Annotated in this window: 56 protein-coding genes and 4 pseudogenes (1 of these 60 running past the window's edge); 41 read left to right on the top strand and 19 right to left on the bottom strand. The window is 71.6% G+C overall.

The window, feature by feature from the left end:
• Positions 1-892: pseudogene (locus tag ABZ297_RS16410) on the bottom strand (IS5 family transposase) (it extends 109 nt beyond the left edge of the window).
• Positions 893-1,196: 304 nt separating this feature from the next.
• On the bottom strand, positions 1,197-2,102 hold the full coding sequence (locus tag ABZ297_RS16405; RefSeq protein ID WP_355345896.1) for an aminoglycoside phosphotransferase family protein: 906 nt from the start codon (positions 2,100-2,102) through the stop codon (positions 1,197-1,199).
• Positions 2,103-2,453: 351 nt separating this feature from the next.
• Here ABZ297_RS16405 and ABZ297_RS16400 point away from each other — a divergent pair, with 351 nt between their 5' ends.
• The 4 genes from ABZ297_RS16400 to ABZ297_RS16385 are packed head-to-tail and all read left to right on the top strand — an operon-like array spanning position 2,454 to position 5,092.
• Complete coding sequence (locus tag ABZ297_RS16400; protein ID WP_355345893.1) at positions 2,454-2,741, top strand: hypothetical protein; 288 nt, start codon at positions 2,454-2,456, stop codon at positions 2,739-2,741.
• A gap of 15 nt (positions 2,742-2,756) precedes the next feature.
• On the top strand, positions 2,757-3,149 hold the full coding sequence (locus ABZ297_RS16395) for a GntR family transcriptional regulator (RefSeq protein WP_355345890.1): 393 nt from the start codon (positions 2,757-2,759) through the stop codon (positions 3,147-3,149).
• A complete protein-coding gene (locus tag ABZ297_RS16390) occupies positions 3,146-4,114 on the top strand; it encodes an ABC transporter ATP-binding protein (RefSeq protein WP_355345887.1) in 969 nt (322 codons plus the stop codon). Before ABZ297_RS16395 ends, ABZ297_RS16390 begins: the two co-directional genes overlap by 4 nt.
• Positions 4,115-4,126: 12 nt before the next feature.
• Entirely contained in the window at positions 4,127-5,092 is a 966-nt protein-coding gene (locus ABZ297_RS16385) for an ABC transporter permease subunit (protein ID WP_355345884.1), read from the top strand.
• 222 nt (positions 5,093-5,314) lie between these two features.
• On the opposite strand, the gene ABZ297_RS16380 is transcribed toward ABZ297_RS16385, so the two are convergent.
• Positions 5,315-6,100: a Tn3 family transposase gene (locus ABZ297_RS16380; protein ID WP_355345881.1), complete on the bottom strand. Its 786-nt coding sequence runs from the start codon at positions 6,098-6,100 to the stop codon at positions 5,315-5,317.
• A 273-nt stretch (positions 6,101-6,373) separates the two neighbouring features.
• Positions 6,374-6,841 carry a hypothetical protein gene (locus tag ABZ297_RS16375; protein WP_355345878.1) on the bottom strand — a complete coding sequence of 156 codons (468 nt, stop codon included), beginning with the start codon at positions 6,839-6,841 and terminating at the stop codon, positions 6,374-6,376.
• A gap of 123 nt (positions 6,842-6,964) precedes the next feature.
• Here ABZ297_RS16375 and ABZ297_RS16370 point away from each other — a divergent pair, with 123 nt between their 5' ends.
• Both ABZ297_RS16370 and ABZ297_RS16365 read left to right on the top strand, forming a co-directional pair.
• Positions 6,965-7,609 carry a GntR family transcriptional regulator gene (locus ABZ297_RS16370; protein ID WP_355345875.1) on the top strand — a complete coding sequence of 215 codons (645 nt, stop codon included), beginning with the start codon at positions 6,965-6,967 and terminating at the stop codon, positions 7,607-7,609.
• Positions 7,606-8,070, top strand: a complete 465-nt coding sequence (locus tag ABZ297_RS16365) for an OsmC family protein (RefSeq protein ID WP_355345872.1) — start codon at positions 7,606-7,608, stop codon at positions 8,068-8,070. The genes ABZ297_RS16370 and ABZ297_RS16365 overlap by 4 nt, the downstream gene beginning before the upstream one ends.
• 18 nt (positions 8,071-8,088) lie before the next feature.
• Here ABZ297_RS16365 and ABZ297_RS16360 read toward each other — a convergent pair whose 3' ends face one another.
• Complete coding sequence (locus tag ABZ297_RS16360; RefSeq protein ID WP_355345869.1) at positions 8,089-9,399, bottom strand: FAD-binding oxidoreductase; 1,311 nt, start codon at positions 9,397-9,399, stop codon at positions 8,089-8,091.
• 198 nt (positions 9,400-9,597) lie between these two features.
• Between ABZ297_RS16360 and ABZ297_RS16355 the strand changes: the two genes are divergently transcribed.
• From ABZ297_RS16355 to ABZ297_RS16340, 4 genes are all read left to right on the top strand, one after another.
• The gene (locus ABZ297_RS16355) at positions 9,598-10,341 is read left to right on the top strand and encodes a 2OG-Fe(II) oxygenase (protein WP_355345866.1); all 744 of its coding nucleotides are present in this window, start codon (positions 9,598-9,600) and stop codon (positions 10,339-10,341) included.
• A gap of 174 nt (positions 10,342-10,515) precedes the next feature.
• On the top strand, positions 10,516-11,112 hold the full coding sequence (locus tag ABZ297_RS16350) for a hypothetical protein (protein ID WP_355345863.1): 597 nt from the start codon (positions 10,516-10,518) through the stop codon (positions 11,110-11,112).
• 34 nt (positions 11,113-11,146) lie between these two features.
• Positions 11,147-11,704, top strand: coding sequence for an XRE family transcriptional regulator (locus ABZ297_RS16345; RefSeq protein WP_355345860.1), 558 nt, complete (start codon positions 11,147-11,149; stop codon positions 11,702-11,704).
• Between the two features lie 41 nt (positions 11,705-11,745).
• A complete protein-coding gene (locus tag ABZ297_RS16340; RefSeq protein ID WP_355345857.1) occupies positions 11,746-12,267 on the top strand; it encodes a GNAT family N-acetyltransferase in 522 nt (173 codons plus the stop codon).
• Here the strand turns inward: ABZ297_RS16340 and ABZ297_RS16335 are convergent.
• The 3 genes and pseudogenes from ABZ297_RS16335 to ABZ297_RS16325 form a co-directional block, all read right to left on the bottom strand.
• Complete coding sequence (locus ABZ297_RS16335; protein WP_355345854.1) at positions 12,264-14,030, bottom strand: MOSC and FAD-binding oxidoreductase domain-containing protein; 1,767 nt, start codon at positions 14,028-14,030, stop codon at positions 12,264-12,266. The genes ABZ297_RS16340 and ABZ297_RS16335 overlap by 4 nt on opposite strands.
• Positions 14,031-14,265: 235 nt before the next feature.
• A pseudogene (locus ABZ297_RS16330) lies at positions 14,266-14,448 on the bottom strand (RNA polymerase sigma factor); the annotation flags it as partial.
• Positions 14,449-14,459: 11 nt separating this feature from the next.
• Positions 14,460-14,648 carry a YciI family protein gene (locus ABZ297_RS16325; protein WP_355345851.1) on the bottom strand — a complete coding sequence of 63 codons (189 nt, stop codon included), beginning with the start codon at positions 14,646-14,648 and terminating at the stop codon, positions 14,460-14,462.
• Between the two features lie 270 nt (positions 14,649-14,918).
• Here ABZ297_RS16325 and ABZ297_RS16320 point away from each other — a divergent pair, with 270 nt between their 5' ends.
• Positions 14,919-15,737, top strand: coding sequence for a nitroreductase/quinone reductase family protein (locus ABZ297_RS16320; protein WP_355345849.1), 819 nt, complete (start codon positions 14,919-14,921; stop codon positions 15,735-15,737).
• A gap of 13 nt (positions 15,738-15,750) precedes the next feature.
• Here the strand turns inward: ABZ297_RS16320 and ABZ297_RS16315 are convergent, their stop codons facing one another.
• Positions 15,751-15,957 carry an LLM class flavin-dependent oxidoreductase gene (locus tag ABZ297_RS16315; RefSeq protein WP_355345935.1) on the bottom strand — a complete coding sequence of 69 codons (207 nt, stop codon included), beginning with the start codon at positions 15,955-15,957 and terminating at the stop codon, positions 15,751-15,753.
• Between the two features lie 78 nt (positions 15,958-16,035).
• Here ABZ297_RS16315 and ABZ297_RS16310 point away from each other — a divergent pair, with 78 nt between their 5' ends.
• The 7 genes from ABZ297_RS16310 to ABZ297_RS16280 all read left to right on the top strand — a co-directional run bounded on the left by ABZ297_RS16310 (position 16,036) and on the right by ABZ297_RS16280 (position 22,411).
• A complete protein-coding gene (locus tag ABZ297_RS16310) occupies positions 16,036-16,764 on the top strand; it encodes a phytanoyl-CoA dioxygenase (RefSeq protein ID WP_355345846.1) in 729 nt (242 codons plus the stop codon).
• Between the two features lie 35 nt (positions 16,765-16,799).
• Positions 16,800-17,291 (top strand): MarR family transcriptional regulator, encoded by a 492-nt coding sequence (locus ABZ297_RS16305; protein ID WP_355345843.1) that lies wholly within the window; start codon positions 16,800-16,802, stop codon positions 17,289-17,291.
• A 32-nt stretch (positions 17,292-17,323) separates the two neighbouring features.
• Positions 17,324-17,680: a metalloregulator ArsR/SmtB family transcription factor gene (locus ABZ297_RS16300; RefSeq protein ID WP_355345840.1), complete on the top strand. Its 357-nt coding sequence runs from the start codon at positions 17,324-17,326 to the stop codon at positions 17,678-17,680.
• The gene (locus ABZ297_RS16295) at positions 17,677-18,297 is read left to right on the top strand and encodes an SRPBCC family protein (protein WP_355345837.1); all 621 of its coding nucleotides are present in this window, start codon (positions 17,677-17,679) and stop codon (positions 18,295-18,297) included. Before ABZ297_RS16300 ends, ABZ297_RS16295 begins: the two co-directional genes overlap by 4 nt.
• A 272-nt stretch (positions 18,298-18,569) precedes the next feature.
• Positions 18,570-19,541 carry a winged helix-turn-helix domain-containing protein gene (locus ABZ297_RS16290; RefSeq protein WP_355345834.1) on the top strand — a complete coding sequence of 324 codons (972 nt, stop codon included), beginning with the start codon at positions 18,570-18,572 and terminating at the stop codon, positions 19,539-19,541.
• A 324-nt stretch (positions 19,542-19,865) separates the two neighbouring features.
• Positions 19,866-21,797, top strand: a complete 1,932-nt coding sequence (locus ABZ297_RS16285; RefSeq protein ID WP_355345831.1) for a fumarylacetoacetate hydrolase family protein — start codon at positions 19,866-19,868, stop codon at positions 21,795-21,797.
• Positions 21,782-22,411, top strand: a complete 630-nt coding sequence (locus ABZ297_RS16280) for a DUF2867 domain-containing protein (protein WP_355345828.1) — start codon at positions 21,782-21,784, stop codon at positions 22,409-22,411. Before ABZ297_RS16285 ends, ABZ297_RS16280 begins: the two co-directional genes overlap by 16 nt.
• Positions 22,412-22,451: 40 nt before the next feature.
• Here ABZ297_RS16280 and ABZ297_RS16275 read toward each other — a convergent pair whose 3' ends face one another.
• The gene (locus tag ABZ297_RS16275; RefSeq protein WP_355345825.1) at positions 22,452-23,561 is read right to left on the bottom strand and encodes an SWIM zinc finger family protein; all 1,110 of its coding nucleotides are present in this window, start codon (positions 23,559-23,561) and stop codon (positions 22,452-22,454) included.
• Positions 23,558-26,287, bottom strand: coding sequence for a DEAD/DEAH box helicase (locus tag ABZ297_RS16270; protein WP_355345822.1), 2,730 nt, complete (start codon positions 26,285-26,287; stop codon positions 23,558-23,560). Before ABZ297_RS16270 ends, ABZ297_RS16275 begins: the two co-directional genes overlap by 4 nt.
• Before the next feature lie 103 nt (positions 26,288-26,390).
• Here ABZ297_RS16270 and ABZ297_RS16265 point away from each other — a divergent pair, with 103 nt between their 5' ends.
• From ABZ297_RS16265 to ABZ297_RS16250, 4 genes are all read left to right on the top strand, one after another.
• Positions 26,391-27,008 (top strand): DedA family protein, encoded by a 618-nt coding sequence (locus ABZ297_RS16265; RefSeq protein ID WP_355345819.1) that lies wholly within the window; start codon positions 26,391-26,393, stop codon positions 27,006-27,008.
• A complete protein-coding gene (locus ABZ297_RS16260) occupies positions 26,992-28,077 on the top strand; it encodes a histidine kinase (RefSeq protein WP_355345816.1) in 1,086 nt (361 codons plus the stop codon). Before ABZ297_RS16265 ends, ABZ297_RS16260 begins: the two co-directional genes overlap by 17 nt.
• A complete protein-coding gene (locus ABZ297_RS16255) occupies positions 28,068-28,712 on the top strand; it encodes a response regulator transcription factor (protein WP_355345813.1) in 645 nt (214 codons plus the stop codon). Before ABZ297_RS16260 ends, ABZ297_RS16255 begins: the two co-directional genes overlap by 10 nt.
• 128 nt (positions 28,713-28,840) lie before the next feature.
• Positions 28,841-29,386, top strand: a complete 546-nt coding sequence (locus tag ABZ297_RS16250; RefSeq protein ID WP_355345810.1) for a dihydrofolate reductase family protein — start codon at positions 28,841-28,843, stop codon at positions 29,384-29,386.
• 38 nt (positions 29,387-29,424) lie between these two features.
• On the opposite strand, the gene ABZ297_RS16245 is transcribed toward ABZ297_RS16250, so the two are convergent.
• Together ABZ297_RS16245 and tnpA are read right to left on the bottom strand one after the other, a co-directional pair.
• On the bottom strand, positions 29,425-30,645 hold the full coding sequence (locus ABZ297_RS16245) for a transposase (protein WP_355345807.1): 1,221 nt from the start codon (positions 30,643-30,645) through the stop codon (positions 29,425-29,427).
• Entirely contained in the window at positions 30,638-31,033 is a 396-nt protein-coding gene (gene tnpA / locus ABZ297_RS16240) for an IS200/IS605 family transposase (RefSeq protein WP_355345804.1), read from the bottom strand. The genes ABZ297_RS16245 and tnpA overlap by 8 nt, the downstream gene beginning before the upstream one ends.
• A gap of 149 nt (positions 31,034-31,182) precedes the next feature.
• On the opposite strand from tnpA, the gene ABZ297_RS16235 reads away from it, so the two are divergent.
• From ABZ297_RS16235 to ABZ297_RS16220, 4 genes are all read left to right on the top strand, one after another.
• Positions 31,183-31,410, top strand: a complete 228-nt coding sequence (locus ABZ297_RS16235) for a hypothetical protein (RefSeq protein WP_355345801.1) — start codon at positions 31,183-31,185, stop codon at positions 31,408-31,410.
• A 156-nt stretch (positions 31,411-31,566) separates the two neighbouring features.
• Positions 31,567-33,015 (top strand): alpha/beta fold hydrolase, encoded by a 1,449-nt coding sequence (locus tag ABZ297_RS16230; protein ID WP_355345798.1) that lies wholly within the window; start codon positions 31,567-31,569, stop codon positions 33,013-33,015.
• A 7-nt stretch (positions 33,016-33,022) separates the two neighbouring features.
• Positions 33,023-34,126 carry a sensor histidine kinase gene (locus ABZ297_RS16225; RefSeq protein WP_355345795.1) on the top strand — a complete coding sequence of 368 codons (1,104 nt, stop codon included), beginning with the start codon at positions 33,023-33,025 and terminating at the stop codon, positions 34,124-34,126.
• Positions 34,123-34,782, top strand: a complete 660-nt coding sequence (locus ABZ297_RS16220) for a response regulator transcription factor (RefSeq protein ID WP_355345792.1) — start codon at positions 34,123-34,125, stop codon at positions 34,780-34,782. The genes ABZ297_RS16225 and ABZ297_RS16220 overlap by 4 nt, the downstream gene beginning before the upstream one ends.
• A gap of 7 nt (positions 34,783-34,789) precedes the next feature.
• On the opposite strand, the gene ABZ297_RS16215 is transcribed toward ABZ297_RS16220, so the two are convergent.
• Entirely contained in the window at positions 34,790-36,367 is a 1,578-nt protein-coding gene (locus ABZ297_RS16215) for an ATP-binding cassette domain-containing protein (protein ID WP_355345789.1), read from the bottom strand.
• A 52-nt stretch (positions 36,368-36,419) separates the two neighbouring features.
• Here ABZ297_RS16215 and ABZ297_RS16210 point away from each other — a divergent pair, with 52 nt between their 5' ends.
• Positions 36,420-37,067, top strand: a complete 648-nt coding sequence (locus ABZ297_RS16210; protein ID WP_355345787.1) for a TetR/AcrR family transcriptional regulator — start codon at positions 36,420-36,422, stop codon at positions 37,065-37,067.
• Between the two features lie 26 nt (positions 37,068-37,093).
• On the opposite strand, the gene ABZ297_RS16205 is transcribed toward ABZ297_RS16210, so the two are convergent.
• Complete coding sequence (locus ABZ297_RS16205; RefSeq protein ID WP_355345784.1) at positions 37,094-38,416, bottom strand: MATE family efflux transporter; 1,323 nt, start codon at positions 38,414-38,416, stop codon at positions 37,094-37,096.
• Positions 38,417-38,507: 91 nt separating this feature from the next.
• Here ABZ297_RS16205 and ABZ297_RS16200 point away from each other — a divergent pair, with 91 nt between their 5' ends.
• From ABZ297_RS16200 to ABZ297_RS16140, 13 genes and pseudogenes are all read left to right on the top strand, one after another.
• A complete protein-coding gene (locus tag ABZ297_RS16200; RefSeq protein ID WP_355345781.1) occupies positions 38,508-40,031 on the top strand; it encodes an ABC transporter substrate-binding protein in 1,524 nt (507 codons plus the stop codon).
• Positions 40,016-40,963 carry an ABC transporter permease gene (locus ABZ297_RS16195; protein ID WP_355345778.1) on the top strand — a complete coding sequence of 316 codons (948 nt, stop codon included), beginning with the start codon at positions 40,016-40,018 and terminating at the stop codon, positions 40,961-40,963. The genes ABZ297_RS16200 and ABZ297_RS16195 overlap by 16 nt, the downstream gene beginning before the upstream one ends.
• Positions 40,963-41,754 (top strand): ABC transporter permease subunit, encoded by a 792-nt coding sequence (locus ABZ297_RS16190; protein WP_355345932.1) that lies wholly within the window; start codon positions 40,963-40,965, stop codon positions 41,752-41,754. Before ABZ297_RS16195 ends, ABZ297_RS16190 begins: the two co-directional genes overlap by 1 nt.
• A complete protein-coding gene (locus ABZ297_RS16185) occupies positions 41,751-43,127 on the top strand; it encodes an ATP-binding cassette domain-containing protein (protein WP_355345775.1) in 1,377 nt (458 codons plus the stop codon). Before ABZ297_RS16190 ends, ABZ297_RS16185 begins: the two co-directional genes overlap by 4 nt.
• A 124-nt stretch (positions 43,128-43,251) precedes the next feature.
• The gene (locus ABZ297_RS16180) at positions 43,252-44,352 is read left to right on the top strand and encodes a histidine kinase (protein WP_355345772.1); all 1,101 of its coding nucleotides are present in this window, start codon (positions 43,252-43,254) and stop codon (positions 44,350-44,352) included.
• 134 nt (positions 44,353-44,486) lie between these two features.
• Positions 44,487-44,954 (top strand): annotated as a pseudogene (locus ABZ297_RS16175) (inorganic phosphate transporter); the annotation flags it as partial.
• Positions 44,955-45,282: 328 nt separating this feature from the next.
• Positions 45,283-45,351: a hypothetical protein gene (locus ABZ297_RS16170; RefSeq protein WP_355345929.1), complete on the top strand. Its 69-nt coding sequence runs from the start codon at positions 45,283-45,285 to the stop codon at positions 45,349-45,351.
• 106 nt (positions 45,352-45,457) lie between these two features.
• Positions 45,458-46,636: pseudogene (locus ABZ297_RS16165) on the top strand (RNA-guided endonuclease TnpB family protein); the annotation flags it as partial.
• A gap of 84 nt (positions 46,637-46,720) precedes the next feature.
• Positions 46,721-46,900: a hypothetical protein gene (locus ABZ297_RS16160; protein WP_355345941.1), complete on the top strand. Its 180-nt coding sequence runs from the start codon at positions 46,721-46,723 to the stop codon at positions 46,898-46,900.
• A gap of 149 nt (positions 46,901-47,049) precedes the next feature.
• Complete coding sequence (locus tag ABZ297_RS16155; RefSeq protein ID WP_355345769.1) at positions 47,050-47,460, top strand: TOBE domain-containing protein; 411 nt, start codon at positions 47,050-47,052, stop codon at positions 47,458-47,460.
• A gap of 11 nt (positions 47,461-47,471) precedes the next feature.
• Positions 47,472-48,263: a molybdate ABC transporter substrate-binding protein gene (gene modA, locus ABZ297_RS16150; protein ID WP_355345766.1), complete on the top strand. Its 792-nt coding sequence runs from the start codon at positions 47,472-47,474 to the stop codon at positions 48,261-48,263.
• A 16-nt stretch (positions 48,264-48,279) separates the two neighbouring features.
• Positions 48,280-49,113, top strand: coding sequence for an ABC transporter permease (locus ABZ297_RS16145; protein ID WP_355345763.1), 834 nt, complete (start codon positions 48,280-48,282; stop codon positions 49,111-49,113).
• On the top strand, positions 49,110-50,168 hold the full coding sequence (locus ABZ297_RS16140) for an ABC transporter ATP-binding protein (protein WP_355345760.1): 1,059 nt from the start codon (positions 49,110-49,112) through the stop codon (positions 50,166-50,168). Before ABZ297_RS16145 ends, ABZ297_RS16140 begins: the two co-directional genes overlap by 4 nt.
• Before the next feature lie 31 nt (positions 50,169-50,199).
• Here the strand turns inward: ABZ297_RS16140 and ABZ297_RS16135 are convergent, their stop codons facing one another.
• The 4 genes from ABZ297_RS16135 to ABZ297_RS16120 form a co-directional block, all read right to left on the bottom strand.
• Positions 50,200-50,682: a hypothetical protein gene (locus ABZ297_RS16135; protein WP_355345757.1), complete on the bottom strand. Its 483-nt coding sequence runs from the start codon at positions 50,680-50,682 to the stop codon at positions 50,200-50,202.
• 175 nt (positions 50,683-50,857) lie between these two features.
• A complete protein-coding gene (locus tag ABZ297_RS16130; RefSeq protein WP_355345754.1) occupies positions 50,858-52,255 on the bottom strand; it encodes a hypothetical protein in 1,398 nt (465 codons plus the stop codon).
• A gap of 164 nt (positions 52,256-52,419) precedes the next feature.
• Entirely contained in the window at positions 52,420-53,292 is an 873-nt protein-coding gene (locus tag ABZ297_RS16125) for a hypothetical protein (RefSeq protein ID WP_355345751.1), read from the bottom strand.
• On the bottom strand, positions 53,292-53,852 hold the full coding sequence (locus tag ABZ297_RS16120) for an RNA polymerase sigma factor (protein WP_355345748.1): 561 nt from the start codon (positions 53,850-53,852) through the stop codon (positions 53,292-53,294). The genes ABZ297_RS16125 and ABZ297_RS16120 overlap by 1 nt, the downstream gene beginning before the upstream one ends.
• A gap of 642 nt (positions 53,853-54,494) precedes the next feature.
• Between ABZ297_RS16120 and ABZ297_RS16115 the strand changes: the two genes are divergently transcribed.
• On the top strand, positions 54,495-55,517 hold a 1,023-nt coding region (locus ABZ297_RS16115; protein ID WP_355345745.1), incomplete at its 3' end, for a Cmx/CmrA family chloramphenicol efflux MFS transporter.

Genomic DNA, 55,517 nt, shown 5'->3' with positions numbered 1-55,517 from the left:
TTGATCCGATTAATACAGCGTTCCGCCGTGTTGCGCTCTTTATAGAGATCGGGATCATGGCTGATCGGGCGGCCGCCGCGGGAGCCGCGCTTCTTGCGGTGGGCCGCCTGGTCGCGCTTCTCCGGGATGACCGCCTTGATGGCGCGTCGGCGCAGGTAGGCGCGATTACCGCGGGAGGAGTTGGCCTTGTCAGCGGCCACCGCGCCCGGCCGGGTGCGCGGGCGGCCGACAGGCAGGCGGACACTGATCCGGGACAGCACGGCGCGAAACTGCGGGCTGTCGCCGGCTTGGCCCGGGGTCAGGACGAAGGACAGCGGACGGCATCGCCGGTCGGCCGACAGGTGGACCTTGCTGGTCAGCCCACCCCGCGAGCGGCCCAGCCCAGCCGCCTTCAGTCGTATTCTGCGCCGCAGTCGTAACCGACGGCGTCCGTCCCCATCCCCGTTCCCGTCTTCGTCGGGCTCGCCGCCCCGGCCGTCTTGGGGGTTTTGCCCCTTTGGCGGAGCCCCTTTTCCTGCTCGGTGGCCTCCTCCAACGCCTTCACCAACTCGCCGTCCAGGACCATCCCAGCGGCGTGGTGGTGGGCACGGGCCGTGGTGGAGTCCACGCTGACCAGGTCAAGGTCGACCTGCCCTCGGGCAGCGGCCTCGGCGATCAGCGCCTGCATCAGCTGCTCGAAGACGCCCGTCTTCGCCCAGGATCGGAACCGGTCATAGGCGGTGGACCACGGCCCGTACTCGGCGGGCAGGTCCCGCCACGGGCTCCCGGTACGGAAGCGCCACATCGCGGCGTTGAACTGCTGCCGCAGGTCCGGGATCGGGCCCCGCTCACCCAGAGGCAGGTGAGGCTCGATCAAGGACCATTCCTCGTCGGTGAGGTCTCCACGGGCCATGACGATGGCCTACCAGGATCCCGGCCAAGGCGTAGGCGAATCTCCCTGATCTCAACTCCGTACAGGCCCTTGAAGGCCTACAAACCGTCCCGTGAGGAATGACGGCCTCCGCTACGCAGATCCCCACCCTGGGAAACGATCACATCTCTTCCGGGAAGCGATCTTCCTCACCTCTCCTCCATCCCAGGCCAGCCCTACTCGTGAACACCCCAACCGGCCTCAGCCTGCGACCAGCCCACAGAACCTCAGATAAGCACCGCCATTCACCCATCCTGTCGGCGCATCGCGACACCTATCCGTTGGATCAGGCCAGATCGGCCCAGGGGGTTGGCGGGGTTGAGGCGAAGAAGCGGAGCAGGCCCAGGAGCCGGCTGGCTGGAGGGGCGGTCCAGTGGCGTTCGCCCGGGCGCGGGACGGGATCTGCCAGACGTCCGAGGGCCCAGATGAGGTGGAACCACAGCACGCGAGCGTCCCAGGCCGATGTGCTCGTTGAGGTCCCCTCGCCGGTTTCCTGTCGGTAGCCGTCGAGCATGGCCGGGATGCCGGTCAGGGGCATCTTGGCGAAGTCCACAGCAGGGTCGGCCCACTGGGCATCGCCCCAATCCACGATCCCGTTGAACTGGGCTGTTTCCGGGGAGACAAGGAGGTTCTGCGGAGCGATGTCGCCGTGCACCAGGACCAAGGGCGGGTCCGCAGGAAGACGTGCCGAGAGCCGGTCGAACCAGCCGGTGAGCCAGCGGGCGGCCTCGGCGTCGATCCACCCTGCCATGAGAAGGCGGTTGGTGAGTGCCCAGGGGTCTGGGGTGTCGTTCTCCACGGGGACGGCAGGAAGATGAAGTGCGGTGGCCGGAGATAGCCGGTGCAGTTTGGCCAATTCCCGCCCCACTTGGTGGAAGACATGGTCGGTGTTGGCGAAGGGCAGTTCGAGGCGTGCGAGATCTACTCCCTGCGCTCGGGCGAGCACCATGTAGGGCACGTCCACCACCGAACAGGTGTCATCGAAGGCGACGACTTCCGGTGTCCGCACGCCTGCGTGCAGGGCGGCGGGGATGACTGCGACCTCCTTGACCAGGTCCGGGAGGAACTGCTTAGTCCGCGGGATGCGCAGAACCAGGTCATCTCCGAGAAGGAAGACGCGGTTGGCCACCCCTGTGGGAAGTGGCCGCACCTGCTCAACGGTGATCCCGTGCAGGCTGGCGATGACGGCCAATGTCTCGTCGCTCGTCTCGTATTCCAACATGATCGAGCATGCTGGCACGGACGGCCAGGACCGTCTCGCCCTTTTCCTGCAGTTGCTGGCCGGTCCCCGTGCAGTTGGTTTCGTCGACCACCGCGGCGGGCCGCTGCCAGCCGGTCCCGTAAACGTGAGCCGGACAAGCCGTTCCGCTGTCGGGGGCATTTTCTGCACGCGCGTTCCTCCAGAGAGGTGAGAGGCGTAGGCCCCTCCAGGAGAACACGGGAATGGAAAACAGTGGGGCCGGTTGCCGAGCTGCGGAAGTCACGTTCCCGGAACCAAGCCGGTTCCGGGAACGGCAGCGATCCTGTTCTAGACGGCCACGTCGTGGACGAGGTGATCGCCGAGCAGCTCGGCCGCGGCCATCCGCTCGCGGTGCACCTGGACGACTTCCTCACCGACAAGCGCAACGCCGGCGCCTCCGGCCAGACGATCCGCGCCTACCGCGGCGACCTGCTGCAGTTCACCAGCTACTGCGACGGCGACCCCTTTGCGGCTGGCAGTGCGGGCCGAATCTGGGGCTCTTGGGAAGAGGCGACCACGACCCGCGCGAGAGGCCAGGAGGCCGAGTTGACGAAGATCATGGGCGCTAATACCCTTTTACTAATCCAATAGGAAAAGGGTATTGTGGTGATCAAGCTTCGCCTCGATCCAAGCTCTGGTGTGGCGACATATCTGCAACTGGTGCATCAGGTCAAACACGCCTTGCGGCTCGGTGTGCTCATGCCGGGCGATCGGCTGCCGACGATCAAGGAGGTCGTCAGCGACCTCGCGATCAATCCGAACACCGTGGCCAAGGCCTACCGCGAACTGGAACACGAGGGCCTCGTCGTCGGCCGGCCCGGGTTGGGCACGTTCGTGCGGCGGTCCCTGGGCAGCGGATCCACGGCCGATCACACCCGGTTCCGCCGCGACCTCGCCCGGTGGGTACACGACTGCCGTGAAGCGGGGCTCGACCAAGGGGATATGGAGGCGCTGTTCGCCTCGGTGCTCGCCGACTCCGTCCAGGAGGGGATCGCATGACAGCGGATCGGACAGTGAGGATGTTCGGCGGCGGATCCGGTGAGCTCACCGCCCCCGCACAGAGCCCGACGGCTCTGGAGGCCGTGAGGCTCGCCAAGCGGTATCGGGGCACGTGGGCGTTGCGCGAGTGCACGATGTCCGTCCCCGCCGGCCGGGTGGTCGCGCTCGTCGGACCGAACGGCGCGGGCAAGTCCACGTTCCTGCACCTGGTCGCCGGCCTGATCGCCCCCACCCGGGGCAGCGTGCGTGTCTTCGGCGAACCGGTCGGCCAGCGGGCAGCCGCCCTCGCGCGGGTGGCGTTCCTGGCCCAGGACAAACCCCTCTACGACGGCTTCACCGTCGCTGAGATGCTCCGCTTCGGACGCCACCTCAATCCGGGGTGGGACGACGCCCTGGCCCGGCAACGGCTGGCGGAACTGGATATCCCGCTGAACCGCAAGGTCGGCAAGCTTTCCGGAGGTCAGCAGGCGCAGGTCGCGCTGACCATCGCCGTGGCCAAGCGGCCGGATCTGCTGGTCATGGACGAGCCGCTGGCCAACCTCGACCCAGTGGCCCGGCACGACGTCATGTGCTCCCTGATGGCGGCGGTGGCCGAGACGCAGATGACCGTCGTCCTGTCCTCCCATGTTGTGTCCGACCTGACCAACGCCTGCGACTGGCTGGTGGTGCTCAACCGCGGCCAGGTCCAGATCAGCGGCGAGGTCGACGAGCTGCTCGCCACCCACCGGATGATGTCCGGTCCGGCCGAACTGGCCGACGGGATGGCGGCCCGGATGCCGGTGATCAGCGACAGCCGCAGCGAACGGCAGGCCGACCTGCTGGTCCGCACCGGCCCGGGAACTCCGTTGCACGACCCGCGATGGAGTGCGTCCGGTGTGAGCCTGGAGGAACTGGTGCTGGCCTACCTGCGCCGCCCCGACACTACCTCACTGCCTCGTCCGACCTTGACCATTTCTGACCGCTAAGGAGACCTGGAAGTGTTGTGGCTTACCTGGCGGCAGCACCGCATGCAGGTGCTCGTCACCACGGCGCTGCTGGCCGTCCTCGGCGCGGTTCTGCTCATCAACGGTGCGGGCGCGGCCGACTTCGCCGCCCAGAACGCTCCGGCGGCCGACTGCGTGGCGGACACGCCCGTCTGCAGCGCTTACCTCGTGGAGATGAACGAGCGCATACGGTCGGTGGGTGAACTCCTCAGCTGGCTTCCGCTGCTGGCCCCGGCGATGATCGGCGCCTTCTGGGGCGCTCCGCTCCTGGCCCGGGAGTTCGAGCAGGGCACGCACCAGCTGACCTGGACCCAGTCGGTGACGCGGCGGCGCTGGTTGGCGGCCAAGATCGTCGGGCTCGGTGCCGCGGTCACGCTCGGCGGGCTGGCGCTGGCCGGCATCGTGGAGCCGTGGCTGGCCGCCTTCGACGTCCCCCCCCACAACGTTGACCGCTTCGACATGAGTTGGTTCCGCGTTGTCGGCATCATGCCAGCGGCGTGGTGGCTGGCCGCGTTCGTGCTCGGCATGACCGCCGGCGCACTGTTCCGGCGGACCCTGCCGGCGATGGCGGTGACCCTGGCGGTGTGCGCGTTAGCATTCTTCGGGCTCCTCAGGGCGCCATCCTCCTACGCGACACCGGAACGAGTCGTGCAGGCCACGGTCATGGACGAGCCCGAACCGGATGACTCCCTGCACGTGACGAGCTACTGGATCGACAGAAGCGGCGTGAAGTACACCGCTCAGGAGAGAGAGCTCGCGCTCGCCGGCCCCTGCGGGACAGACGAAACGACCAAGAAGTACGCCAGATGCTCCTTCGGCCACGGCTATCGACAGGTGACCGAGTTTCACCCCGCGGACAGGTTCTGGCAGTTCCAATGGGCCGAGGCGGGAATCTTGCTCATCCCCGCTCTCTCGTTGGGCGGCCTCGCCGTCCGGCGCACCCTTCGGCCCCGCATCTGAAACCAGTTATCGCCTCATCACGGTGACGGGAGGGCCTGGCGCAGGACCGTCACCGCCTCCTGCGAGGCGTCCAGTAGAGGGCGTGCAGTGAATCATGCAGGACCGAGAGCAACGAATTCTGCGTGACGTAGGTCGGCCCGCTGCCTGCCCGCCCTGATCAAACTGCCCGACTCTTCCTTTGAGCAGATGCCCGAACGACAGCGTCCTTGCCGACTCGGCGGCTCAGAAGAGGGTGTCGCGCACCCGCAGCGGCCGATAGCCAGTGGGGCCAAGCTGGGCCAGCTCGCTCCCAGTACCGAACACCGGGGTCAGCGGCAGCCGCTGGTGATAGCCGATGATGGCCAAGTTCGCCGCGCGCAGCGTCTCCTCCCGCACGTACCACTCGGCGGTCCAGGCCAGCACGTCGTAGGAGATCCCGCAGGCGTCGGCCATCCGCGTCAGGCCGAGGTTGGTGGAGTGGCTGATCAACACCGCGATCAGGTTCCGCTTCAACTCCGGGCTGCGGGCCTGCTTGCCGCCAGCGTGGGTGAAACAGTCCAGGTAGCCGGTGCGCTTGCCCAGCTCGATCAGCAGCGACACGATCGGCGCGAACGGCAGCATCTCGGTCAGCTCAGCCGTCAGCGCCGTTGCCTCGGCCGGGACGTCCTCGGCGGTCAGCGGCGAGATCACCAGGTCACCGCCCTCATCGAGGCGCACCGGGCCGTCCCCGGCGGCCAGGACCTCTTCCACCTCGCCCAGCTCGTCCTCCGCCGCGGCGAGCGCGCGGGCAGGGTCGGCAGGCTTGCCGACCAGCTGGCAGAACTCCGCGCGCTGGTCGGCCCACTTGCAGGGGGTCAGCAGATAGGCGGCCGGGTCGGAGTAACGACGCGAACCTGGCACGAACACGTCTCCGGATCGCAGCCCGTCCCGCAGCGCCAGCAGCGTGCACAGCTCCCAGTAGTGCCGACAAGCGCGGGCGTTGCCGGACTTCGCGGCGGCCTCCAGGTAACCGCGCCACTTCGTAGGCACGAAGCCGTCCGGGGCCTCGGCGGGGACGAAGCGAGCGCGACATCAGCTGATGTCAGGGTGAAGAACCGAAATAGCTCGTCTCGACCGATCTCCGGGAATCCCCGCAGCCGCTCTAGCTCCTCATCCGCGAACACCTGCGTCGCCAAGAACGTCCTCCGGCCAGCCCCACAGATACAAAGCTCAGAAGCCTACTCAGCTATATCCGCCCGATTTTCGGCGGTTACTGCTGGGACCCCGTGATCTCGACCGCGGCCGGCGCGGCCCAGCAGTGGATCAGGCGAAGTCGGCGGCGTGGTCCGTGGCCCACTCCGCGAAGGAGCGCGCCGGCCTGCCGGTCACTTCCTGGACGGCGTTCGTGACGAGCGCGGGACGGTCCACGGCCTCGACCATGTGGCGGACGAGGGCGTCGGCGACCTCCAGAGGACCCCATCGGGCCAGCGTCCGGCGATAGTCCTCCACGTCCAGCTCGGCGAACTCCACCCGCCGCCCGATGGCCGCGCCGATCAGCTCGGCCTGCTCCCGCTGGGTCACCGACCGCGAGCCCGTCAGAACATGCACGGCCCCTTGGTGGCCGGGATCCAGCAGCGCCCGCACGGCGACCGCCGCGATGTCGGCCTCGTGGACCGCGGCCACCTGCGCCTCCGGGAACGGGTCGCGCACCACGCCTTCGGCCCTGATCGACGCGGCCCACTGCAGCGTGTTGGTGGCGAAAGTGTTCGACCAGCGGATCATCCTCTTCACCGCCGCACCCGGCACCACCTCCCACGACGCGCTCCAGCTCCTTCGCAGCCTGTAGGCACGACGGCACCGTTCTCGATCCTTGCGTGCATGCATGGTATACATTGCATGCAAAAGGAGGCTGCTGTGGAGACGACCTATGACAGGGTGCGCGAGCTGATCGTGTCCGGGGCCTACCTGCCCGGGCAGCGGGTCACCGAGTTCGACCTGTCCGAGCGGCTGGAGGTCAGCCGCACGCCGATCCGCGAGGCGCTGCGGAAGCTGGAGAGCGACGGGCTGGTACGCGGCGGGCGGCGCGGGATGACCGTGGTGGAGCTCGGCGGCAAGGCGCTGCGCGACGCCTACCTCGTCCGGGCCTCGCTGGAAGGGCTCGCCGCGGAGCTGGCGGCGCGGCGGCAGCAGGCGGGGGAGATCTCGCCCGCCGCGCTGAACCGCCTGGTCCAGTACGCCGACCAGGCGGACCGGGCCACCAGGGACGGCGACCTCGCGGCCGGCGTGCTGCACAACCGCGCCTTCCACCGGCACGTCGCCGTCCTCGCCGACAACCCGCTGGCCCTGGAGGTGCTCGACCGGGTCTGGGACCAGATCACCGTCTCCACCCGCACCTCGCTGACCGCGCCGAGCCGTCCGGCACAGGTGGACGATGAGCACCGCACGCTGATCGAGGCGATCACCGCGGGGGCCCCCGACGCCGCCGTTGCCGCCGCCCGCGCCCACATCATGGCGACGCTCTCCGCCCAGCCCGAACGACCCGAAGGAGCACACGAGTGAGCAAGGAACACGACTACCAGGTCACCGTGCGGTGGACGGGCGACACAGGCTCCGGCTACCGCGCCTACGACCGGGCCCATGACGTCTCGGCCGAGGGCAAACCGGTCATCAAGGCCAGCTCCGACCCGGCCTTCCTCGGCGACCCGGCGCGCTGGAACCCGGAGGACCTCCTGGTCGCCTCGCTGTCGCAGTGCCACATGCTCACCTACCTGGCGCTGTGCGCCCGCCACCGCGTGGTCGTCACCGCCTACGAGGACACCGCCCGCGGACGCATGCAGGAGGCCCCCGGCAACAGCGGCCGGTTCACCGAGGTCGTCCTGAACCCGGTGGTGACCGTGTCCGACCCGGACATGGCCGACAAGGCCGCCGCGCTGCACCACGACGCGCACGAAGCCTGTTTCGTGGCCAACTCGGTGAACTTCCCGGTCCGGAACGTTCCCAGCATCCGGGTGGCGGGCTGAACCAGCCCGCCACGCCTGTCAGGCCGACACGGGGAAGTTGCTGCGGATGACCCCGCGGGGGTCACGCCGCTCCTTGATCTCCCGCAGCCGGGCCAGCGTGCCGGGGGAGAACGCGGTCGCCGCCGTCTCGTCGGACGCCAGGTAGGTGAAGGGCTTGCGCCCGCTCACGTACGGGGCCAGCGCTTCGGACAGCTGCCGCCCTCTGCCGCGGATGCCCGCGGCGACGTCGGGAGCGAACGGCACGCCGAACATGTAGAGGGAGTAGCCCTCGGTCAGCGGGCCGTGGGGGCTGTCGGAGGGCCGGGCGAACGCGCCGCCCAGGTGCCGGAGCTGCACGCCCATCAGGGGCGCGATCGGGTCCGCAAGAAGGATCTTGGCGACCGCGTCGTCCAGGTCGGTCAGCAGCTCGGCGCGCGACAGACCGGGCGAGGGGTCCGTCGGCTCGCCGGTGATGGAGCCCAGCTCGGCGACCGGCATGACCTTCCGGCTGTCCGACAGCGGGGTGCCGACCTGGTCGAGCGGACGCAGCAGCGCCTGCGCCTCGGCCGCGCCGCCCAGGTAGGTGGTGTCCACGGCCACCATCGGGGCCGAGCCGGGGAACTGCACCAGGCTCAGCCACAGGGTCAGCTCCTCGGGCGCGTCCGCGGTGATCCGGCGGAAGGTGTCGAGCGCCTGCGGCGCCTGCTCGGCGGGCCAGAGCAGGCGACCGCCGTACAGGGCGGGCGCGGGGTGCAGGTCGAACTCCATCGCGGTGACCAGCGCGTAGTCGCCACCGCCGCCGCGCAGCGCCCAGAACAGGTCGGCGTCGGAGTCGGCGGTGACCCGGGCCTGGTTCCCGTCGGCGTCGACGATCTCGAAGGCGGTGACGCTGTCGGCGGCCCATCCGTGCCTGCGGCCGAACCAGCTGAGCCCGCCGCCGAGGGTGTAACCGACCACGCTGACCACCGGCGAGCTGCCCGGCAGCCCGGTCAGGCCGTGCGGGGCGGCCACGGCCTGCACCTGCCCCCAGGCCACGCCCGCGCCGACGCGGGCCGTGCGGGCGTCGGCGTCCACCCGGAGCTCGTCCAGCTTGCGGGTGCGCAGGAGGATCACTCCGGCCACGTCGCCCGTGGCGCCGTGGCCGTTGGGCTGGGCCGACACCGTCAGCCCCGCGGCGCGGGCGTAACGGACCAGCGCCGCCACGTCGTCGGCGTCGGCGGCCTCGACCACCGCCGCCACCGGCTGCTCGACGGCCAGGTTCCACGGCCTGCGGGCCTGCTCGAAGCCGCCGTCCCCCTCCAGCACCACGGAGCCGCGGACACGGGAGCGCAGGTCGTTGAGGTTGCTCATGCTTTGTTCTCTTTCGTACGTCAGCAGCGGGGTCCGGACGCCTCCGTCCGTCACCACCAGGACGGGACAGCGCCCTGGAATGTGACAGCTCCGGCCGTGAGGTCTCTTTCCCGCCAGACACGGCGGCGAGCCGACCATACGCTCAGGCGGCGCCGACCGGCGCCGCTCCACGAAACGACAGGCAAGGAGTCCCGCACCATGCTCCCGCTGTACGGCGAGGCGCCGGCGATCCCGCACCACCCCGACCTGCCCGCGCTCGGCGACCTGGACTGGGGCGACCTCCACCATCAGCTCGACGGCGACGGCGTCGCCGTCACGCCGCCGCTGCTGTCGCCGGCCCAGTGCGCCGACCTCGCCGCCACCTTCGACCAGCCCGAACTGTTCCGCAGCACCGTCGTGATGCAGCGCCACGGGTTCGGCCGCGGCACCTACCGGTACTACGCCGACCCGCTCCCGGAGCTGATCAGGACGTTGCGCGAGTCGCTGTACCCGCCGCTGGCGTGGATCGCCAACCAGTGGGCCGCCCAGCTCGGCGAACGGACCTTCCCGCTCGAGCACGCCGGGCTGGTCGCCGAGTGCGCCGCGAACGGCCAGCTCCGTCCGACGCCGCTGATCCTGCGCTACGGCCCCGGCGACCACGCCTGCCTGCACCAGGACGTCTACGGCGAGGTCGTGTTCCCGTTGCAGCTCGCCGTCATGCTCAACGAGCCCGGCCGGGACTTCACCGGCGGCGAGAACGTCTTCGTCGAGCAGCGGCCCCGTTCCCAGTCACGCGCGATCGTCGTCAAGCCGCGTCTGGGCCAGGGCATGATCTTCCCGGTGCGGCACCGCCCGGTGCGGGGGAGCCACGGCTACCGCCGCGATCCGATGCGTCACAGGACCGGCAGCGTCGAATCCGGCCGTCGCAACGTTCTGGGCGTCATCTTCCACAACGCCCGCTGACGTGCCGCCGGGCCTGTCCAGAGCGCATGGGGCTTCGACCACCGAACGCGCCGGCTGCGCTGATCATCCGATCGGTGGGCCGTCTCCCTCGCGTGGGGGATGACCAGGGCCCGGAGTGGCTGCGATCTTCGGATTCAGACCGGGCAGGCCATGCCCGCGGCCTGAAGGATCGTGATGACCACCCTCACCGAAGCGCCACCGTCCGGGAGGCTGCGCGCCGCCTGGACGGCCGCGCACGCCCCCGTGGACGGGGTTCCGCGCTGGGCGCGGATCGCCGCCTACACCATCCCGTTCACCGTGTTGCCGTCCAGCGTCTGGCGGATCGCCGCGGTCACCTTCCACCTGCCGATCGCCCGTGGTGAGCAGGGCCCCGGAGAGATCCCCTCGTGGCTGCCGGTAGAGCTGTACGTGGTGGTGTTGTCGGTCTTCTCCGAGCTGGTGGCGTTCACGGCCGTCGGGCTGATCTCCAGGTGGGGGGAGGTGTTCCCGCGCTGGATTCCGGGCCTGCGCGGGCGGAGGGTGCCGGCGCTCGCCGCCGTCGTCCCCGCCGCCGCGGGTGCCGTCGCGCTGACGTGCATGTGGACGCTGGCGGCGGTCATCGTCACCCTCGGGCTCGACGTCCACGGCCGCCCGCTTCCGGCGGACTTCCCGCTGAACGTCCACGACTGGCAGGGGCTGCTGGCCGTCGCGGCCTACGCGCCGTTGCTGCTGTGGGGGCCGCTACTGGGAGCCGTTACCGTCGCGTACTGGCGGCGGCGGCATCGCGCTTGACTTCCTGTCCCACATACGGGATATCGTCTCCAATATGAGAGAGGTGGAGGAGCGGCTCGCCGCGCGCCTGGCGGAGCTGCGGACGGAGCGCGGCTGGTCACTGGACGACCTGGCGCGGCGGGCCGACATCAGCCGTTCGACGCTGTCGCGCCTGGAACGCGCCGAGATCAGCCCGACGGCCGCGCTGCTGGGCAGGCTGTGCGCGGTCTACGAGCGGACGATGTCGCGGTTGCTGGCAGAGGTGGAGTCGGAACCTCCGCAGGTGGTGCGCGCGGCGGCGCAACTGGTGTGGCGGGACGAGGCGTCGGGGTTCGAGCGCAGGTCGGTATCCCCTCCCCACGCGGGTCTGCGCGGCGAACTCGTCGAGGCGAGGCTGCGTCCAGGCGCGGACATCGCCTACGACACCCCGCCGGTCCCGGGGCTTGAGCAGCACATCTGGGTTCTGGAAGGGGCCGTGGAGATCGCCGCCAACGGCCACACGCACGAGGTGACGGCGGGCGACTGCCTGCGCTTCCGGCTGTGGGGGCCTTCGCGGTTCCGCTGCCCCGGCCCCGATCCGGTGCGTTACGCGCTGCTGATCGTCCTGCCGTGACACCGCCGTCCGCCTGCCCTGCCACCGAAGGAAGCGCACCCATGCACACCATCGACCGCCTGTCCGCCGACGCGTTCTCCGACAGCGTCGACGACCTCGCGGACCTCCTGGCCCACACCGTCGAGGGCGGCGCCTCCCTGGGCTTCCTGAGCCCCTTCGACCAGGCGTCGGCCGTCGTCTGGTGGCACGCGCAGGCTCCGGCCGTGGCCGGCGGTGACCTCGCCGTCTGGGCCTGTCGCGGCACCGCGCGCATCGACGCCACCATCAGCCTCGCCCTGGTCCGCAAGCCCAACGGCCGGCACCGCGCCGAGATCGTCAAGCTGATGGTCCGCCGCGACGCCCGCGGCCAGGGGCTGGCCCGCGCCCTGCTGGCCACCGCCGAGCAGGCCGCGCTCGACGCCGGGGTCACCCTCCTGCTCCTCGACACCGAGGCCGGCAGCCCGGCCGAACACCTCTACCTCGCCGACGGCTGGACCCGCTACGGCATCGTCCCCGGCTACGCCGCCGACCCCGGCGGCGTCCTCCAGGACTGCAGCTTCTTCTACAAGCGGCTCGGCGCCTAGAGATCGAGGACGACGTCGCCTCGGGGCCGGGAGCAGCAGATCAGGACGTTCCCGGCGGCGGGCGGGTCCACGGGCTCGGGCGAGTAGGCGACGCCGCCCGACAGCAGGCCGCTTTCACAGTTGTGGCAGACACCGGTACGGCATGACCAGCGGGTGGGCACGTCGCACGCCTCCGCGAGCTCCAGCAGGCTCGAGTAGGACGGGTCCCAGCCGACGGTGAGCCCGCTGCGCGCGAACGCGACCGCCGGCCCCGTGCCGGGCGGGCCCGCGGGCGGGTGCACCGGCTTCGTGGAGACGCCGGTCAGGCCGGGCGTCAGGGGCGGCCCCGCCCCGAAGATCTCCGTGCGGACGCTGGCGGGGGCGAGGTCCGAGGCGGCGAGCGCGGCGGGGAACTCCCGCATGAACCCGGGAGGGCCGCACAGGTAGGCGTCGGCGCCGCGGGGAACGCCGAAGCGGCCGAGCAGATCCACGGACAGCCGTCCCGCGGTTCCGTAGTCGACGCCCTCGCGGTCGCCGGGCGCCGGACGGCTGTAGCAGATCCACTCGTGCGCGTTCGCGAGCCCGGACAGCAGGTCGTGGCTCTCCTGGGCGAAGGGGTGCTCCGCGCCGTCGCGCGCCCCGTACAGCCACCACACCTCGCGCGTGGAGCGTTCGGCGGCGAGCGCGTGCAGCATGGCGAGGACGGGGGTGGCGCCGATGCCCGCCGACACCAGCAGGACCGGGTTGTCGCCGCTCTTCAGGGTGAAGGAGCCGCGCGGCGCGGCGAAGTCCAGGACGTCGCCGACGCGTACGCGCGTGCGGAGGTGGCTGCTGGCGGCGCCGTGCGGTTCCTGCTTGACGCTGATGCGGTACCGCGCCGCTCCCGGCGGGCCGGACATCGAGTAGCTGCGGACGAGCGGAGGAGCGCCACCGCCCGCGCGCAGCTTGACGGTGAGGAACTGCCCAGCGGGCGCGAACGGCAGCGGTGAGCCGTCGGGCGCGGCCAGCGTCAGCGAGAACACGCTCGTGCTCTCCGCGTCGATGCGGGTGACCTCCAGCGGCCGGAACCCGTCCCAGGCCGGCGGGGGACCGGCGGCGGAGGTGAGCCCCGGGTTGCCGGTCGGCCGCCCGGGGGCGGCCTCCGCCTGGTCGAGCAGCGCCCGCAGGGAGGTCTGCCAGCCAGGGCTGAGCGCGGGGATGCGCAGCGACCTGGCGAGCTGGTCGCGGGGATGCCCCGGCAGGTAGAGCAGGTCGTCGATCTCCGCGACGGTCATCGCCTCCGGGCCCGCGGCGACCTTGACGATCTCGTCACCCGCCTGCACGAGTCCTTCGGTGAGGACACGGAGATAGAACCCGGGACGGTGGTGGGAGACGAGCAGGGCGGCCATCTGCGGCTCGCCCATCCGCAGGCCCACCCGGTAGCAGGTGACGCGCGGCTGGGTGACCTCGAACAGCGCCTCGCCGATCCGGTAGCGGTCGCCGATGCAGACCTCGTCGTCCGGCAGGCCGTCGACGGTGAAGTTCTCGCCGAACTGCCCGTAGCCGAAGTCGTCGCGTCCGAGCTGTTCCTGCCAGTAGCGGTAGGAGTCGATCTGGTACACCAGCACGGCGCGGTGCTCGCCGCCGTGCCCGACGAGGTCGCCCTGGCCGTCTCCGTCGATGTTCAGCCGGCGCACCATCCGGGGGCCGGTGACCGGGTGCTTCCACACGCCTGTGTGGACCGTCCTGCCCTGCCAGGCGACGTCCTGGGGCAGACCCACGTTGACCGCCAGGAGCTTGGCCATCCGTCGTCCCTCCTCAGGCCACGGCTCTGGGGAATCGACCTATCACCTCATCCTCGCAGGTCAGCGACGCCCCCCGGCAGCTCGGGGGTGCCCGGTGAGGCGCTCGCGGGCCTGGTGGAGGAAGGCGCGTTCCGCCGCGTTCCCGGTGCGGGCGATCGCCGCCTCGTACGCGGACGCGGCCTCGGCGGCCCGGCCCAGGCGGCGCAGCAAGTCCGCGCGGACGGCGTGGAAGAGGTGCCGTGTAGCCCTCGTTGAAGATCAGGTAGATCACGGCCAGCACGGCCTGGAGGCGGCCGGGCAGGTCGGCCTCGTTCGGGACGCGGTAGGGGATGCCCGCGTCGCGGATCTTGCCCTTGGCCCTGACCAGCCGCTGCGCCATGGTCGGCTCGGCCACCAGGAAGGCGTGCGCGATCTCCGCGGCGTCGGGCATCAGCCGTCGGCCCCGTCCTGGAAGGGGCGCACCTCGATCGGCAGCGTGGTCGCCGTGGCCAGCTTGCGCGCCCAGTCGAGCGCGACGTCGAGGTCGGGCGCCCTGATGACGGTGAACCCGCCGATGTGCTCCTTGCCCTCGGCGTACGGGCCGTCGGTCGTGAACGTCTCGTCGCCCTTTCGACACACCGCGGCACGATCCTTGTAGGATCTTCCCGTCGCGTGTCGCCGGCCGGGAGGACGGCGGCGGCATGGAGGCACCGATGCAGGGGGATGATGTCGTGACTTCTCTGTTCACTGGCAACGCCTGATCTGACCGCGCCCCGCGCGTCGTCCCCGCGCCCCTGCGGTGCCCGGGTCTTCTCGTCGTGTTCTCTTCCGACCGCCCCCGGGCCGGCGTGCGGTGGCTGAATGCCGCCCCAATCCGCCACACCCTGGAGAGTTTGCTCAAGCATGCCCATGGACTTCAACCAGCAGATCATCGACCGGTTCCGCGCCGACAACGGCCAGGTCGGGCCCCCGTTCGAAGGAGCCAGGCTGCTCCTGCTGACCACCACCGGCGCCAGGACCGGCGCCCGTCACACCACCCCGCTCGGCTATCTGCACGACGGTGACGGGCGGCTGCTCGTCATCGCCTCCGCGGGCGGCGCCCCGCGCCACCCGGCCTGGTACCACAACATCCGCGCCAACCCCCGGGTCACCGTCGAGGACGGCACCTTCACCTACGAGGCGGACGCTGTGGCCCTGGAAGGCGCGGAGCGTGACCGCGCCTTCGCCAGGGCCGTCGAAGCCGACCCTGGCTGGGCCGACTACCAGGCCAAAGCCGGCCGCGTCATCCCCGTGATCGCGCTGAACCCGCTGAACGCGACCCCGAACGCCACCCGGCACGGCGACTTCCTCAAGCTGGTGCACGGGGCGTTCCGCAGAGAGCTCGCCCTGATCCGCAAGGAGGTCGCGGAGTCGGGCGCCGGGCTGGGGGCGCAGCTCCGCATCAACTGCCTCACCCTCTGCCAGGGCCTGGAACACCACCACACCATCGAGGACGGGCACATGTTCGGCGCCCTGGGCGAGCAGTACCCCGACCTCGCTCCGGCCCTGGCCAGGCTGCGGGAGGAACACCAGGTCGTCAAGCGGCTGCTGGACGACCTGCAGGCACTGCTCGCCACCGAGGCACCCGACCCGGCCCAGCTCCTGCGGGAGGTGGAACGGCTCACGGGCGAGCTGGAGGCCCACCTGGACTACGAGGAGGAGCAGCTGGTCCCGATCCTGAACCGCTGACCCGCCTCGGCGGTCAGCCGTGCAGAGCCCCGGCCAGGCGGTCGATCTGGCCGGGGTCGCAGGCCCAGCAGTACAGCATCACCTCGTCGAGCCTGCGGCCACGGGTGTGCACGTCGAGCCCGGTGGCCAGGAAGTCGTCCGCGCGCCCGCCGACCCCGATGCCGAGCGTGAACCGTCCGCCGGACAGGCGGTCAAGGGTGGCGGTCTGCTCGGCGAGCAGGGCGCGCTCAGCCTAGCGCGGCCCAAAGCGGCACAAAGCGGCCCAAAATCGGTGGACACCGCCAATAGCGTGGCGGGCATGAAGAGCATTGACGTGGAAGGTTTCGTCGCCGATGGTTTCGCCAAGGTCGAGGCCGTGGTGCCGCGCGAGGTGGGTGACCAGGCCAGGGAGCTGCTGTGGCGGCAGATCGGCCTGTCGCCGGACGAGCCGTCCGCATGGCGGAAGCCCGTGGTGTGGGCCTGCGACAGCACCGGCGAGGGCCCGTTCGGCGAGATCGTGCGCAGCCCGCGGCTGCACGCGGCGCTCGACGCGGTGGCGGGCGCCGGCCGGTGGCTGCCGAGGCCCACGGCGGGCATGGTGCCGATCCGGTTCCCGAACGTGCCGCCCGCCGACGACCGCGGCTGGCATATCGACCTGAACACCGTCCGTCCCGACGGCAGCTGGGGCGTCAGCGGGCGTCCCGAGACGCTGCTGCTGCTCCTGCTGTTCTCCGAGGTCGGCCAGGACGACGCGCCGACCCGCATCAGGGCGGGCTCGCAACGCGACGTGGCCGGGCTCCTGGGGGAGCAGGTGGAGGACGTCTTCGCGCTCGGGCCGCAGCTCGACGAGGTGAGCCGCGACCGGCCGCTGGCCTGGGCCACCGGGCAGCCGGGCGACGCCTTCGTGGTGCACCCGTTCACCGTGCACGCCGCCGACCAGCACTTCGGCACCCGGCCTCGGTTCATGGCGCAGGTGCCGATCCAGCTGGCCAAGCCGTTCTCTCCGGACGAGGACACCCTGCTGGGCAGGGCCGTCCGGGATCGGTGATGTTGCGGCTGTCGCGCGCCAAATAGAGTAGCCGCATGAGCGACGCGATCGACCTGGTCATGGAGCAGTGGAGGCGGGAGCGGCCGGACCTCGATCTGTCGCCCATGGGGGTCTTCGCGCGGCTGGCCCTGGTGACCCGGGCGGTCGAGTCGGAGGTCGACCGCGTCTTCACCCGGCACGGCCTGCGTCAGGGCGAGTTCGACGTGCTCTCGGCGCTGCGCAGGTCCGGGCCGCCGTACACGCTGATCCCGTCGGAGCTGTCGGCGGTGCTGATGATGTCGCGGGCGGGCATGACCAACCGGCTGGACCGGCTGGAGGCGGCCGGGCTGGTCGAGCGGAGCCTCGACCCCGCCGACCGCCGCAGTTTCCGCGTCTCCCTCACCGCGAAGGGCCGCGAGCTGATCGACGTCGTGCTCGCCGAGCACGCCGCGAACCTCCAGCGGCTGGCCTCGCACCTCGACCCGCAGGACGCCGTCGTGCTCGACCGCATCCTGCGTGGCATGCTCGCCTCAAAGAACCAGGTTTGACTTATATAAGCTCAGCCTGAAAAACTCAGGTAGTGCATGCATTCGACGTCCTTGGCGACCCGGTCCGGCGACGCATCCTGGAACTGCTGGCCGACGGCGAGCTGAGCTCCGGCGAGGTCACCGCGGTGATCCAGCGCGAGCACGGGATCTCCCAACCGGCGGTCTCGCAGCACCTGCGGGTGTTGCGAGACAACGGGTTCGCCAGCGTGCGGGCGCAGGGCACCCGGCGGCTGTACGCCATCGAGCCGGGCCCGCTCCGCGAGGTCGACCAGTGGCTGGAGCGTTTCCGCGGCTTCTGGGAACAGCGGCTGGACGCGCTGGCGACAGAGCTCGCGCGCGGCCGGCGTGCCAGGGGCGAGTCATCACCACCGAGAAACGAGCACACATGAAAGACATCATCGACGAGATAGCGAACGCGCGGCGCAAGCTCAGCGAGAGCGGCGAGGCCAAGTCCGTCTCGGTGCGCCGCCGCTACGACGCCGCGATCGAGGACGTGTGGGACGCCTGCACCAACCCCGAACGCATCGGCCGCTGGATGCTCCCCGTGACCGGCGACTTCCGGGTCGGCGGCACGTACCAGCTTGAGGGCAACGCGGGCGGCGAGATCCTGCGCTGCGAGCCGCCCTCCCTACTGAAGATCACCTGGGTGTTCGGCGGCAACGGTTCCGAGGTCGAGGTGCGGCTGGCGCAGGACGGCGACGGCACCGAGTTCGCACTGGAGCACACCGCCCCCGTCCCGCCCGAGATGTGGGACGAGTACGGGCCGGGGGCGGTCGGCGTCGGCTGGGACCTGGCGCTGCTCGGCCTGTCCCTGCACCTGGCGGGCGGGGCGAAGGTCGACGAGGGCGACTTCGCGCTGACCGACGAGGGCAGGCGCTTCGTCACCGCCAGCAGCCAGGCGTGGGGCGAGGCCCACCAGGCCGCCGGCGCCACCCCCGAGCAGGCCGCATCCGCCGTCCGGAACACGACCACCTTCTACGCCCCTGACGAGGAGCCGAAAGCTTGACCTCCTCCCTCCTGAGTTGAAGAGGGGATTCCCACGAACGCCCGTGAGCCGTCCACGGGAGAGGGGACGAGCCGGACGCCAAGCAGGCGCTGGCCCGCCGCCGCGCGGTCGTCGTGGACCTCGCCCGGACGCTCGCGGAGCGCGCCTGACGCCTGTCCCCGAGCCGTCGCGTGTGAACTCCGGCGCGCGAAAGAGCTCGCGGTAGGTGCGCATGGAGGGAGTCTCAGTGATCATTTTGTCGGACCGGTACCGTTTCGCCGGGAGGCGTAACGATGGGCTGGTGGCAGGTCAACGCGGACACACTCGCGGGGGTCCGGTTCGTCGTCTCTCCTCTGGCCGAGGCCACCGCCAGCCTCAAGACCCTGGAACGAGCGACGGCGGCGCACCCGGGCGAGCGCGCGTGGCTCGACGCCCACCTGCCCGCCTACCGCCAACGGCTGTCCGACGACCCGATCACCGCGCTGCTCATCCGGGCCGCCCTGGGCCGCACCTGGAACGCGACCTTTCTCACCCCCACCCCCTCCGGCGACAGCGAACCCGCCTTCGAGCAGGAGTTGGCGCGTATCCGGCGGACACCGCCCGAGACGGCCCGCGCCGACCTCACCGAATCCCTCTGCGGCCCGCTCCCCACGCGGTTGCGTCGTTCGGATCTACCCGAACGCACCGCCGACCTCCTGCAATGGGTGTGGGGACAGGCGGTGCTCCCGTACTGGCCGCGGCGTCGTGAAATCATCAAGGCCGACATCATCACGCGTACGGCGAAGCTGAGCCACGGCGGCTGGGCGGCGGCTCTTGATGACATGCGCCCCGGAATGCGGTGGCTCGGGGAGAGCCGGCTGCAGATCACCATGCATGACCACCCCCCGCGAGAACTGTCGGGAGCGCAGCTGATGTTCGTCCCCGTGACGCCACGCCAAAGCTGGCTCTCCTGGGATCTCTCGCACCGGCACGCGGTGGTGTACCCCTGCTCGGGCATCCTGGCCGAGGCGGGCCGAGCGTCGGCGCCCGAGAGCTTGGGCAAGTTGCTCGGGCCGGCCCGAGCGGGTGTCCTCGTCCTCCTCGAAACCCCGAAGACCACGACACAGCTGGTGGCCTTGACCGGGCAGGGGCTGGGGTCGGTGGGCCGACACCTGAAGATCATGCTCGACGCCGGCCTGATCCGGCGACGACGCGCCGGGCGATCCGTGTTCTACTACCGGACCGACGCCGGGAAGGTTCTCGTGGAGGCGCAGCAGACCGGGTGAGGGCCCGGTAGCGGATGGTGCCGCGAGCCGGAAGGTGGCGCGGCGTCAGGGCTGCCCGAGGCTCGCCGGCAGCAGGGCGCCGATCGTGGCGTGGACGGCCTCGAGGGCCACCGCCTCGGGAGCGACCCGCCACTGGACGTGAACGCCGATGACGGCCCCCGCCAGCAGAGCTCGGCGGCCGTCGCCAGCAGCCGGCGGCTCTCCTGAGTCCTCTCGATACGTCGCGTGGCCATGCGAAACATCGAACCATCCATGCCGAACGACAGAGCAAATGCTCGTCGATATAGCCTATGTTGGTCAACATAGAGACCAAGGAGGTTCTCCATGCGTTGGGTGACCTACGCGACGGCCACCGGAGATCGCGTCGGAGTGATCGGCGAGGACCGGATCCACCCCGTCGCGCCGGGCGTGAGCCTGATCGAGCTCATCGGCCGGGGCGCGGAGGAACTGCGGGCGGCCGGGGAAGCGGCCTTGGTGTCGGCGACGCGGACGGTTCCGCTGGCCGAGGCCAGGCTGCGCCCGCCGATTCCGCGCCCGCCCTCGGTCCGCGACTGCCTGTGCTTCCTGGACCACATGCGCAACTGCCAGCAGGCCGCCGGTCAGCCGCGCACACTCAAGGACGCCTGGTACCAGATCCCGGCCTTCTACTTCGCCTGCCCCTCGACGATCGTCGGCCCGCACGACGATGTGGCGATCTCCCCCGGCAGCGCCTGGTTCGACTTCGAGCTGGAGATCGCCGCGGTCATCGGCCCGGGCGGCCGAGACCTCACCCCGGAGCAGGCCGAGGAGCACATCATCGGCTACACCATCTACAACGACTGGTCGGCCCGAGACCTGCAGATGCGCGAGACGCCGCTGGCCATCGGCCAGGCCAAGGGCAAGGACGGCGCGACCACGCTCGGCCCGTTCCTGGTCACCCCGGACGAGCTCGACCCGTACCGCCGCGGTGGCAGGCTCGGCCTGCGGGTCGAGGCGAAGGTCAACGGCGCGACCATCGGCTCGGGCCGTACCGACGCCATGGACTGGAGCTTCGGCGAGGTCATCTCCTACGCCTCGCGCGGCGTGGACCTGGTGCCCGGTGACGTGTTCGGCTCGGGCACGGTTCCCGGCTGCTGCCTCATCGAGCACATGTCCCTCGCCGATCCGACCGCCTTCCCCGGCTGGTTGCGGGACGGCGACGTCGTCGAGCTGACAGTCGAGGGGCTGGGCCGTACCCGCCAGACCGTCCGCGCGTCCGCCGCGCCGTACCCGCTGACGCCCCGGCACAACCCCGACAGGCGGCCGCCACTCCCGCGGGTGAACCGCGCCCCGTCGAAACTGCCCTACACCCGCGGCCTGCACGAGGTCGCCGCGGGCGTGTGGGCCTGGCTGCTGCCCGACGGCGGGTACGGCTGGAGCAACGCGGGACTGGTCGCGGGCGAGGGCGCCTCCCTCCTGGTCGACACCCTGTTCGACCTGCCGCTGACCGCCGAGATGCTCGGCGGCATGCGTCCGATCACCGATCGGCACCCGCTCACCCACGCCGTCATCACCCACTCCAACGGCGACCACACGCACGGCAACCAGCTGCTGGGCGAGCACGTGCAGATCGTCGCCGCGGAGGCCACCTGCGCGGAGATGCGGCACGAGATGCCCCCTGAGATGCTGACCGCCACCCAGGTCATGGACATCGGCCCGGCGACCTCCTACTTCCGCGAACGCTTCGCCGCCTTCGACTTCAGCGGCATCCGCCTGCGGCTGCCCGACGTGACCTATGACGGGGAGCTCACCCTGGACGTCGCCGGCCGCGAGGTGCGCGTGCTGAACCTCGGCCCCGCCCACACCGCCGCCGACTCCGTCGTGCACGTGCCGGACGCGGGCGTGCTCTTCGCGGGCGACCTGCTGTTCGTCGGCGGCACCCCGATCGTGTGGAGCGGCCCGATCGCCAACTGGATCGCCGCCTGCGACAAGATGATCGCCACCGGCGCCGGCACGATAGTGCCGGGCCACGGCCCGGTCACCGACCCCGACGGGATCCGCGCCGTGCGCGGCTACCTCACCCACGTGGTCGAGCAGGCGGACGCCGCCCACGCCCGCGGCCTGTCCTTCTCCGAGGCGGTCGCGGCGGTGGACCTCGACGAGTACGCCACCTGGCTGGACGCCGAGCGGATCGTGGTCAACCTCCACCGCCGCTACCGCGAACTCGACCCCGCCGCCACACCCCAGCTGGACCAGATGACGCTGATGGTCATGATGGCCGAATGGGGGCTTTCGTGAACCTGCCGAAGACCGCGTACACCTCCCATCCGTGGCGCATCCATGAACTCACGAGCGACTTCTCGGTCGAGGATGTGTGGTCGTTCCGCACTCCCGGAGCCGGGCCCGGCGACTTCCCGACGATGCTCGCAGCGATGCGAGCTACCGGCGGGCTCGCGAAGCAGCCCTGGTCGTCGAGGTTCTTGTTCGCCGTTCGGTGGAAGCTCGGCGCACTCCTCGGCTGGGACAAATCGTCAGCGGGCGTCGGTGGGCGGGTTGCCTCGCTTCGCGACCGCCTGCCCAGCGACGTCCGCGACGCTCCCCGCGGCCCGGACGACGAGAGGATGCCTCTCAAAGCGGTCTACGAGCTCGACATGGAGTGCGCTCGCGAGCTGGCGAACAAGACCGTGCACACCGTGATGCATCTCGGCTGGGTTCAAGGCGCGAACGGCGACCATGAGCTGCGGATGGCCGTCCTCGTCAAGCCCAACGGATGGTTCGGGCGGCTCTACATGGCCGCCATCGCGCCTTTCCGGTACCTCATCGTCTACCCGGCCCTGACCCGGCGATGGGAACAAGCCTGGCGCGACCGCGACCATACGGCGGCGGAGCAGGAAGAAAGGGTGTCACGCTGAACTCCGGAAAGCGGCTGCTCCGCTGGGCAGGCCGGGCAACTCAGGTGTGCAGCAGCGCCGACGGGTCCCTGTCGGGCGGGCCTGCGGGCCACCACTCGCCCTCACGCAGGGTGAACGGGTACCACCGGCCGTCGCGGCCGTAGCGGAGCTGCAGGGAGCCGAGGGTCCACCGGTTGCGCCAGGTTTCCAGCCGCGGCGGCTGCTCGCCCTCCCAGGCGGACTCCAGCAGCGCCTGGGCCCTGGCCAGGTCCTGTTTGGGCGGCGTCCAGGAGGTCTCCAGCGCGTCGAGGCCGTCAGCGCCGCCGAATCGCCAGGCCCGGACGGCCGCCTCCAAACCGAGGTCGAGATCGTGCGCGGCGGCCAGCCGGACGCGGTCCTGGTACTCGGTCAGGACGGGCAGCCGCCCCGACACCAGCACCTCGCGGGCCCGGGAGGCGGCCGAGGCGGCGAGCACCTTCAGCGCGGCCACGTCCACGCCCGGGGCGGGCTCCAGCGGCAGCGGGGAGAAGGGGACGTCGAGCGGCGGAGCCGCCGGCAGCGGCGGCACGCCCAGCGCGAACGCCTCCCCGGCCGGAACGCCAGGTGCGGCGCGGGCGGGCAGGTCGCGCCGCTGGAGCGCCTCGATGAGGTCCTGCTCGCCGCGCCCGCGCATCAGCAGCAGCACGAACGGGTCGGCGTCGAGCAGCCAGGACGTCTGATAGCACAGGGCGGCGGCGTGCTTGCACGGGTGACCCCAGTCGGGGCAGGAGCACTCCGGCTCCAGGTCGCCGACGGCGGGCAGCAGGGGGACGGCGGCGTCCTCGGCGGCCTCGACCAGCTCGTGCGGCATGTCGCGGTCGAGCAGCGCGGCGATGTGCCCGGCCTTGGCGGCCACCTGGTCGAGGAAGCGTTCCCACTCGGCGTCGGTCAGCTGCTCGACCCGGACGACGGTGTCGTACTCGCTCTCGGTGACCGCGGCGATCCGGCCGGGGCTGACGGCGATGGGGCCGACCTGCCCGGTCTTGGCGTAGGCGCGGCCCTTGCGGAGCAGGCCCTGGTCGAGGCTGGTGTCCTCCAGGGCCTTCACCCAGGCCCGGCCCCACCAGGAGGTGGCGAACCGGGCTCCGGCGCGCTGCGGAGGAAAGGCGGGAAATCCTCTGACTGCGTTCATCTCAGCTCCACCAGCGCGGCGAGTTCGGCATCTGTCAGTTCGGTGAAGGCGGCCTCTCCGGCGGCCAGGACGGCTTCGGCCAGCGAGCGCTTGGCGGCGAGCATCGCGGCGACGCGGTCCTCGATCGTGCCCTCGGCGATCAGCCGGTGCACCTGGACCGGCCTGGTCTGGCCGATGCGGTAGGCGCGGTCGGTGGCCTGGTCCTCCACGGCCGGGTTCCACCAGCGGTCGTAGTGGATGACGTGGTCGGCCCGGGTGAGGTTGAGCCCGGTGCCCGCCGCCTTGAGCGACAACAGGAAGACGGGGGCGTGCCCGTCCTGGAAGCGGCGGACCATCTCCTCGCGGCGGGGCACGGGCGTGCCGCCGTGCAGGAACTGGGTGGCGACGCCCCTGGCGCCGAGGTGCCTTTCCAGCAGCCGGGCCATGGCGACGTACTGGGTGAACACGAGCACCGCGCCGTCCTCGGCGACGATGGTGTCGACCAACTCGTCGAGCAGTTCCAGCTTGCCGGACCGGCCGGCCAGCCGGGGCTCGGCCTCGTGCAGGTAGTGCGCCGGGTGGTTGCAGATCTGCTTGAGCGCGGTCAGCAGCTTGACGATCAGGCCGCGCCTGGCCATGCCGCTCGACTCGGCGATCTGCGTCATGATCTCCCGCACGACCGCCTCGTACAGCCCCGCCTGCTCGGTGGTCAGGGCCACCGGGCGGTCGGTCTCGGTCTTGGGCGGCAGCTCGGGGGCGATGCCGGGGTCGGATTTGCGGCGGCGGAGCAGGAACGGGCCCACCAGCCGGGCCAGCCGCTCGGCCGCCTGCCTGTCGCCGCTCTCGACGGGCCTGGCCCACCGGGAGCGGAAGCGGGCGAGCGGGCCGAGCAGGCCGGGGGTGGTCCAGTCGAGGATGGCCCACAGCTCCGACAGGTTGTTCTCCACGGGGGTGCCGGTCAGCGCGACGCGGGCGCCGGCGGGGATCTCGCGCAGCGCCTTGGCGGTGCTGGAGGACGGATTCTTGACGTGCTGGGCCTCGTCGGCCACCAGCAGGCCCCACGGGTGCGCGCCCAGCTTGGCCGCGTCCAGCCGCATGGTGCCGTAGGTCGTCAGGACGAACCCGTCGTCGGCCAGGGCGCGGTTGGGCCCGTGGAAGCGCCGGACGGGCACGCCGGGAGCGAAGCGGGAGATCTCCCGCTCCCAGTTTCCCAGCAGCGACGCCGGGCAGACCACCAGCGTCGGCCCGCTGCCGCGGCGGTGCAGGTGCAGCGCGATCAGGGTGATCGTCTTGCCCAGGCCCATGTCGTCGGCCAGGCAGCCGCCGAGGCCGAGTGAGGTCATCCTGGCCAGCCAGCGCAGCCCCTGGAGCTGGTAGTCGCGCAGCCGCGCGGCCAGCCCGTCAGGCGCGTCGATCCGCTCCGGCTCGGCCAGCCGGTCGCGCAGTTCCTCCAGCCAGGCGGTGGGGTGGACGTCCACCTGCTCGCCGTCGATCTCGACGGTGCCGGTCAGCGCGGCGGCCAGCGCGTCGAGGCCGGTCAGCGGCTTCAGGTCGCGCTGGCGGGCCTTGCGGGCGAGGTCGGGGTCGATGAGGACCCACTGGTCGCGCAGCCGCACCACCGGGCGGTGGGCCTCGGCCAGGGCGTCCATCTCGGCGGCGGACAGGCGCTCGCCGCCGAGCGCGAGCTGCCAGTCGAAGCTGGTCAGGTGGTCGCCGCCGAGGAACGACGGCAGGTCGGACGGCGCCAGGTCACGCTCGCCGATGACGGCCCGCGCGCTCAGCCCGCGCACCATGGACCTGGGCCAGTGCACCTCGACCCCGGCCGCGGCCAGCCGCTCGGCGGCCCCGGCGAGCAGCTCCTCCACCTCGCCGTCGGACAGCACCAGCTCGTCGGGCACCGCGCTGTCGAGCAGCCGCCCCAGCGGGCCCCACACGCCGGCCGCGCGCCGGACGGCGATGGTGGCGTCGATCCTGGCCCGGCCGCCGAGCCCGGGGTCGCGCCCGTCCCACAGGTCGGCGGCGTCCACCACCAGGGACGGGTCGGCCAGGCTGTGCAGCTGCGCCACCGCGCGGAAGTCGGCAGTGGCCGGGTCGGCGGACTCCAGCCGCAGCGACAGCCGCACTCCCGAGTCGAGCCCGGCCGACACCTCCTCCGCCCAGCCGCGCAGGTGGGGCACCTTCACCGGTTTGACGGCCGCGAACGCCTGGCCGCCCGTGGCGCGCACCGCTCCGGGTGAGCGCGGCATCGCGTCGGCCACCGCGTCCAGGAAGGCCCGCACGCAGGTCTCCGCGTCGGGCAGCAGCACGGCGTCGTGATGCTCGGCTTTCGCGTCGAGCGGGACGGCCCGCGCGGAGGCGGGCATGGCGTCGGCCAGCTCGCGGATGCGCTGGACGTCGGCCGCGTCGAACGGCCCCGCGCGCCAGGAGTCGAAGTCGCTCGCCGTCACCCCGGGCAGGATGCGGCCCCGGGTGACGAGCTGGAGGGCGACCAGCGCCGCGGCGCCCCAGAAGCGGGCCGCCGGGTGCGCGTCCGCGTCGGCGCGAGCCCTGGCGAGCACCGCGACCGCCTCGGCGACCGGTACGGTCGTCGCCGCGGCCGCGCGCAGGCGCACCTGCCCGTCGTGCGGTTCGGCGACGTTCACCGTGGCCTCGCCGTCGGGGTCGAGGAAGGCCAGGTGGCCGCTCCTGGGCGGGTCGCCGGGTTGGAAGACGACCGGCAGCCGGGTCAGGTCCGTCAGTGAGCTCACGGCCGTACAGTGTACGGTACGGCGGGGGTGTGGTTTACCACAGGCGCGATCCGGACGCCCGCCTCATTCACCTCCGACTCCGATCATTCGTAGCCTCTGGGGCATGACTGACTGGGTTGTTGACCTGATGGACACCCTCGGCGCGCCGGGTGCGGGCATCGCGATCGCGTTGGAGAACCTGTTCCCGCCGCTGCCGAGCGAGGTGATCCTGCCGCTGTCGGGCTTCACCGCGAGCCGCGGCCAGATGGACCTGCTGGACGCGCTGCTGTGGACCACGATCGGCTCCGTGGTGGGCGCGCTCGCTCTGTACTGGGTGGGCGCCCTGCTCGGACGCGACAGGGTGCTCGCGATCGCCGCCAAGCTGCCGCTGGTCAAGGCGTCCGACATCGAGAAGACCGAGGCGTGGTTCCTGCGGCACGGCAGGAAGACCGTGTTCTTCGGCCGGATGATCCCCATCTTCCGCAGCCTGATCTCCATTCCGGCAGGCGTGGAACGCATGCCGCTGCCCACCTTCACCCTGCTGACGACCGCGGGCAGCGCCCTGTGGAACAGTGTCTTCGTGCTCGCGGGATACTTCCTGGGCGAGAACTGGTCGCTGGTGGAGTCCTACGTGGGCATCGGCACGAACGTGGTGATCGGGGTGGTCGTGCTCGCGGTGCTGGTCTTCGTCGGTGTCCGGCTGTCGGAGCGGCGCAAGGGGCGTCATGCGAACGGCCGCTGAAGGGCTCAGGCAGCTCGCCGCGGTGACGCTCGGCTCGCTCAGCGCCCTGGTCGAGCTGGCGTTCCTGCTGGTGACGCTGCCGCTGCTCGGCCGGCCGAAGGTGCGGGCGGCGGCCGGGCGGCTGGCCCTGCTCGAAGCCCGTCGCCTGCGCCTGGACCCCGCCGGCTTCGACACCGGCCGGGCGGTGCCCTACCTGGCGTCGCGGGCGGCCGTCGGCGTGCTGGGCGGCGTGGTCGTGGCGCTGCTGGTGATCGGCCTGGTGACGGGCGCGCGGATCGCGTGGGCGTGGGGCACCGGCGAGACCTTCGACGGAATGGCGCCCTCCCCGGCGCTCCTGCTCTACATGGCCGTCGGCGGGGGCGTACTGCTGTTCCTCGACCTGTCCGGCGTGGCGGGGGTGCACGCGCTGGAGCGGCGGCTGGCGCTGCGGATGCTCGGGCCCGATCCGACCGCGGCACTGGAACGCAGGATCGCCGAGCTGGCCGAGAGCCGCGCCGGGATCGTCGCCGCCGTCGACTCCGAGCGCCGCAGGATCGAACGGGACCTGCACGACGGGCTGCAGCAGCGGCTGGTGGCCCTGTCCATGCTGATCGGACGGTCCCGGCGGGGCCGCCCCGAACTGCTGGAACAGGCCCACGAGGAGGCCCAGCAGGCGCTGGCCGAGCTGCGGGAGGTGGCCTGGCGGGTGTACCCGAGCGGGCTGGACTCCTTCGGCCTGGGGGAGGCGCTGGCCGGGCTGGCCGAGCGAGCCGGGGTGCCGGTCAAGGTACGCTGCGACCTCGCCGCCCGTCCGCCGATGGAGGTGGAGACGGCCGCGTACTTCGTGGTCAGCGAGGCGGTGACGAACGCCGCGAAGCACGCCCGGGCCACCCTGGTGACCGTGGACGTCCACCAGGAGGAGATGATGATCGTCGTACGGGTGCGTGACGACGGCAGGGGCGGGGCTGTGGCGTCCGGGGGCGGCCTGTCGGGGCTGGCCCGCCGGGTGGCGGCGCTCGACGGCCGGTTCGCGGTCGACAGCCCGCCGGGCGGTCCGACGACGGTCGGGGCGGAGCTGCCGTGCGGGTGATCCTGGCGGAGGACTCGACGCTGCTGCGCGAGGGCCTGGTGCGGCTGCTGGCCGAGGAGGGGCACGAGGTGCCCGCCGCCGTGGGCGACGCCACGGCGCTGGTGGAGGCGGTGGCGGCGCACGTCCCGGACGTCGTGGTGGTGGACGTGCGGATGCCGCCCACCCACACCGACGAGGGCCTGCGCGCCGCGCTGGAGATCAGGCGGCGCTGGCCCGAAGTCAGGGTGCTGGTGCTGTCGCAGTACGTGGAGAAGAAGTACGCCACCGAGCTGATGAGCGGGGACGTGGAAGGCGTCGGCTACCTGTTGAAGGACCGGGTCGCGCAGGTGGCGGACTTCCTCGACGCGCTCGACCGGGTGGCGGCCGGGGGCGCGGCGTTCGATCCGGAGGTGGTGCGCCAGTTGCTGGCCCGTACCTCGCAGACCGACCCGCTGGCCACGTTGACGCCGCGCGAGCGTGACGTGCTGGAGCGCATGGCGCAGGGGCTGACCAACGCCTCGATCGCCCAGGAGCTGCACGTGTCGCAGAGCGCGGTGGAGAAGCACGTCAACTCGCTGTTCGACAAGCTGAGGCTGTCGCACACCACCGGTTACAGCCGCCGCGTGCTGGCCGTCCTCCGCTTCCTGGAATCGTGACCTCGAACGGGCGCCGCGAGCGGGCCCCACCTGCTTCATCACCGACAGCTGAGACTGTCTTGACAATTTTATTTTTCGGTGGGACGCTGAGGGCATCTCGCAAGACGATGCACACAGAGGAGAGACCGATGAGGAAGATCGTCGCAGGGCTGTTCATCTCGCTGGACGGCGTCGTGGAGTCCCCGGAGAAGTGGCACTTCCCGTACTTCAACGACGAGATGGGCCAGTCGGTCGGCGCGCTCATCCAGAGCTCCGACGTGATGCTGCTCGGCCGCCAGACCTACCTTGAGTTCGCCGCCCACTGGCCCAACCAGGACCCGGCCACCGACCCGCTGGTCGACGTCATGAACAACAAGCCCAAGTACGTCGCCACCACCACCCTGGAGACGGCCGACTGGCAGAACACCACGCTGCTCAAGGGCGACCTCGCCGACGAGCTCGACACGCTCAAGCGGCAGCCCGGCAAGGACATCGGCATCACCGGCAGCCCCACCCTGGTCACCTCGCTGCTGCGCGACGGCCTGCTCGACGAGCTGCACCTGCTCGTCCACCCGATCGTCATCGGCAGCGGCAAGCGGCTGTTCGACGGCGCCTACGGCCAGATCCCGCTCAAGCTCACCACGTCCAAGACCTTCAGCACCGGCGTGCTCAACCTGACCTACGAAAGGGCCTGACCGTGACTCCTCCCCCTCGTAAACGAGGGGGCTTCTCGCTACGCCGCGCTGGCGTCGCGGAGGACCAGCCCGGCCCTCTTGATGTTGCTCGCCCCGACCACGTCCGCGTTGGCGGTACACCCGCATGCCACGCAGGCGAAGTCGGCTTGGACCTTGCGGTTGTCTCCGCTGGCGTGCCCGCACTGCGGGCAGGTGCGGGAGGTGTTGGCGGGGTTCACCGGGATCAGCTCTCGACCGGCGCTTTCAGCCTTGTGCGCGAGGATGCCCAGAAACACCCCCAACCCGCGTCCAGAAGGCTCGTTGTTCAGCCCGGCCTTCGCGGCTGCCCCGTTGGCCAGGAACACGCCCGCCTGCTCGGGGTCGGGCTTGGCCTTCGGGCTCTTGGTCATGTTGGCGATCCGCAGGTCCTCGACCGCGATCATGTCCACGCTGCGGACCAGCGCGAGCGCGGTTTTGTGCGCGTGGTCGGATCGCTGCCGGGCCACCGCACGATGAAGGCGGCCGATCTTCTGCGCTGCCTTGCGGCGGCGCTTCGAACCGCGTTTCGTGCCCGCGTAGGCGCGCTGCGCGGCGGCCAGCTCCTGTTCTGCGGTTTTGAGGTAGCGCGGGTTGGGGATGTGACCGTGTTCGTCGGTTACCCCGGCAATCGGCTCGCTGGCGGTGGCGAAGTGGACCACGCCCATGTCCACGCCGATCTCGCGGCCAGTCGCGGGTAGTGGCACAGCGGGCACGTCGTCGCAGGAGACGACCACGTACCAGCGCGAGCCTTCCCGCTTGACCTCGACCTGCTTGACCCGGCCGCGCACCGGACGGTGCTGATGCACCCGCACCTGCCCGATCCCGTGCAACTTCACGAACGTCGCGCTGGGATGGCGGGGCTGGCAGTCCCACTTCGCGCCGTCGCCCTCGACGAAGGTGACCGTGTCGAACCAGCCCCGCCCCTTGAAACGCGGGTAGCCGGGCGTCTGACCCGCTTTGACGCGGCGGAAGAAGGCCTCGAATGCCTTGTTCAACCGGCGCAGCGTCTGCTGCTGGCTGGTGAACGACCAGCGGCCCTGCCCTGCCGGGTCATCGGTACGGATCTCCTTCAGCTGCGCGGACTGGTCCCCGTACCGGATCGAGATCTTCGCCCGGTGGTATGCTTCGCGGCGCTCTTGCAGTGCCGCGTTGTACAGCGCCCGGTGATCGTCCAGCATCGCGGTCAGCATGATCTGCTGCTTGACCGTGGGACGCAGCAGGAACTTGAACGACCTACGCATCAGCGCCCCCACTGTTGGGGACGCGCTCGTACTGAGCCTCGATACAGCGCCGCACGCTCACCGCTCCCACACTCGCCACGACGTACGAGCGTGACCACAGACTCGGAAGCCGGGAGCGCAGATGGGGAGAGGTGGATCCATTGAACTGGTTCGCCACGTACGAGGTCGAGCGCTTTGGGTGTGACTTGACGAACAGGTGCATGTGGTCAGGCATCACCTCTGAGGCAATGATTTCCCACTCGTGCTCTGCGGCCTTGGCGCGGATCAACTCCTCCAGCCGGGTCTTGACCCAGCCGCCCACGACACGGCGCCAGTACTTGGAGCGCCACACCACGTGGTAGCCCAAGTCGTACGCCGCACTGGGAGAAGGACGCACCTGACGAGGCACCCGATCATTATGAGATCCGCGCTCCTATAAGCGCAGTGGTTTCTGAAGAAAGCCGAAATTCGCAGGTAAAGGCGCGCTCAGGCGCCAGAGCGCCTTCCCGCTCGGCATTCCCCACTCCCTGAAGGAAGCAGTCCCCTGCCTTCGACTTGATGGCCGCCAAGACCGTCGCCGACAAGCTCCTCATCAAGCCGCGTACCACGGTGTGGATCTCTGACCCGGAACACCGCGGCCTCGTCGAACCGCTGCCGGAGGGGGCAGGCCACGTCGCCGAGTACGGCCTGTGCCCCAACGGGCAGGTCGCGGTCGACGAGGTCTGGTCGGCGCTGCGCTTCCGTCCCCTCAAGGAGGGCGAGCCCTCCTTCACGGGCGGCCGCTGACCTCCACTTCCGCCAACCTTCGGGCGAGAAAGCGGCGGTGGCCAGCACATGCCCCCACTCCTGGCGGAAGACGGTGGCGAGGTCGGCGTGCACGGCTCAGAGGATATGCCGAACGGCAGATGCCGGCCCGGGGCGCTCGGCGCGAGGCTGCGTCCCATGCGAATCCTGAGCACCACGCTGACCGTTCTCGCCCTGGCGGTGACGGCGGCGGCGACACCTCCGGCATCGGCCCACTCCCTGGACTGGGTGGCGTGCGGAGACGGCCTCGAGTGCGCCAAGCTGACCGTGCCGGTCGACTGGAAGCGGCCCGACGGGCCGAAGACCCAGGTGGACCTGGCCAGGATGCCCGCTCGCGACCCCCAGCGCAGCCTCGGTCCGCTCGTGGTCAACACCGGCGGCGGCGCGACCATCCAGCCCGTGCGCTCCATGCTCGCGACGGTGTCGGAGCTGACCATCTGGTTCGACGTGGTCCTGGTCGACCCCAGGGGCATGGGCGACAAGGGCAGTCCCTCACTCGTCGAGTGCGCCACACCGCAGCCAGACATCGCCGAGCTGATCCTGCGGCCCGGCGAGGCGGGCTGGCGCGCGCAGGCCAGGGCGAACGCCGCCTACGACGCCTCCTGCCGCGCGGCCATGGGCGGCGCCTACGCGGGCCTGACGTCCTGGCAGGTGGCCCACGACCTGGAGGCGCTGCGCGCCGCGCTCGGCGCCGACAGGCTGCGCTATCTCGGCAACTCCTACGGCACCGTGTACGGCCAGGCGTACCTGGAACTGTTCCCCTCCAAGGTCGGCCGGATGGTTTTGGACGGCGTCGCCGACCACACCCGGCCGTCGCTGGAACGCTGGCTGATGGACAACGCGCGCACCGAGGAGCGGCAACTCGGCCGCTTCCGCGACTGGTGCGCGGCCGGGTGCGCGCTGGGCGACGACGACGCGATCAAGGTGTTCGACGACCTGCTCGCCCGCGCCCGCCGCGCCCCTCTGCCCGCGGGAAAGGGGACGGTGAACGAGCGGAAGTTCCTCGTCGCGGTCCGGGAGGGGCTCACCCCGCCTGCCTGGCCGCGCCTGGCCGCGGCGCTGCGCAAGGCCGCCGACGGCGACGCCACCGACCTGGCCGAGCTGCGGCCCCTGCCTCCGGAGACCCCCGGCTACCCCCACGGCGCGATGCTGTGCCACGACTTCATGCCGCGCCTGCCCGGCTACCGCGCCTTCCTGGCCATCGAGTCGCGCCTGCGCGCGGCCGCGCCTCGGATCGGCTGGATCCAGGGCCGCTACCAGGTCGCCCGCTGCCTCGGCATCGGGAAGGACCCCGCCAACCCACCCCACCCGCTGCAGGCCAAGGGCGTGCCGCCCGTGCTGGTCGCCATCGGCGACACCGACGACAACACCCCGAACCTCGCCGCCGAGCACCTGGCCGCGCAGCTTCCCGGGGCGCGGGTGGTCAGGCACGGCGACGGGCACGCCGCCTACCTCATGCAGAGCGCGTCCGGGCTGGGCGGCACCTGCCTGCGCCGGTACGTGCACGACTACCTGACCACCGGGACGCTGCCGCCGGCCGGGGCGCGCTGCCCCGGCGACCTGGTGGCTAGGATCCCCCGGGGGTGAGCCGACCGTGATCGGAGCGTGGCGGGCACTGCCGGCGCAGGTCCAGGACGCCGTGCTGGCGGCGGCGACGACGCTGCTGATCTTGGGGGTCCCGCTGCTCGGCAGCGACACGCGCGGGCTCACGCCCCTGTGGGGGGTGCTGGTGTGCGCGGTGTGCGCGCCGCTGGCCGTGCGCCGCCTCCTGCCGATGACGGCCGCGCTGGCCTCGGGCGCGGCGGGCCTGCTCGCGGTCGTTCTCCAGCTGCCGCAGGTCGGCGCCTGGGTGACGACAGCGGCGTTCGGCTCGGCCGCCTACCACCGCGACCGGGGGCGGTCGCTGCCCGCGATCGGCGCGACCTGCTGGCTGGTCACGTTCGACCTCGTCCAGAGCTGGCCCCCGTCGTCTGCGTCCCGGCTGGTCATGTCGGTGGCCGCCGGGCTCTCGCCGGTCGCGCTCGGCCACATCCTGCGGCTGCGCCGCGACCAGGCCCGGCAGGCCGTCCTCGTCGAGCGGGCGGAGGAGCGCGCCAGGATCGCCCGCGACGTGCACGACGTGGTGGGCCACCACCTCAGCGCGATCCGGCTCCAGGCTGTGGGGGGACGGCGGGGCACCCCCGACGACGCGGCTCGGGCCCTGGACGTGATCGCCGAGATCTCCGGCACCGCGCTCGGCGAGACCCGGCGGCTGCTCGGCCTGCTCCGCGACGACGCCGACGCCGGAACCGACCTCGGCGCGCTGATCGCCCGCCTGTCGCGTCAGGGGTTGCGCGTCCGGCTGGACGGTGACATTCCGCAGGAGTGGACGCCGTTGGAGGTGCGGTACGCGGTGTACCGGATCGTGCAGGAGTCGCTGACCAACGTGATGCGGCACGCGGGCGTCTCGCAGGCCCGGGTGCGGGTCGTCCGGAGCCGGGGAAGCGTGCTGGTCGTCGTGGAGGACGGCGGGCGGGCGGTACCCGGCGATCCCGCTCTGCCCGAGGGCCGTGGGGTGCGCGGGATGCGGGAGCGGGCGACGCTGCTCGGCGGCACGCTGACCGCGGGGCCACGCGCCCCCCACGGCTGGCGCGTGACCGCTCGCCTGCCGCTCGACGATGGGACGGTACGCCGCGACAGCGAAGGAGCCGACCGGTGAGCATCCGCGTGATCGTCGCCGACGACCAGGCGCCCACCCGGGAGGGCCTGCGCCTGCTGCTGTCGTCCGAACCGGGCCTGGAGGTGGTGGCGGCGGCGTCCGACGGGTTCGAGGTGGTCGAGATGGCCAGGCGGCACCGGCCCGACGTGGTGCTCACCGACATCCGCATGCCTCGCATGGACGGGCTGGCCGCGATCCGCGACCTGCTGGCCCTCGACCCCGCACCGGCCGTGGTCGCCCTGACCACGTTCAACCTGGACGAGTACCTGTTCGGCGCGTTGCAGGCGGGCGCGGTCGGGTTCCTGCTGAAGGAGAGCGACCCCGGGCTGATCCTCGACGCGGTGCGGGTCGCCCACGAGGGGCACGGGCTGGTGGACCCGCAGGTCACGCCCCGCCTGCTGCACCGGTTCGCGGCCACCTCACCCCGGCCTGCCACGGGCGAGCTGGCCACGCTGACGCCGCGCGAGACGGACGTGCTGCGCCACCTGGCCGCCGGAAGAAGCAACGTGGAGATCGCCAGGACGCTGGTCATCTCACCGGGCACGGTCAAGGTCCACATCGAGCGGATCCTGGCCAAGCTCGGGCTGCGGACCCGCGTGCAGGCGGCCGTCTACGCCCACCGCCACGGGCTCGTCACCTGGGACGACCTGCCCTGACCCCGGCTCAGAGATCCCAGCGCGGCTCCGCGCTGTGGCGGACCTCCCCGTCGGCGGTGAAGATCAGGTAGCGGTCGAAGTCGGCGGCGAACCAGCGGTCGTGGGTGACTGCCAGTACGGTCCCCTCGAAGGCCGACAGGCCGTGCTGGAGCGCGTCGGCGCTGGCCAGGTCGAGGTTGTCGGTCGGCTCGTCGAGCAGCAGCAGCGTGGCGCCCGACAGTTCGAGCAGCAGGATCTGCAGCCTGGCCTGCTGGCCTCCCGAGAGCGTCTCGAACCGCTGGTTTCCGGCAGGGGCCAGCTCGTAGCGGGCCAGAGCGGCCATGGCGTCGTTGCGTTCCATCCGGTGCCCGTGCATGACGAGGTCGGCCACGGCCTGACCGTGCAGGTCGGGGCGGGAGTGGGTCTGCGCGAACAGACCCGGCCGGACGCGCGCGCCGAGCCTGGCCTCGCCGGTGTGGGGGATGGGCTCGCCCGCAAGCAGGCGCAGGAAGTGGGACTTGCCGGTGCCGTTGAGGCCGAGGACCGCGACGCGCTCGCCGTACCAGATCTCGGTGTCGAAGGCGTCCAGCAGGCCGGTCAGGCTCAGCCGCTCGCAGGTGACGGCGCGCTTGCCGGTACGCCCGCCGCGTAGGCGCATGCGGATGTTCTGCGGTTTGGGCGCCTGCTCGGGCGGGCCCGCCTGCTCGAACCTGGCCAGTCTGGTGACCGCCGCCTGGTAGGAGGTGGCCAGGGCGTCGTTGTGGGTGGCGCGCTGGCGCAGGGTGTGGACGATGCCGCGCAGCCGGTTGCGCTCGTCGTCCCAGCGGCGGCGCAGGTCGCGCAGCCGGTCGGCGCGTTCGGCGCGGGCCTGGGCGTAGCCGGCGAACCCGCCGCCGTGGACCCACACGCCGCGCGCCTCCACGGTGATGATCCTGTCGGCGGTCTCGGCCAGGAGGCGGCGGTCGTGCGAGACGAGCAGCACCGTCTTGGACGTGGCCCGCAGCTCGCCTTCCAGCCACTGCTTGGCGGGCACGTCCAGGTAGTTGTCGGGCTCGTCGAGCAGCAGCACCTCGTCGGGGCCGCGCAGCAGCGCCTCCAGCATGAGCCGCTTCTGCTCGCCGCCCGACAGCGTGCCGAGCGGGCGCGCGGCGACCTGGTCGTAGGGCAGGCCGAGCGCGACGGTGGCGCACACGTCCCAGACCACTTCCAGTTCGTAGCCGCCCGCGTCGGCGTAGTCGCTGAGCGCCTGGGCGTAGCGGAGCTGGGCGGGCTCGTCGTCCTGGTCGCGGGCGAGGGCCGCCTCGGCGCGGGCCAGCGTGGCGGTCGCGTCCCTGATCCGTCGCGGGGCCACGGCCAGCAACAGGTCGGCCACCGTCCCCTCGCCGAGGAACTGCCGCATCACGCCGATCCCGCCCGAGACGGCCACCCGGCCGGCGGCGGGTTCCAGCTCCCCGGCGACCAGCCGCAGCAGGGTGGTCTTGCCCGCGCCGTTCGGGCCGACCAGCGCCGCCTTGACGCCGTCGCCGACCTTGAAGGACACCTCGTTCAGCAGCAGCCGCCCGTCGGGCAGCAGGTAGGTCAGGTCACTCACCTCGACATGGCTCATCGTTCTATTACTAGACCATCGATCCGGTACTCGTACAGCGTATTATGATCGAGTGGGAAGCGAGAGCGTGTGGTTGCGGCCACGCAAGCAGGAGCGGCAGACCCTCACCCTGGGCCGGATCGTCGCCGAGGCGGTGGCCCTGCTCGACGAGGAGGGCGCGGCCCGGCTGACGATGCGCCGCCTGGCCGAGCGGCTCGACACCGGCTCCACCACCCTGTACTGGCACGTCAGAACCAAGGACGACGTCCTCGACCTGGCCCTGGACGCGATCTTCGGCGAGGTGCCGGTGCCCCGCCCCGGGCCGTGGCGGGCCCAGGTGAGCGAGCTGCTGGCCGGGTGGCGGGCGACACTGCTGCGCCACCCGTGGTCGGTCGGGCTGCTCGACCGCCCGATGATGGGCCCCAACGCGCTCGGACGCACCGAGTTCCTGTACGCCACCCTGGCCGCCGCCGGGTTCTCCGGGGCCGACCTGCCGGCGGCGGCGCACAGCCTGGCCACGTTCGTCACCGGCTCGGCCACCACCCAGGCGGGGGAGCGCGGCGGGGCGGCCCCGCCCGAGCACCTGCGCGACCATCCGACGCTGGCTGAGCACGGCCTCGACCACGACTGGGACGACACCTTCACCCGCGGGCTCGGCTACCTGCTCGACGGGATGGCCTCCAGAGTCACCCGCCACTCCCACGGGTCAGGTCAGGGCTGAACCACGAGCGGCGATCGACGCTGGGGCTACTGCGCTGACAGTACGGCCAGCCTGCGGGAGAAGCGACGCAGGAGCAGGCCGGCCGTGGCGCTGAGGCCGCCGAGCAGGCCCAGCCAGGTGCCCACCGCTCCGAGTCCGGCCGGTCCCGCCAGCAGGGCCGCGAGAGGAAGACCCACGAGCCAGTAGCCGACCAGGGTCAGCCGGAAGCCGCTCCTGGTGTCGTCGAGGCCACGCAGCAGGCCCACGCCGATGTTCTGGGCGCAGTCGACGAACTGCATGACGGCGGCCACCACGAGCAGGCTGGTGGCGATGGCGAACGCCGTTCCGCCCTCCTCGCCGAGGAACGGACGCAGGACGAGGCCGGGCAGGACGAGGTACAGCACCGCGACGACGGCCATGACGGCGGCGCCGCAGGCGAGGGCGGCTCGCGCGATGCGCCGGGCCTGACCGGCCTGCCCCAGGGCGATCTGCCTGCTCACGCCGATAGAGGCGGCGTGCGACAGGCCCACGGAAACCTGGAAGACGATGTAGACGAGCTGGTTGACGGCGGTGTGCGCGGCCAGGGCGGCGGTGCCGGAGGTGCCGATGAGCAGGGCGACGACGGAGAAGAACCCGGCCTCGGAGCCGTAGGTGGCCGCGATCGGCAGACCGAGCCCGGTGAGCCGGCGCACTGTCTCGGGACGGGCCCGCCAGACGCGAAAGTTGAGCGCCGGGGCCAGCTCCTGGTCGCGCCGGGCGGAGACGTACAACGCGGCGAAGGTCGCCAGGTAGACGGCGCTGGTCGCGGCGCCGATCCCGGCCAGCCCGAGCGGTTGGACGAGCGCGGCGTTGAGTGCGGCGTTGACCACGATCGAGGCCAGGGTGATGCGCAAGAGCGCCTGCGGGCGGCGCATGCCGACGGTGAACTGCCGAAGCGCCTGGAACCACAGGCAGGGCAGCAGGCCGGGCGCCAGCGCCCACAGCATCGGCCGCATCCGCTCGATCACCGCCGGCTCCTGCCCCAGCAGGGCGACGGCCTCGCCGATCAGCACCATGGCCGCGCCACCGACGATACCCGCGATCGTCGCCAGCGCCATCGCGGCGCGGACCAGGTCGCCGACGTCCTCTTCGCGCGCGTGGGCGGCGGCGACCTGGTTGCCGACGGCGGTCACCAGTCCGACGCCCATGGTGCGCAGCTGGTTGAAGATGACCATCGCCAGCCCGCCTGCCGCCAGCGCCTCCACGCCGAGCAGGCCGAGCATGAGGGTGTCGGTGGTGGTCAGCGCCACCTGGGCGAGCTGGGTGAGGGCGAGGGGTACGGCGAGTCCGGCCAGTTCGCGTACGTCGTGGCGCAGGGGGGACGTTGTCACGCCGTTTTCTCTCCCTTTAGGATAGGCAAACCTAACCAAGAATATCGCCATGAATGAGGATGAAGTGGACCTGAGTAGGCGACAGCTTCTCATGACCGCAGGAGGAGCGAGCCTAGCGGCGCTGGTCGCGGCCTGTGGCAACGGGTCGAAGCCCGGCTCCGCCCCCGCCACCCAGCCGGCTCAGGCGCAACCCACCAGTGGCGGCACCCTGCGCATCGGCGCGCTGGGCAAGGCGAGCGCGATCACCCGCGATCCCCACGGCACGCAGGCCAACGAGAGCGACTACCTGATCATCAGTCTGATCTACGACACACTGACCGTCCCGGGGGCCACCGCCAACACCGCGCCCCGCCTGGCCAGCGAGTGGAAGGCGGACAAGGACGTCACGACGTGGCGGTTCACGCCGGCACCCGGCGCGACCTTCCACGACGGCACACCGGTGACCGCCGAGGACGTCGCCTGGTCGCTGCGCCGCCTGCGTGACACCCCCGCCGGTCCGGCTCGGCTACCGGGCGTTACGTCCGCGAACATCAAGGCGGACGGGGACACGGTCGTGCTCACCTCCGACTACCCCAACGCCGACCTGCCGCTGATGATGCGGCTGACGACGTTCGTCATGAAGAAGGACACCAAGGAGGTGGCCGGCGCGCCCGGCACCGGCCCGTTCAAGCTCGACTGGTACCGCGACGGCAACGCTCGTCTGGTGCGCAACGACAACTGGTACGCGGGCAAGCCGCACCTCGACGCGATCGAGGTGAAGATCTTCGAAAGCCCGCAGGCCATGGCCAACGCGCTGCTGGCCGGGCAGATCGACGTCGCCTCCAACGTGGGCGCCGTCGCCGCCCGCGTCGCCGCCGGCCGCCCCAGCGTGCAGGTGCTCCGCCGACCCGACGACATGGCGATGCCGATCGTCATGCGCACCTCCCAGGGCAGCCCGTACGCCGACCCCCGGGTCCGCGAGGCACTCCGGCTGGCCGTGGACCGTGAGGCGATGGTCAAGCAGGTGCTCAGCGGGTACGGCAAGGTCGCCAACGACGTGCTCGGCACCGGCGACCCCGCCTACGCCAAGGACCTGCCGCAGCGCGCGCGTGATCTGGCCCGGGCCAAGCAGCTGCTGCAGGAGGCCGGTTTCGACCTGTCCAAGACCTACCCGCTGCACACCACCGACGACATCGCCGGTCTCGCCGAGTCGGCCGCGCTGTTCGCCACCCAGGTGCGTGAGGCGGGCGTACAGATCGAAGTCGTCAAGCAGGACTCCGGCGCGTTCTGGGACAAGACCTGGCTCAAGGGCGACCTGTACACCACCTACTGGGGCACCAACGACTCGGTGCTGTTCTTCGCCAGCAAGCTCCTGCTCACCGGTGCGGGCCAGAACGAGTCGGGCTGGAGCGACGCCGCGTTCGACCAGGCGTACAAGGAGGCCGTGGGCACCCTGGACGAGGCCGCCAGGGCCAAGGCGATGCGCACGCTGCAGGAGATCGAGCACGAGCGCTCCGGCTACGTGCTGTGGGGCATGGCCGACGGCATCGACCTGGCCGGAGCGGCCGTCCGCGACCTGCCGAAGCTTCCCGGCTACGGACGCGTGCAGCTTGAGCGGGTATGGCTGGCTCACTGACGGCGCTACGGCTCGGCTGGCTTCTCGCCCGCCGGGTCGGCCTGCTCGCGGTCCTGCTCGCGCTGGTCTTCGCGGTCGTGGAGGCACTGCCGGGCGACGCCGCCGACGCGACCGCCGAACGCGGGGAGAGCGCCGCCGACGTCGCCCGGCGACGCACCCTGCTCGGCCTCGACCAGCCGGTGTTCGTACGGTTCCTCCGCTGGATGGCTGGGCTGCCCACCGGGGACCTCGGCGTCTCCGCCCACGGGGAGAAGGTCTGGAACCTGCTGGCGGGGCCGCTGCCCAACACGCTTCTGCTGGGTGGCGTCGCTCTGGCCGTCACCGTCGCCACCGCGCTCGCCGTCGGCTGCTGGGCCGCGCTGCGCCCGGGGTCGGTGACCGACCGGGTGATCTCGGCCTCGGCCACGGCCGTGCTGGCCCTGCCCGAGTTCGTGATCGCGGTGGCGCTGGTACTGGTGTTCGCGCTGTGGACGGGCCTGCTTCCGGCGGCGACGCTGGCCGGGGCGGACGGTTCCCCTGCCACATGGACGATGCTGGTGCTGCCGGTGCTGGCGCTGGCCATCCCGCAGATCGGGTGGAACGCGCGGATCGTGCGCGGCGCGATCGCCGACGAGGCGCGAGCACCGCACGTGGTCGCCGCCGTCCTCGACGGTCTGCGGCCCCGGCGCGTCCTCACCCACCACCTGCTGCCCGGCGCGCTGCCCGCCATCGCCGTGGGCGCGGCGACCTCCACCGGGATGCTGCTGGGCGGCGCGGTCGCGGTAGAGACGATCTTCAACTATCCCGGGGTCGGCGCGCTCCTCGCGGGAGCCGTGGCAGACCGCGACACCCCGATCATCGCCGGCGTGGTGGCGCTGACCGGCCTCGCGATCACGTTGGTGCTGCTGGTCGCCGACCTGATCCGCTCCTGGGCCGCGGGAGGCCGCCTGTGATGCGTCTGCTGCCCGCGCTGGTCCTGCTGCTGGTGGCGTTGGGCGGACCGCTCCTGGCCCCCTTGCCGATGGACCAGCCGGTCACCATCCCCTTCGGGCCCGCCGGAGCCGATGGCGCGTTGCTCGGCGGAGACCAGCTCGGCCGCGACGTCCTGAGCAGGCTGCTGTACGGGGGGCGCGACCTGGTCCTGTCCTCCGTCGTCGTCGCGCTGCTCGTCACCGCCGTCGCGGCGCTCCTGGGCGTGGCCGGAGCGTTGCGTCCCGCCTTCGGCCGGTTCGTCGAGCGAGCCACGGACGTATTCATGCTGCTGCCCGCCGTCCTGGGCATCCTGCTGGTCACCCAGGCGTGGCCGGGCGGCGGCCCGTTCGCCCTCGTGACCGCCGCCGTCGCGCTCGGCGTCCCCTTCGCCGTCCGGTTCATGACCGCCGCCGCGGCGCCCGTCGTGGCCACCGGCTACGTCGAAGCGGCCATCGCCGGTGGCGAGCGTACCTGGCGTCTCATCGTCCGCGAGGTGCTGCCAAACCTGCGTTCCACCGTTCTCGCCCTGTTCGGGCTGCGTTTCGTGGAAGGCGTCTACGTGATCTCCACTGCCGCCTTCCTCCAGATCGGCCCCCAGCCCCCGGCCGCCGACTGGGCGTTGATGATCCGCGAGAACAGCGCCGGGCTCGTCCTCAACCCCTGGGCCGTGCTGGCGCCCGGCATCGCGATCGCCGCGCTGGCGATGAGCGTCAACCTGGCCGCCGGGGCGTTGGCCCCCAAGGTACGTACGTCGGAGGTGGCGGTCCTGTGACCCCGTATGCCGTGGCGACCGGCCTGACCGTGGCCGCCCCCGGCGGGCCCGAGTTGCTGTCGGGCGTCGACCTGGCCGCACTGCCTGGGCGCGTCCTGGCCCTGGTGGGCGCCTCGGGCTCGGGCAAGACCACCCTGCTGCGCGCGCTGCTCGGAGACCTGCCTCCGCGTACCGCCCGCCACGCGGGAGACGTACGGGTGCTCGGCGTGGACGTGTTCGGTTGCGGCCCGGAGGCGCTACGCGAACTGCGGCGAAGACGCCTGGCCTTCGTGGGACAGGACCCGGGCTCGGCGCTCAACCCCAGGATGCGCGTGGCCGCGGTCGTCGCCGAGACCGGCACCGGCCTGACTCATGACGACGTCGCCGGCCTGCTCGGTGAGGTCGGCCTGGCCGACGTCCCCGAGTTGCCCAGGCGCAGGACCGTCGAGCTCTCAGGCGGCCAGCAGCGCAGGGTCGCTCTGGCCAGGGCGCTGGCCCGCCGGCCCGACCTGCTGCTCCTGGACGAACCCACCGCGGGGCTCGACCCCTCCGCGCGCGCGGAGATCGGCGCGCTGCTGCGGCGGCTGGCCAGGGAGCGGGGAGTCGCGGTGGTGATGTCCTGCCACGACCGGGAGCTGGTCGCCCAGGTGGCCGACGACGTGCTGGAGCTGCCCGGTGGCGTGCCCTCTCAGCCGTCTGCCCTCCGGCCGCCGCGCCGCTCCGGGACACCTGAGCAGGAGACGGGCCTGCGTGCCGAGGGGCTGGCCGCGCATGTGGGGCCTGCGCGTCTGCACGTGCTGCGCGGCGTCGACCTGCACGCGCCCTCGGGGACCGCGGTCGGCGTCGTCGGCCCCTCGGGGTCGGGCAAGACCACGCTGCTGCGCACCCTGGTCGGCCTGCACCCGCGCTCGGGCGGCTCCCTCACGCTGGACGGCCTCGCCCTGCACCCCGACGTGCGACGCCGAGGGCGGGAGCTGCGCCGCCGGGTGCAGTTCGTGCCCCAGAACCCGATGGGAGCGCTGAACCCCTCGGCCACCGTCGGGGCCGCCCTGCTGCGGCCGGTGCGGCTGCACCGCCGGCGCCCGCGCTCGGCGGGATCGGAGCGCGTGGGCGAACTGCTGGAACAGGTCGGACTGAGCCCCGACCACGCCGGCCGGTATCCGCACGAGCTGTCAGGCGGCCAGCGCCAACGGGTCTCCATCGCACGAGCCCTGGCCGCCGAACCCGACGTGCTGATCTGCGACGAGGTCACCTCGGCCCTGGACGCCGGCACCGCCCGCGCGGTCATGGACCTCCTGACCGGCCTGCGGGAGACACGGGGCACGGCTGTGGTCTTCGCCTCGCACGATCTCCGACTGGTCCAGGATTACGCCGACGGCGTGGTGACGGTCTAGCCGGTACTTTCGTCGCGGAGGAGAGGGGACTTCCGAATCTGGGCCGGACGTCCCCTGGCCTCTAGCGTTTCGGGGCGTGAACTCCGTCGCCGGGCGCGCCGCCTGACCGCGTACCGTTGCCATGATGCCCGAACACCACCTGGCCGCCCCCGACGGCAAGCCCTACGAGGCCCCCGGACGCACCAGCTTCCTCGTCCTCATGCTGCTGGGAATCGCCGCCGTCTGGGAGACGGTCGACGGCACCTTCCAGCCCGCCTGGCTGTCGTGGGCCGGCCTTGCCGCCGTCGGCGGCCTGCACACCCTCGTCACGCTCAGCGCGTTCCGGCAGCGTCTGACGGTCGCGCGGACGGCCCTCGCCGCGCTGGCCACAGTGGTGCTCGCGCTGTCGGCGACCTTCGGCGGCGGCTGGTACTACGTGCTCCCGCTGCTGGGTGTCGCGATCTCTCTGGTGCTGTCGGGCAGGGCGGTCCGGGTGGCCCTGGTCGCGCTGGCCGTCGTGACGGGGCTGATCGTGCGACTGGGAGGCGGCAGCATCGAGTCGATCATGGCCTTCTCCTGGGGGACGTTCAACGCGGGCCTCGTCGTCGCGGGCATCCTGCACCTGCACGCCGTCATCGGCGAACTGCGCGAGACCCGCCGGCGCCTGGCCGAGGCGGCGGTGGCCGAGGAGCGGCTGCGCTTCTCCCGCGACCTGCACGACCTGCTGGGGCACACGCTGTCGGTCATCGTGGTCAAGGCCGAGGCGGTGCGGCGGCTGGCCGGGCGCGACCCGGAGCAGGCGCAGCGGCAGGCGTCCGACATCGAGGCCGTGGGCAGGCAGGCGCTCACCGAGGTGCGCGAGGCGGTCACCGGCTACCGCGGCGGCAGCCTGGCCGCCGAGCTCGACCGCGCCCACGACGCGCTGAAGGCCGCCGGGGTCGAGCTCGCCGTCCACCGGACGGGCACCGCACCGGCGCCCCCATCGGAGGCGCTGCTGGGATGGGTGGTGCGCGAGGGCGTCACCAACATCATCAGGCACAGCGGCGCCACCAGAGCGGAGATCCGCCTGGACGGCCAAGCCGTCACCGTCCGCGACAACGGCACCGCCGCCGCCACGGCCTCCGCGGACGGCAGCGGGCTGCGCGGCCTGGCCGAACGTCTCTCCCAGGCGGGCGGCCACGTCGAAGCGGGCCCGCTGCCCGAGGGCGGCTTCCAGCTCACCGCCTCCCTGCCGCCGACCGCCTGAAGCCCGGCTCCCTCAGCGGATTCTCGGGCAGGCCGCACGAGCAGCGCAGGCGGTCGCCCCCCGTCGCCGGGGCTCTCCCCGGCGGGCGCCGCGCCTGGTGGTTTAGCCCCTGCGACAGGGTCATATCTGACGTTATGGACGCGAACTCCGTGCTGCTCGCCATCGTGGTCGCCACCGCGCTGTCGTTCGACTTCACCAACGGCTTCCACGACACCGCCAACGCCATGGCGACGTCCATCGCCACCGGGGCCCTGCGCCCGAAGCTCGCGGTCGGGCTGTCGGCGGCGCTCAACTTCGCGGGGGCGTTCCTGTCACTACAGGTCGCCGCGACCATCGCGACCGGCATCGTGGAGACCGGCGCGATCACGCTCACCGTGGTCTTCGCCGGGCTGGTCGGCGGCCTGGCCTGGAACCTGCTGACGTGGTACTTCGGCATCCCCTCCAGCTCCTCGCACGCGCTGATCGGCGGAGTCGTCGGCGCCACGCTCATCGCGGCCGGCGCCTCAGCGGTCAAGGGGACGGCGATCGTGTCCAAGGTGCTCATCCCGGCGGTGCTCGCGCCGCTGGCGGCCATCGTGGTGGCCACAGTCGGCACCTACCTGGTCTACGTCCTGACCCGGCCGGTGCCCGGCCGGCTGCGCGATCGCGGCAGTTCACCGGACCAGCCGCCCGTCGTCTTCGACCCGCTGGTCGCCGACGACGAGGTCGAGCTGCTCGACGCCACGCCCGGGCTGTGGGTGGACGACAGCAGCGACGATGATCCCGTGCTGATGCGGGCCGACGGCCGCCCGGTCGACACCTGGCGCGAGCACTACCCCTACGCGACGCGCATGGAGCGCGGCCTGTACGAGCACGAGAAGCGGCTGCTGCAGATCGAACTGCTCAAGCTGCAGTACTGGCTGGGTCAAGCGCCCCGGCAAGCGGCTGGCGGTGCTGTTCGAGGGGCGCGACGCGGCGGGCAAGGGCGGCACGATCAAGCGCTTCATCGAAACTCCTTGACCGTGGAGACTCCCGCCTTCAGGCGAGGGAGGAAGCGCGGCACAGTGCCGACACGTTTGGATCGAACTTGTGCACGAAGCTTTACTGAGCGTAGTAACCTGTGCGCGTGGCGCAGTTGGTCAAGCGGGCGTTCAAGTACCGCTTCTATCCGACCCCCGAGCAGGCTGAAGAGCTTGCCCGGACGTTCGGCTGCGTCCGCCTGGTCTACAACAGGGCGCTGGAGGAACGCACCTGCGCCTACGCGGAAGGCCGGAAGGTCTCCTACGTGGAGTCCTCGGCGGCGCTGACAGCGTGGAAGCGCAGCAAGGAGCTGGGGTTCCTGTCGCAGGTGTCGTCGGTGCCGTTGCAGCAGGCGCTGCGTCACTTGCAGGCGGCCTTCGGTAACTTCTTCGCCGGACGGGCCAGGTATCCGAGGTTCAAGTCCCGCAAGAAGTCGCGCCTGTCGGCCGAGTACACCCGCTCGGCGTTCACCTACCGGAACGGCAGGCTCACCCTGGCGAAGATGGACACGCCGCTGGCCGTCGTGTGGACGCGTCCACTTCCCGAAGGCGCGCGGCCGTCCACCGTGACGGTGACCAGGGACGCGGCCGGACGCTGGTTTGTCTCTCTGCTGTGCGAGGACGCCATCCGCCCGCTCCAACCGGCAGAGAACGCGGTGGGCGTGGACGTGGGCATCACTGCCCTGGCGACACTCTCCACCGGGGAGAAGATCGCCAACCCTCGGCATGAGCGGGCCGACCGACGCAGGCTCGCCAGAGCCCAGCGAGCGCTGGCCCGCAAGGAGAAGGGATCGGCCAACCGAGCCAAAGCCAGACGCCGCGTCGCGAAGGTGTACACCCGGATCGTCGACCGCAGGCGTGATCATCTGCACCAGGTCAGCACACGACTTGTTCGCGAGAACCAAGTGATCGCCGTGGAAGACCTGACCGTCCGCAACCTGGTCAAGAACCACCGCCTGGCCCGCGCCATCTGCGACGCCTCCTGGCGGGAACTGCGCTCCATGCTGGAGTACAAAGCCGCCTGGTACGGGCGGAAACTGGTGGTCGTCGACCGCTGGTTTCCCTCCTCCAAGCTGTGCTCGGCATGCGGCGTCCTGCAGGACAAGATGCCGCTGAACGTCCGGACCTGGCAGTGCGCGTGCGGCACATCCCACGACCGCGACGTCAACGCCGCGAAGAACATCCTCGCCGCCGGGCTGGCGGAGAGGTGAAACGCCTGTGGAGCTGATGTAAGACCTCAACAGGAGACCACCTCCTCGACGGGGCAATCGGCAGTGAAGCAGGAACCCTCACGGGCGACCGTGGGGGAATCCCCTTTGTTCACGAGGGGGAGGAGGTCAACAAGAAACGAACGCGCCCGCCTGGAGGCCATGCGGTACGTGCTGAGCCTGTTCGAGTACGACGGCAGGGACGCCCAGGTGGTCGGCGTCCCCGACCCGCGCATCGTGATCTCGGCCGCCGACATCCTCGACGAGGACCACGACGCGGCGCCCTCAGACGTTGGCCTTGATGGCGACGCTGACGAGGGCGAGCAGGAGATCGACGTCTAGCGAAGCAAGTGCCCGGCAGGCCGTTGCGGCATGCCAGGTGCCGGGCGGTGACGGTCTTGGGGATACCAGCGTAGGAGGCGGCATCCTGCCGCTCTTGCGATGAGAGATGGGTGTTCACGATGGTATCTGCGAAGTTAGGATGATTGTTTGTGACGACGTTCCGGATCAGTGAGGCCGCCGCGTTGCTCGGCGTCAGCTCCGACACCGTCCGCCGATGGGTCGACGCGGGCCGGCTGGCGGCCGAACGCGACGAGCACGGTCACCGGCAGGTGAACGGCGCCGATCTGGCCGCGTTCGCCCGCACCCAGATCGCGGCGGAGAACGGCTCGGGCCACTCCTCGGCCCGCAACCGCTTTCGCGGCATCGTGACCGAGGTCATCCGCGACGCGGTGATGGCGCAGGTCGAGATCGCCGCCGGGCCGTACCGGGTGGTGTCGCTGATGAGCCGCCAGGCCGCCGACGAGCTGGGTCTGGAGGTGGGGGTGGTGGCGGTCGCCGTGATCAAGTCCACCAACGTCGTCGTGGAGATCCCCGACCACGCCCGCGTGTCCAGCCCGTAAGGAGCCCCTTGGTGATCAGACGTCCATTCCGGTGGGCCGTCGCCCTGCCGGTCGCACTCGCGCTCGCAGGCCTGTCCGGCTGCGGCTCCAGCCAGCCGGCCTCCTCCCCGGCCTCCGCCGCCGGTGGAGAGGCCACGACGGTGACGGTGTTCGCGGCCGCGTCCCTGACGGGAACGTTCACCGAGCTCGGCAAGGCGTTCGAGACCGCGCATCCGGGCACGTCGGTGAAGTTCAACTTCGGCTCGAGCGCCACCCTGGCACAGCAGATCACCCAGGGGGCGCCGGCCGACGTGTTCGCCGCCGCCAGCCCCGCCACCATGAAGACCGTCACCGACGCCTCCCTGGCGAGCGCGCCGACCACGTTCGTGCGCAACAAGCTGCAGATCGCCGTCCCGGCCGACAACCCGGCCAAGGTGGCGGCGCTCAAGGACCTCGCCGATCCGAAGGTGAAGGTCGCGCTCTGCGCCGAGCAGGTGCCGTGCGGCGCCGCCGCGGTCAAGGCGCTGGGCGCGGCCGGGCTGAAGGTCAGCCCGGTCACGCTGGAGCAGGACGTCAAGGCCACCGTGACCAAGGTCGAACTGGGCGAGGTCGACGCCGCCCTGGTCTACAAGACCGACGTGATCGCCGGCGCGGGCAAGGTGAAGGGCATCGACTTCCCCGAGGCCGACAAGGCGATCAACGACTATCCGATCGCGGTCCTGTCCAAGTCACCCGCCGCCGACCCGGCCAAGCAGTTCGTGGACCTGGTGCTGTCGCAGCAGGGCAAGGACGTGCTGACGAGGGCCGGCTTCGAAGCTCCCTGACGCGCCCCCGACCGTGATGACCTCCACCACGCCCGCACCCGCTCGGAGCCCCGGGCGGGGAGCGCCGCGCGCCGGCCGCCTGCCCTGGGTTCTGGTGGTTCCCGCGCTGCTCGGGCTGGTGTTCCTGGTGCTGCCGCTGGCCGGGCTGCTGCTGCGGGCCCCGTGGGCGACGCTGCCGCAGCGGCTGGCCGAGCCCCAGGTGCTGGAGGCGTTGCGGCTGTCGCTGGTGACCGCCACCGTGGCCACGGCCGTGTGCCTGCTGCTCGGCGTTCCGCTGGCCTGGCTGCTCGCGCGGGCGTCCTTTCCCGGCCTGCGGGTGGTGCGGGCGCTGGTCACCGTCCCGCTGGTGCTGCCGCCGGTGGTCGGCGGCGTGGCGCTGCTGCTGGTGCTGGGACGTCGCGGCCTGGTCGGGCAGTGGCTGGAGGCGGCGTTCGGCGTCACGCTGCCCTTCACCACCGCCGGCGTCGTCGTCGCCGAGGCGTTCGTGGCGATGCCGTTCCTGGTCATCAGCGTCGAGGGGGCGCTGCGCGCCGCCGACATGCGCTTCGAGGAGGCCGCCGCGACCCTGGGCGCCTCGCGGTGGACCGTGTTCCGCCGCGTCACCCTGCCGCTGGTCATGCCGGGCGTGGTGGCCGGAGCCGTGCTGTGCTGGGCAAGGGCGCTGGGCGAGTTCGGCGCGACCATCACCTTCGCCGGCAACTTCCCCGGCCGTACCCAGACCATGCCGCTGGCCGTCTACCTCGCCTTGGAGACCGAGCCGGAGGCCGCCATCGTGCTCAGCCTCGTCCTGCTCGCCGTCTCGGTGATCATCCTGGCCAGTCTGCGTGACCGGTGGGTGAACAGCCCGTGACCTCGTCCGAGCCCCGGCAGGGCGGCCTGCGCGCCCGCCTGGTCGTCACCCGGCCCGCGTTCGGCCTGGACATCACGCTCGACGTCGCCATGGGGGAGGTCGTCGCGCTGCTCGGGCCCAACGGCGCGGGCAAGACCACCGCCCTGCGCGCGCTGGCCGGGCTCAGCGGCCTGTCCGAGGGCGGGCACATCACGCTCGACGGCCGCCCGCTGCACACGCTGGCCGCCGAGCGGCGCCCGATCGGCATGGTCTTCCAGGACTACCTGCTCTTCCCGCACCTGTCCGCCCTCGACAACGTGGCCTTCGGGCCGCGCTGCCACGGCGTCTCCAAGGCCGAGTCCCGCCGCGTCGCCGCCGCCCTGCTGGAGCGCGTAGGCCTGGCCGAGCACGCCGCCGTCCGGCCCGGCCGGCTGTCGGGCGGGCAGGCACAGCGGGTCGCCCTCGCGCGGGCGCTGGCCGTGCGGCCGCGCCTGCTGCTGCTGGACGAGCCGCTGGCCGCGCTCGACGCCCACACCCGCCTGGACATCCGCTCACAGTTGCGCCGCCACCTGGCCGACTTCGACGGCGCCACCGTCCTGGTCACCCACGACCCGCTCGACGCCATGGTGCTCGCCGACCGGTTGATCGTCATCGAGGACGGCGCCGTCGTCCAGCAGGGCGCCCCCGCAGAGGTGGCCCGCCGCCCGCGCACCGACTACGTCGCCCGCCTGGTCGGCCTCAACCTCTACCGCGGCCTGGCCGTCGATCGGCAGGTCAAGGTCGAGGAGGTGCTGTTCAGCACCGCGGACCGGGTCGACGGGCCCGCGTTCGTGGCCTTCTCGCCCGCGGCCGTCGCGCTCTACCGGACCCGCCCCGACGGCAGCCCGCGCAACCTGTGGCAGGCCCGCGTCGCGGGCGTCGAACGGCACGGCGACAACGTCCGTGTCCACCTCGACGGCCCGATCGTCGCTTTCGCCGACATCACCCCCGCCGCGGTCGCCGACCTCGACCTGGCCGCAGGCCGGCAGATCTGGGCCTCGGTCAAGGCGACCGAGACGCACGCGTACCCGGCGTGACCGCCGCGCCTGTGGGCCTGCCCCGGGAGGGTCAGGCCCACAGGCGGTTGTCCGCGCAGACTCTGATCTCCGCGATCCGGCTGATGTGCCTGCCGCCGCACCGGTCGCCCGGCACCACCAGGTGCGGGCCCTGCGCGTCGAGATCGTCGCCGTCCAAGCGCACGCCCACCAGGGCCTCGGTGTTGCCGAACTCGGGGTCGATCTCACCCCACGACAGCACCGCGTGATGGCCGTCGCGTCCCAGGACGGAGACCAGGAAGCGCAGCCGGTCCTTCCGCTCGACCGGATCGAACAGCGGTCGCGCCCCGCGGACGACGTCGAGGAGCAGCGGGCCGGTGAAGCGGTGCCGACGAGGCCCGGAGGTGCGGCATTCGAAGGTCACCACCACCTCGCGCTGCGGCAGCGCCCGTAACGCGGCCATGCCGAGCCGGACGGGTTCCCGCACATCGCCCGACAGGCGCATCAGCCCGTCGGGCGGGACATGGGCGGCAAGGTCGATCGACGTGGGGTGCACCGGCGCCCTCCTCGCCCTGTGACCGTTTTACTCATGCATGCCCCGGTCTTGTGAGGAGCACACTCATATGCGACCCATAATCGCCGAATACATGAGCAGTTGCCAGGAAATTTCCTCCATAGGCTGGCGTCAGCGATGTCCCCGTCAGGCCTTCGCCTCCGGCCTGGACGGGCTGCTAGCCGGCATCACCCGGGCGTGGCCGCCGGAGGAGGGCGTGCAGGCTGAGGGCGGCGGCGAGGCAGGCGACCGGAACCACGGGCAGGACGTACCGGTGATCGAAGTCCAGGACGGCGACCGGGCCGACGAGCAGGCCCATCGCGACCGTCCAGGGCAGCAGCGCCGTGCGGCGGCGTAGCACCGCGCCCGCCGCGCCGAGCAGCAGGATCGCGGCCAGCATCGGCCCGCGCAGGTAGGCGGGGTACTGGTAGGCGATCAGGAAGTCGGCGTACGGCCCGGCCGAGGTGAGCCCCCGGATGTCCGGGTCGTACTCCCGCTTCACCTTGTCGATCAGCGGCTGGTCGGGCAGCGGCCAGGTCCCGCGGGCGAAGCCGAAGGCCGGGGTGGTCCGCCTGGGGTGCGCGATCGGGGTCCAGGAGAAGGCGATCGAGGTGTCACGGACGACCGCGCGCAGGTAGTCGAGCGGCTGGGCGGCGATCGCCTTGACCGCGAAGGAGCGGGCCAGGTCGTTGTGCGAGAACCGGTCGCCGGGGAGCCGGTTGAGCGAGGAGCCGGGCGCCCACACGTACTCGGAGGCCGCGTCCACGACGGTCCCGTTGGGGCAGAGCCTCGCCTCCTCGGGGGACGGCTTGATCACCGCGCAGTCGGCGAAGGTCATCGTGCGGGCCCACAGCGCCACCCCGTCCGCGCCGCTGAGGGTGAACCTGCCGTGATGCGCGGCGTACCAGGCGGCGTAGGCGGCCAGGGGCAGCGTCCCGGCCAGAGCCACGGCGGCCAGGCGCCGCAGGCCGACTCGCTGGACGGCCAGGACGACCAGGACGAGGAGGAGCAGCGGCAGCGCGATCGTCCGGGTCAGTGCGGCGAGCGCGAACAGCAGGCCCGCCCCCGTGGCGGCACGGACCGACAGCCTCGGCGACCACATCAGGACGGTCAGACCCGCCACGACCAGGAAGATGAACTGCGTGTCCGACAGGACGGCGTGCTCGAGCCGAAGGTAGGAGGCGTCGAACAGGACCGGCGCGGCGGCCAGGGCCGCGCCCCAGCCGGGCAGCGATCGGCGGCGGAGCAGAGCGTAGAGCAGCACGCCGGTGACCAGGCCCAGGACGTGCTGGGCGGCCACGATCACCTCGACGCTGTGGAAGGGCCACAGCGCCCGCAGGAACAGCGGGTACCCGATCGGGTGGAAGGCGGCCGACGGCCGGAGGTGGACGGCGGTGTCGAGGTAGCTGAAGGAGTCGTACCAGTACAGCTGGGCGGGCCGGTAGCCGAGCATGGTGACCACCCGCAGCGCCGCGGCGAGCGCGAGGACCACGGCGAAGACCCGGTGGTCCGCGAGGGCGGCGAACCTGGCCGGACGGGGCCGTGAGGGCGTGTCCAGGTGGCTGTCTGTGAGCACACGGAATCCGATCGTCATCGACGGAGGTCGTCAGGGAGTGAGTCCGCGCATGCGGAACAGAGCGCACGGCGGTGACAGGGGAGAGGCCGTTCAGGCGCAGAAGACGGCCGCCCGCCTCATGGTCGCTTGAGGGCCGCGCACACGGCCCTCAAGCGGCTGCGGGCTCAGGAACCGCCGGAACAGGTGGCGTCCAGCGGCCTCGGGTTGGGGTTCGGCGTGGTGCTCGCCACCAAGAGCGCCTTGCCCGCCGCGCTCATGACGCCGTCGTGGACGTACCAGGTGCCGGACGGGCGGACGCCTTTGGTGTAGGAGACGAACTCCGCCTCCACACCGCGTTCGCGCAGCATCGGCTCGAGCTCGGCGACGGTCTTGTCGACGTAGTCCACGCAGTGCAGCGGCTCGCCGGGCAGGCCGATTCCCGGGGGCATCTCGTACTTCTCCCCGGGACGGGCCTCGCGGCCGAGAATGATCTCAGCCTGCTGCTGGTAACCGACCGGCACCTTCAGGCCGACCGGGCATCCGGCGAACTGGTGGCAGGGGCCCGGGGCGTCGATGGTCTTGACCGGGCCGTCGGCGGACGCCGGTTCGCCTTCCTTCAGCAGGTTGGCAGAGTTGATCACGAAGATTCTCCCCGCCATGCTCGCGGAGGTCGGCACCAGCTTCAGCTTGACGTCCAGGCCGCGCGCCTCGAGCTCGGACTGGTACATGTCCGGGTCGGCGAACAGGTCCTTCACCGTGATGACGTAGTAGTCGCCCTCCCGCTTGATGTCCAGCGCCGCCGAGGCCGGAGCCGGCCCGATGCCGAGAGCGCCGGGAAGGACCCATCCCAGGACGACTGCCGCGGCGGCCAGCACGGCGACGACCGGCACCGCGACCGGCACCGTGAACCAGCGGCGACGGCGGTCGCGCGGCCTGTCGGGCACGACGGCCGGGGCCGCGGTGATCTCCTCGAACAGCTCCCGGGCGAGCGGGGTCATGCCGGGGCCGGGGTCGGGCGCGAGGTCGGCGACCAGACGGTCGATGGTGCGCTCGTCCATCACGTCCTGCCTTTCGTCAAGGCCACCGCACGTGAGCCGTACCGGGCCAGGTCGAGCCCGGCCACGTGCAACTCGTTGGCCAGGCGCTTGCGCGCCCGGTGCAGGCGCAGCCGGGCCGCGCCACGCGAGCAGCCCAGCACTGTCGCAACCTCTTCGGAGCTCAGCCCTTCCCAGCTGACCAGGGCGAGCGTCTCCCGGTCGTCGGGGTTCAGCCGGCGGAACGCCTCACGCACGGCGTCGAGATCGTCCGCGCCCACCGGGCCGGCCGCCTCCGCCCACAGAGCGAGCTGCGCGCCGAGCCGCTCGACGAGCTCGCTGCGCCGCGACTCGGCTCGCCGGCCGTTGGCGAGCACGCGGCGGGCCACCCCGTACAGCCACAGGCGGGCCTTGGATCCGCCGGGGATGTCCGCCACCCTCCGCCATGCGGTGGTGAAGGTCTCGGCCAGGGCGTCGGCAGCGTCGTCGTGGGAGTCCGTGCGCCGCCGGACGTAGGCGAGGATGTCCGGATAGTGCGCGGTGTAGATCTCCTCGAAGCGCTGCTTGAGGTCAGGGGGGCCCAACACTGCTCCCTCTCGTCGAAGGCTCCTTCACCCCGTACGTGTCCGCACCTTGCCGGTTGTTTCACCCCAAATCTGAGAACCTCCGGCCCTGGCAGTATCCGGACCGGTACAGCCACAGGTCGAGCAGAGCCGCGTCGCGGCGACGGGCAGGTCAGCGGGCTGCCCACGGCGACAGCGGCCGGCTCGCCGCGATCACCGTGCCCGGCCTGCGGACGATCCTGCACGCCGAGCCCGTCACTGGCTGACCATCGGGAGCGTAGACCGCCTCAGGCGCGTAATGCGGTGGACGAGCCCTGCGGCCTTTCACTAGGGTGTGGCCCATGTCCAGTCCCGAGGCGTCAAGACGCTAGCCACCGGTCCTTCGGTGGCTTCCTGTGATGTCACGCGCCGTCGCTGAGACCGCGCGCCCTTTCGTCACCCTTGCCGCCGGATCACCGTCACACGGACTGATTCTTCCCGGGAGCTCCATCACCTCCGCCACCTTCGTGGTGCCGCGGGTGGTGCCGAGCCCGGTCTCCTTCACGCGGTAGCGCCCGCGCGCCACCGGATGCACGCCCGCTTCGTGCGGCCGCTCCGGGGTGCCGCGGCCGTGCGCCGTGCCCTCGTTGTGATGCCCTACCGACGCAGCAGTGGAGTTTCTGCATGCCCTTCGCCATCTACATCCTCGGACTGGCGGTATTCGCCCAGGGAACGTCCGAGTTCATGCTGTCCGGGCTGGTTCCGGACATCGCCAGAGAACTGAACGTGTCCATCCCGGCCGCGGGCGCGCTGACGTCCGCCTTCGCCGCTGGAATGATCGTCGGAGCGCCGCTGATGGCGGTGCTCAGTCTGCGCTGGCCACGCCGGCGGGCGCTGCTCGTCTTCCTGGTCGCGTTCATGCTCGTGCACGTCGTCGGCGCGGTCACCAGCAGCTTCTCCGTGCTCCTGGTGACCCGGGTGCTCGGGGCGGTGGCCAACGCCGGCTTCCTCGCCGTGGGGCTCGCGACGGCGACCGGCATGGTCCCGCCGAACGCCAAGGGGCGGGCGACCTCCGTCCTGCTGAGCGGCATCACGCTCGCGTGCGTCGCCGGCGTGCCCGCCGGCGCGGTGCTCGGTCAGGCGCTCGGCTGGCGCTCGGCGTTCTGGGCCGTGGCCCTGATCTCCCTGCCGGCCGTCTTCGCCGTCCTGCGCTCGGTGCCGGACACGGCGACCCCGGATGAGGCCCGTCCCAGCGCCCGGCGAGAACTGCGGGCGCTGCGCGGCCCGCGGCTGCTGGTCGTGCTGCTGCTGGCCGCGCTGGTGAACGCCGCCACCTTCTGCACCTTCACCTACCTGACCCCGCTGGTCACCAACGTCAGCGGCTTCTCCGAAGGATGGGTGCCGGCGCTGCTGGCGCTGTTCGGTGCCGGGTCGTTCGCCGGAGTGACCATCGGCGGCCGCCTGTCCGACACGCGGCCGATGCGGGTCCTCATCCCGGGCGGGATCGCCCTGCTCGCCGGGTGGGCGCTCTTCACGGCCACGGCCGGCAGCCCGCTCGCCGCGTTCCTGCTCGTCTTCGTCCAGGGGACCCTCTCCTTCGCCGTCGGCTCGACCCTGATCGCCCAGGTCCTGTACGCGGCGGCCGAGGCGCCCTCGCTCGGCGGCTCGTTCGCGACTGCGGCCCTCAACGTCGGCGCGGCCGCCGGC

Source organism: Nonomuraea sp. NPDC005983 (assembly GCF_040614375.1).
GTDB lineage: Bacteria > Actinomycetota > Actinomycetes > Streptosporangiales > Streptosporangiaceae > Nonomuraea.
The sequence above is the reverse complement of the archived record's forward strand: the minus strand, read 5'-3'. Positions and strand labels throughout refer to the sequence as shown.

Coding starts and splice junctions, on each gene's coding strand:
- ABZ297_RS16390 (WP_355345887.1), top strand. CDS start 3,146: ATGACAGCGGATCGGACAGTGAGGATGTTCGGCGGCGGATCCGGTGAG.
- ABZ297_RS16360 (WP_355345869.1), bottom strand. CDS start 9,399: ATGAGCAACCTCAACGACCTGCGCTCCCGTGTCCGCGGCTCCGTGGTG.
- ABZ297_RS16355 (WP_355345866.1), top strand. CDS start 9,598: ATGCTCCCGCTGTACGGCGAGGCGCCGGCGATCCCGCACCACCCCGAC.
- ABZ297_RS16350 (WP_355345863.1), top strand. CDS start 10,516: ATGACCACCCTCACCGAAGCGCCACCGTCCGGGAGGCTGCGCGCCGCC.
- ABZ297_RS16345 (WP_355345860.1), top strand. CDS start 11,147: ATGAGAGAGGTGGAGGAGCGGCTCGCCGCGCGCCTGGCGGAGCTGCGG.
- ABZ297_RS16340 (WP_355345857.1), top strand. CDS start 11,746: ATGCACACCATCGACCGCCTGTCCGCCGACGCGTTCTCCGACAGCGTC.
- ABZ297_RS16335 (WP_355345854.1), bottom strand. CDS start 14,030: ATGGCCAAGCTCCTGGCGGTCAACGTGGGTCTGCCCCAGGACGTCGCC.
- ABZ297_RS16320 (WP_355345849.1), top strand. CDS start 14,919: ATGGACTTCAACCAGCAGATCATCGACCGGTTCCGCGCCGACAACGGC.
- ABZ297_RS16310 (WP_355345846.1), top strand. CDS start 16,036: ATGAAGAGCATTGACGTGGAAGGTTTCGTCGCCGATGGTTTCGCCAAG.
- ABZ297_RS16305 (WP_355345843.1), top strand. CDS start 16,800: ATGAGCGACGCGATCGACCTGGTCATGGAGCAGTGGAGGCGGGAGCGG.
- ABZ297_RS16295 (WP_355345837.1), top strand. CDS start 17,677: ATGAAAGACATCATCGACGAGATAGCGAACGCGCGGCGCAAGCTCAGC.
- ABZ297_RS16290 (WP_355345834.1), top strand. CDS start 18,570: ATGGGCTGGTGGCAGGTCAACGCGGACACACTCGCGGGGGTCCGGTTC.
- ABZ297_RS16285 (WP_355345831.1), top strand. CDS start 19,866: ATGCGTTGGGTGACCTACGCGACGGCCACCGGAGATCGCGTCGGAGTG.
- ABZ297_RS16280 (WP_355345828.1), top strand. CDS start 21,782: ATGGGGGCTTTCGTGAACCTGCCGAAGACCGCGTACACCTCCCATCCG.
- ABZ297_RS16275 (WP_355345825.1), bottom strand. CDS start 23,561: ATGAACGCAGTCAGAGGATTTCCCGCCTTTCCTCCGCAGCGCGCCGGA.
- ABZ297_RS16265 (WP_355345819.1), top strand. CDS start 26,391: ATGACTGACTGGGTTGTTGACCTGATGGACACCCTCGGCGCGCCGGGT.
- ABZ297_RS16260 (WP_355345816.1), top strand. CDS start 26,992: ATGCGAACGGCCGCTGAAGGGCTCAGGCAGCTCGCCGCGGTGACGCTC.
- ABZ297_RS16250 (WP_355345810.1), top strand. CDS start 28,841: ATGAGGAAGATCGTCGCAGGGCTGTTCATCTCGCTGGACGGCGTCGTG.
- ABZ297_RS16245 (WP_355345807.1), bottom strand. CDS start 30,645: ATGCGTAGGTCGTTCAAGTTCCTGCTGCGTCCCACGGTCAAGCAGCAG.
- ABZ297_RS16235 (WP_355345801.1), top strand. CDS start 31,183: ATGGCCGCCAAGACCGTCGCCGACAAGCTCCTCATCAAGCCGCGTACC.
- ABZ297_RS16230 (WP_355345798.1), top strand. CDS start 31,567: ATGCGAATCCTGAGCACCACGCTGACCGTTCTCGCCCTGGCGGTGACG.
- ABZ297_RS16215 (WP_355345789.1), bottom strand. CDS start 36,367: ATGAGCCATGTCGAGGTGAGTGACCTGACCTACCTGCTGCCCGACGGG.
- ABZ297_RS16200 (WP_355345781.1), top strand. CDS start 38,508: ATGACCGCAGGAGGAGCGAGCCTAGCGGCGCTGGTCGCGGCCTGTGGC.
- ABZ297_RS16195 (WP_355345778.1), top strand. CDS start 40,016: ATGGCTGGCTCACTGACGGCGCTACGGCTCGGCTGGCTTCTCGCCCGC.
- ABZ297_RS16190 (WP_355345932.1), top strand. CDS start 40,963: ATGCGTCTGCTGCCCGCGCTGGTCCTGCTGCTGGTGGCGTTGGGCGGA.
- ABZ297_RS16180 (WP_355345772.1), top strand. CDS start 43,252: ATGCCCGAACACCACCTGGCCGCCCCCGACGGCAAGCCCTACGAGGCC.
- ABZ297_RS16160 (WP_355345941.1), top strand. CDS start 46,721: ATGCGGTACGTGCTGAGCCTGTTCGAGTACGACGGCAGGGACGCCCAG.
- ABZ297_RS16145 (WP_355345763.1), top strand. CDS start 48,280: ATGACCTCCACCACGCCCGCACCCGCTCGGAGCCCCGGGCGGGGAGCG.
- ABZ297_RS16125 (WP_355345751.1), bottom strand. CDS start 53,292: ATGGACGAGCGCACCATCGACCGTCTGGTCGCCGACCTCGCGCCCGAC.